Origin of the sequence: Ensifer sp. ZNC0028, assembly GCF_000799055.1 — a bacterium.
Lineage (GTDB): Bacteria > Pseudomonadota > Alphaproteobacteria > Rhizobiales > Rhizobiaceae > Ensifer.
Genome location: NZ_JTLA01000084.1, coordinates 1 through 50,672, shown reverse-complemented (window position 1 = coordinate 50,672; position 50,672 = coordinate 1). Strand labels below are relative to the sequence as shown.

50 protein-coding genes and 1 riboswitch are annotated in these 50,672 nt (G+C 63.2%); of the genes, 14 read left to right on the top strand and 36 right to left on the bottom strand.

The genetic code is table 11. The features are described 5' to 3' along the window. Positions 1-232: 232 nt before the first annotated feature. Positions 233-571 carry a hypothetical protein gene (locus L981_RS19360; protein WP_043619775.1) on the top strand — a complete coding sequence of 113 codons (339 nt, stop codon included), beginning with the start codon at positions 233-235 and terminating at the stop codon, positions 569-571. Between the two features lie 189 nt (positions 572-760). After that, entirely contained in the window at positions 761-2,833 is a 2,073-nt protein-coding gene (locus L981_RS19355; protein ID WP_052201886.1) for an ASKHA domain-containing protein, read from the top strand. A 111-nt stretch (positions 2,834-2,944) separates the two neighbouring features. Here L981_RS19355 and L981_RS34610 read toward each other — a convergent pair whose 3' ends face one another. Further along, positions 2,945-3,331: a hypothetical protein gene (locus L981_RS34610; protein ID WP_156134156.1), complete on the bottom strand. Its 387-nt coding sequence runs from the start codon at positions 3,329-3,331 to the stop codon at positions 2,945-2,947. A gap of 378 nt (positions 3,332-3,709) precedes the next feature. On the opposite strand from L981_RS34610, the gene L981_RS19350 reads away from it, so the two are divergent. Continuing rightward, positions 3,710-4,027 (top strand): hypothetical protein, encoded by a 318-nt coding sequence (locus L981_RS19350; RefSeq protein WP_034788160.1) that lies wholly within the window; start codon positions 3,710-3,712, stop codon positions 4,025-4,027. A 71-nt stretch (positions 4,028-4,098) separates the two neighbouring features. On the opposite strand, the gene L981_RS19345 is transcribed toward L981_RS19350, so the two are convergent. Genes L981_RS19345 through L981_RS19335 form a run of 3 tightly spaced genes read right to left on the bottom strand, consistent with a single transcriptional unit; the run spans position 4,099 to position 5,775 of the window. Further along, entirely contained in the window at positions 4,099-4,539 is a 441-nt protein-coding gene (locus L981_RS19345) for a thioesterase family protein (RefSeq protein ID WP_043619773.1), read from the bottom strand. Continuing rightward, complete coding sequence (locus tag L981_RS19340; RefSeq protein WP_043619771.1) at positions 4,536-5,294, bottom strand: class I SAM-dependent methyltransferase; 759 nt, start codon at positions 5,292-5,294, stop codon at positions 4,536-4,538. The genes L981_RS19345 and L981_RS19340 overlap by 4 nt, the downstream gene beginning before the upstream one ends. After that, positions 5,284-5,775 (bottom strand): MarR family transcriptional regulator, encoded by a 492-nt coding sequence (locus tag L981_RS19335; protein ID WP_043619798.1) that lies wholly within the window; start codon positions 5,773-5,775, stop codon positions 5,284-5,286. The genes L981_RS19340 and L981_RS19335 overlap by 11 nt, the downstream gene beginning before the upstream one ends. A gap of 199 nt (positions 5,776-5,974) precedes the next feature. Between L981_RS19335 and acpP the strand changes: the two genes are divergently transcribed. Further along, complete coding sequence (acpP, locus tag L981_RS19330) at positions 5,975-6,229, top strand: acyl carrier protein (protein WP_043619769.1); 255 nt, start codon at positions 5,975-5,977, stop codon at positions 6,227-6,229. A 336-nt stretch (positions 6,230-6,565) separates the two neighbouring features. Here the strand turns inward: acpP and L981_RS19325 are convergent, their stop codons facing one another. The 5 genes from L981_RS19325 to L981_RS19305 form a co-directional block, all read right to left on the bottom strand. Then, positions 6,566-7,423 (bottom strand): transporter substrate-binding domain-containing protein, encoded by an 858-nt coding sequence (locus L981_RS19325; RefSeq protein ID WP_043619767.1) that lies wholly within the window; start codon positions 7,421-7,423, stop codon positions 6,566-6,568. 64 nt (positions 7,424-7,487) lie between these two features. Then, entirely contained in the window at positions 7,488-8,264 is a 777-nt protein-coding gene (locus tag L981_RS19320) for an ABC transporter ATP-binding protein (RefSeq protein WP_043619766.1), read from the bottom strand. Between the two features lie 2 nt (positions 8,265-8,266). Further along, positions 8,267-8,989 (bottom strand): ABC transporter permease, encoded by a 723-nt coding sequence (locus L981_RS19315; protein WP_043619763.1) that lies wholly within the window; start codon positions 8,987-8,989, stop codon positions 8,267-8,269. Then, positions 8,989-9,708 carry an ABC transporter permease gene (locus tag L981_RS19310; RefSeq protein ID WP_043619761.1) on the bottom strand — a complete coding sequence of 240 codons (720 nt, stop codon included), beginning with the start codon at positions 9,706-9,708 and terminating at the stop codon, positions 8,989-8,991. Before L981_RS19310 ends, L981_RS19315 begins: the two co-directional genes overlap by 1 nt. A 32-nt stretch (positions 9,709-9,740) precedes the next feature. Further along, positions 9,741-11,165: a M20 family metallopeptidase gene (locus L981_RS19305; protein WP_043619759.1), complete on the bottom strand. Its 1,425-nt coding sequence runs from the start codon at positions 11,163-11,165 to the stop codon at positions 9,741-9,743. Between the two features lie 273 nt (positions 11,166-11,438). Between L981_RS19305 and L981_RS19300 the strand changes: the two genes are divergently transcribed. Beyond that, a complete protein-coding gene (locus L981_RS19300; RefSeq protein WP_043619758.1) occupies positions 11,439-12,095 on the top strand; it encodes a GntR family transcriptional regulator in 657 nt (218 codons plus the stop codon). 24 nt (positions 12,096-12,119) lie between these two features. On the opposite strand, the gene L981_RS19295 is transcribed toward L981_RS19300, so the two are convergent. Both L981_RS19295 and L981_RS19290 read right to left on the bottom strand, forming a co-directional pair. After that, positions 12,120-12,764, bottom strand: coding sequence for a VIT1/CCC1 transporter family protein (locus L981_RS19295; RefSeq protein ID WP_043619796.1), 645 nt, complete (start codon positions 12,762-12,764; stop codon positions 12,120-12,122). 83 nt (positions 12,765-12,847) lie between these two features. After that, a complete protein-coding gene (locus L981_RS19290) occupies positions 12,848-13,738 on the bottom strand; it encodes a LysR substrate-binding domain-containing protein (protein WP_043619755.1) in 891 nt (296 codons plus the stop codon). Positions 13,739-13,850: 112 nt separating this feature from the next. Here L981_RS19290 and L981_RS33355 point away from each other — a divergent pair, with 112 nt between their 5' ends. Together L981_RS33355 and L981_RS19280 are read left to right on the top strand one after the other, a co-directional pair. Then, positions 13,851-14,129 (top strand): hypothetical protein, encoded by a 279-nt coding sequence (locus tag L981_RS33355; protein WP_052201885.1) that lies wholly within the window; start codon positions 13,851-13,853, stop codon positions 14,127-14,129. A gap of 99 nt (positions 14,130-14,228) precedes the next feature. After that, entirely contained in the window at positions 14,229-14,432 is a 204-nt protein-coding gene (locus tag L981_RS19280) for a hypothetical protein (RefSeq protein ID WP_043619754.1), read from the top strand. 113 nt (positions 14,433-14,545) lie between these two features. Here the strand turns inward: L981_RS19280 and L981_RS19275 are convergent, their stop codons facing one another. Both L981_RS19275 and L981_RS19270 read right to left on the bottom strand, forming a co-directional pair. Beyond that, on the bottom strand, positions 14,546-14,755 hold the full coding sequence (locus L981_RS19275; protein WP_043619751.1) for a hypothetical protein: 210 nt from the start codon (positions 14,753-14,755) through the stop codon (positions 14,546-14,548). A 91-nt stretch (positions 14,756-14,846) separates the two neighbouring features. Further along, positions 14,847-15,209, bottom strand: coding sequence for a hypothetical protein (locus tag L981_RS19270; RefSeq protein WP_043619749.1), 363 nt, complete (start codon positions 15,207-15,209; stop codon positions 14,847-14,849). A gap of 10 nt (positions 15,210-15,219) precedes the next feature. Between L981_RS19270 and L981_RS19265 the strand changes: the two genes are divergently transcribed. Both L981_RS19265 and L981_RS19260 read left to right on the top strand, forming a co-directional pair. Further along, the gene (locus tag L981_RS19265; RefSeq protein ID WP_034788530.1) at positions 15,220-16,224 is read left to right on the top strand and encodes a GlxA family transcriptional regulator; all 1,005 of its coding nucleotides are present in this window, start codon (positions 15,220-15,222) and stop codon (positions 16,222-16,224) included. Positions 16,225-16,373: 149 nt separating this feature from the next. Further along, entirely contained in the window at positions 16,374-16,973 is a 600-nt protein-coding gene (locus tag L981_RS19260; protein WP_043619746.1) for a YdeI family protein, read from the top strand. Between the two features lie 25 nt (positions 16,974-16,998). Here the strand turns inward: L981_RS19260 and L981_RS19255 are convergent, their stop codons facing one another. The 7 genes from L981_RS19255 to L981_RS19225 form a co-directional block, all read right to left on the bottom strand. Continuing rightward, positions 16,999-17,412 carry a DUF805 domain-containing protein gene (locus tag L981_RS19255; RefSeq protein WP_052201884.1) on the bottom strand — a complete coding sequence of 138 codons (414 nt, stop codon included), beginning with the start codon at positions 17,410-17,412 and terminating at the stop codon, positions 16,999-17,001. Positions 17,413-17,635: 223 nt separating this feature from the next. Next, positions 17,636-18,112 carry a VOC family protein gene (locus L981_RS19250; protein WP_043619793.1) on the bottom strand — a complete coding sequence of 159 codons (477 nt, stop codon included), beginning with the start codon at positions 18,110-18,112 and terminating at the stop codon, positions 17,636-17,638. A 122-nt stretch (positions 18,113-18,234) separates the two neighbouring features. Continuing rightward, on the bottom strand, positions 18,235-19,527 hold the full coding sequence (locus tag L981_RS19245) for a diguanylate cyclase (RefSeq protein ID WP_245281670.1): 1,293 nt from the start codon (positions 19,525-19,527) through the stop codon (positions 18,235-18,237). A gap of 292 nt (positions 19,528-19,819) precedes the next feature. Further along, positions 19,820-20,653 carry a response regulator gene (locus tag L981_RS19240; RefSeq protein WP_043619742.1) on the bottom strand — a complete coding sequence of 278 codons (834 nt, stop codon included), beginning with the start codon at positions 20,651-20,653 and terminating at the stop codon, positions 19,820-19,822. Between the two features lie 185 nt (positions 20,654-20,838). Then, a complete protein-coding gene (locus L981_RS19235) occupies positions 20,839-21,912 on the bottom strand; it encodes a cyclic nucleotide-gated ion channel (protein WP_043619740.1) in 1,074 nt (357 codons plus the stop codon). A gap of 130 nt (positions 21,913-22,042) precedes the next feature. Further along, positions 22,043-22,453: a GFA family protein gene (locus tag L981_RS19230; protein ID WP_052201888.1), complete on the bottom strand. Its 411-nt coding sequence runs from the start codon at positions 22,451-22,453 to the stop codon at positions 22,043-22,045. A gap of 85 nt (positions 22,454-22,538) precedes the next feature. Further along, the gene (locus tag L981_RS19225; RefSeq protein WP_052201882.1) at positions 22,539-23,891 is read right to left on the bottom strand and encodes a DUF1214 domain-containing protein; all 1,353 of its coding nucleotides are present in this window, start codon (positions 23,889-23,891) and stop codon (positions 22,539-22,541) included. 175 nt (positions 23,892-24,066) lie between these two features. Between L981_RS19225 and L981_RS19220 the strand changes: the two genes are divergently transcribed. Beyond that, a complete protein-coding gene (locus tag L981_RS19220; protein ID WP_043619738.1) occupies positions 24,067-25,476 on the top strand; it encodes an adenylate/guanylate cyclase domain-containing protein in 1,410 nt (469 codons plus the stop codon). A 41-nt stretch (positions 25,477-25,517) separates the two neighbouring features. On the opposite strand, the gene L981_RS19215 is transcribed toward L981_RS19220, so the two are convergent. Beyond that, the gene (locus tag L981_RS19215; RefSeq protein WP_043619737.1) at positions 25,518-27,275 is read right to left on the bottom strand and encodes an adenylate/guanylate cyclase domain-containing protein; all 1,758 of its coding nucleotides are present in this window, start codon (positions 27,273-27,275) and stop codon (positions 25,518-25,520) included. A 164-nt stretch (positions 27,276-27,439) separates the two neighbouring features. Next, entirely contained in the window at positions 27,440-28,201 is a 762-nt protein-coding gene (locus L981_RS19210; RefSeq protein ID WP_043619735.1) for an MBL fold metallo-hydrolase, read from the bottom strand. Between the two features lie 174 nt (positions 28,202-28,375). Between L981_RS19210 and L981_RS19205 the strand changes: the two genes are divergently transcribed. Then, positions 28,376-29,137, top strand: coding sequence for a hypothetical protein (locus tag L981_RS19205; RefSeq protein WP_043619733.1), 762 nt, complete (start codon positions 28,376-28,378; stop codon positions 29,135-29,137). Positions 29,138-29,176: 39 nt separating this feature from the next. Here L981_RS19205 and L981_RS33350 read toward each other — a convergent pair whose 3' ends face one another. The 9 genes from L981_RS33350 to L981_RS19160 form a co-directional block, all read right to left on the bottom strand. Beyond that, complete coding sequence (locus tag L981_RS33350) at positions 29,177-30,733, bottom strand: caspase family protein (RefSeq protein WP_052201881.1); 1,557 nt, start codon at positions 30,731-30,733, stop codon at positions 29,177-29,179. A gap of 303 nt (positions 30,734-31,036) precedes the next feature. Further along, on the bottom strand, positions 31,037-31,315 hold the full coding sequence (locus tag L981_RS19195; protein ID WP_034788099.1) for a hypothetical protein: 279 nt from the start codon (positions 31,313-31,315) through the stop codon (positions 31,037-31,039). A 167-nt stretch (positions 31,316-31,482) separates the two neighbouring features. After that, positions 31,483-34,275 carry a mechanosensitive ion channel domain-containing protein gene (locus L981_RS19190; RefSeq protein WP_371258896.1) on the bottom strand — a complete coding sequence of 931 codons (2,793 nt, stop codon included), beginning with the start codon at positions 34,273-34,275 and terminating at the stop codon, positions 31,483-31,485. Between the two features lie 126 nt (positions 34,276-34,401). Continuing rightward, complete coding sequence (locus tag L981_RS19185; RefSeq protein WP_043619730.1) at positions 34,402-34,962, bottom strand: DUF924 family protein; 561 nt, start codon at positions 34,960-34,962, stop codon at positions 34,402-34,404. 92 nt (positions 34,963-35,054) lie between these two features. Then, the gene (locus tag L981_RS19180; RefSeq protein WP_082006091.1) at positions 35,055-36,122 is read right to left on the bottom strand and encodes an iron ABC transporter permease; all 1,068 of its coding nucleotides are present in this window, start codon (positions 36,120-36,122) and stop codon (positions 35,055-35,057) included. Positions 36,123-36,125: 3 nt separating this feature from the next. Then, entirely contained in the window at positions 36,126-37,079 is a 954-nt protein-coding gene (locus L981_RS19175; RefSeq protein WP_043619728.1) for an ABC transporter substrate-binding protein, read from the bottom strand. Then, positions 37,076-37,879 carry an ABC transporter ATP-binding protein gene (locus tag L981_RS19170; RefSeq protein WP_043619727.1) on the bottom strand — a complete coding sequence of 268 codons (804 nt, stop codon included), beginning with the start codon at positions 37,877-37,879 and terminating at the stop codon, positions 37,076-37,078. The genes L981_RS19175 and L981_RS19170 overlap by 4 nt, the downstream gene beginning before the upstream one ends. Positions 37,880-37,901: 22 nt before the next feature. Beyond that, positions 37,902-38,315 carry a DUF1636 domain-containing protein gene (locus tag L981_RS19165; protein ID WP_043619724.1) on the bottom strand — a complete coding sequence of 138 codons (414 nt, stop codon included), beginning with the start codon at positions 38,313-38,315 and terminating at the stop codon, positions 37,902-37,904. A 104-nt stretch (positions 38,316-38,419) separates the two neighbouring features. Then, a riboswitch (cobalamin riboswitch) is annotated at positions 38,420-38,636 on the bottom strand. Between the two features lie 184 nt (positions 38,637-38,820). Beyond that, the gene (locus L981_RS19160; protein ID WP_197067167.1) at positions 38,821-39,297 is read right to left on the bottom strand and encodes a RidA family protein; all 477 of its coding nucleotides are present in this window, start codon (positions 39,295-39,297) and stop codon (positions 38,821-38,823) included. Between the two features lie 486 nt (positions 39,298-39,783). Between L981_RS19160 and aspT the strand changes: the two genes are divergently transcribed. The 3 genes from aspT (at position 39,784) to L981_RS19145 (ending at position 45,099) form a co-directional block, all read left to right on the top strand. After that, entirely contained in the window at positions 39,784-41,472 is a 1,689-nt protein-coding gene (gene aspT, locus L981_RS19155; RefSeq protein ID WP_245281669.1) for an aspartate-alanine antiporter, read from the top strand. A gap of 53 nt (positions 41,473-41,525) precedes the next feature. After that, a complete protein-coding gene (locus L981_RS19150; protein WP_052201880.1) occupies positions 41,526-43,178 on the top strand; it encodes a bifunctional aspartate transaminase/aspartate 4-decarboxylase in 1,653 nt (550 codons plus the stop codon). 241 nt (positions 43,179-43,419) lie between these two features. Then, on the top strand, positions 43,420-45,099 hold the full coding sequence (locus L981_RS19145; RefSeq protein ID WP_052201879.1) for an aspartate:alanine exchanger family transporter: 1,680 nt from the start codon (positions 43,420-43,422) through the stop codon (positions 45,097-45,099). Positions 45,100-45,273: 174 nt separating this feature from the next. On the opposite strand, the gene L981_RS19140 is transcribed toward L981_RS19145, so the two are convergent. The 5 genes from L981_RS19140 to L981_RS19120 all read right to left on the bottom strand — a co-directional run. Next, the gene (locus L981_RS19140; protein WP_043619723.1) at positions 45,274-45,753 is read right to left on the bottom strand and encodes an SRPBCC family protein; all 480 of its coding nucleotides are present in this window, start codon (positions 45,751-45,753) and stop codon (positions 45,274-45,276) included. 221 nt (positions 45,754-45,974) lie between these two features. Next, a complete protein-coding gene (locus L981_RS19135) occupies positions 45,975-46,253 on the bottom strand; it encodes a hypothetical protein (protein ID WP_043619722.1) in 279 nt (92 codons plus the stop codon). A gap of 52 nt (positions 46,254-46,305) precedes the next feature. Next, positions 46,306-48,081, bottom strand: coding sequence for an SLC13 family permease (locus tag L981_RS19130; RefSeq protein ID WP_043619720.1), 1,776 nt, complete (start codon positions 48,079-48,081; stop codon positions 46,306-46,308). A 225-nt stretch (positions 48,082-48,306) separates the two neighbouring features. Further along, positions 48,307-49,530: a GYF domain-containing protein gene (locus L981_RS19125; protein ID WP_043619719.1), complete on the bottom strand. Its 1,224-nt coding sequence runs from the start codon at positions 49,528-49,530 to the stop codon at positions 48,307-48,309. Positions 49,531-49,612: 82 nt separating this feature from the next. Next, a partial coding sequence (locus tag L981_RS19120) for an RDD family protein (RefSeq protein ID WP_043619717.1) occupies positions 49,613-50,672 on the bottom strand: 1,060 nt, incomplete at its 5' end.

The following is a 50,672-nucleotide window of genomic DNA, read 5'->3' as shown; positions in this document are numbered from 1 at the left end:
CGCCAGCGGCGGCGGTCGTCGCGGTGGCCGCGCGGCCCGCACGGGTGGCGCTGCCGCAAGCGAATAGGTTCTTTTTTCAGCATCGAGCTGAACCAAGGAAGGGAGAACGACGTTGAAAGGCAGCCATGCCTCATTGCCGTCCTTCTCCCTTTAGCCGTTGATAAGCCAGCCTTCAGCAACGCTACCGACAGATTTCGAGATTTCATCCGGCAACGCAAACGTGGAGATCATCATGACACGCAGCCTTCGCCTCGATGCCGCCAGCCTCTGGTTTGAAGCCCCCTTCGTGATCGCCGTCCGACTGCAGGAAATGCAGATGGCGGCGCTGACGGGCAAGTCACAGGATGTGACCGAGCTTCAGCGCATGATCTCCGAGAAGATCGCGGCGACCGCCGAAAGCGTCGTTGCCGTCAATGTCGCGCTCTGGAAAGCCGCCTTCGACAACACGATACGGATGATGACCGGCGCCACGGCATCGGGCCATGGAACGGCGATTGCTTCGGCGGCCCTGAGGCCCTATGGCAAGCGGGTGCGCAGCAACGCTCGGCGTCTGCAGCGCAAGAAGCCGTAAGCAATTTCCCCTTCATCGCAACAGCCTCCCGAAATGATGCTTTGAGATCGCTCCATGTCGGGATTGGACAACTATCGGGCCGGGTTCCGGTGCAGTCTGAAACCGTTTACCCGTGCTTCGCTCGCGGGCTGAAACACCAAAGCGGTGCTTCACCCCAGAGAGAGCGGACCTGATGAAAGACTTGAGAGCATGCGCATCGAAGGCACTTCCGAGATCGAGACCAACATGAGCGAAGCCGCGCAAAAGGAACCTCTGGTGCTGTTCATGCCCTCGGGCAAGCGCGGCCGTTTTCCGGTGGGCACACCGGTTCTCGATGCGGCGCGCAAGCTCGGCGTCTATGTCGAAAGCGTGTGCGGCGGCCGCGCCACCTGCGGGCGCTGTCAGATCGAGGTGCAGGAAGGCAACTTCGCCAAGCACAAGATCGTCTCTTCGCTGGAGCACATCTCGGAAAAAGGCGCCAAGGAAGAGCGTTACGAGAAGATCCGCGGCCTGCCGGATGGGCGGCGCCTGTCCTGTTCCGCCCAGATCCTTGGCGATCTCGTCATCGACGTGCCGCAGGATACGGTCATCAACGCCCAGGTGGTGCGCAAGGCCGCGACCGACCGGGTGATCGAGCGCAACGCCGCCGTCCAGCTCTGCTATGTCGAGGTCGATGAGCCCGACATGCACAAGCCGCTCGGCGATCTCGACCGCCTGAAGGTCATGCTGGAGAAGGACTGGGGCTGGAAGGATCTCTTGATCGCGCCGCACCTGATCCCGCAGGTGCAGGGCATCCTGCGCAAGGGCAACTGGGCGGTGACCGCCGCCATCCACCGCGACATGGATAGCTCGCGCCCCTTCATCGTCGGCCTGTGGCCCGGCCTGAAGAACGAGGCCTATGGCGTTGCTTGCGACATCGGCTCGACGACGATCGCCATGCATCTGGTGTCGCTGCTGTCGGGACGCATCGTCGCCTCCTCGGGCACGTCCAACCCGCAGATCCGCTTCGGCGAAGACCTGATGAGCCGCGTCTCCTATGTGATGATGAACCCGGATGGGCGGGAGGCGATGACCAAGGCGGTTCGCGAGGCAATCAACGGCCTGATCGGCAAGGTCTGCGCCCAGGGCGAAGTCGACCGCCACGACATTCTCGACATGGTTTTTGTCGCCAACCCGATCATGCACCACCTGTTCCTCGGCATCGACCCGACGGAACTCGGCCAGGCGCCGTTCGCGCTCGCCGTGTCCGGCGCGCTGCAATACTGGGCGCATGAGATCGATATCGACGTCAACCGCGGCGCGCGTCTCTACATGCTGCCCTGCATCGCCGGCCATGTCGGCGCCGATGCCGCGGGCGCGACCTTGTCTGAAGGCCCCTATCGCCAGGACAAGATGATGCTGCTCGTCGATGTCGGCACCAATGCCGAAATCGTGCTCGGCAACAAAGACCGCGTCGTCGCCGCCTCCTCGCCCACGGGACCTGCCTTCGAAGGTGCGGAAATCTCGTCTGGCCAGCGGGCGGCACCGGGGGCGATCGAGCGCGTGCGCATCGACCCGGCAACGCTGGAGCCACGCTTCCGCGTGATCGGCGTCGAAAAGTGGTCGGACGAGGAAGGCTTTGCCGAGGCTGCAGCCTCTGTCGGCGTCACCGGCATCTGCGGCTCGGCGATCATCGAGATCGTCGCCGAAATGTACCTCTCCGGCATCATCTCCGAGGATGGCGTCGTCGATGGCGGAATGGCGGCAAAAAGCCCGCGCATCATCCCGAACGGTCGCACCTTCTCCTACCTGCTGCATGACGGCGAGCCGCGCATCACCGTGACGCAGAACGACATCCGCGCCATCCAGCTTGCCAAGGCAGCGCTCTATGCGGGCATCAAGCTCTTGATGGAAAAGCAGGGCGTCGACCATGTCGACACCATCCGCTTCGCCGGCGCCTTCGGCTCGTTCATCGACCCGAAATACGCAATGGTCCTGGGCCTCATCCCGGACTGCGACCTCGACGACGTGAAAGCCGTCGGCAACGCCGCCGGCACCGGCGCACTGATGGCGCTGCTTAACCGCGGCCACCGCCGCGAAATCGAGCAAACCGTCAGCAAAATCGAGAAGATAGAGACGGCGCTTGAATCAAAGTTTCAAGAGCATTTCGTCAACGCCATGGCGATGCCCAACAAGGTCGACAACTTCCCCAAGCTCTCGACGGTGGTGACGTTGCCGGAGCGCAAGGTGAGCGCTGATGATGGCGAAGGCGGTGGCAGGCGGCGGCGGAGAAGCCGGGAGTAGGCTCGAGAGGTCGGGACACGCACCGAGTAAAGGTTCCCGATCCACACCCCCCTTAAACTGAAACAGCCCCGTGCAGGTTGCTGCATGGGGCTGCGCTGCGCGCTCTTGGCGTTAGCGGGCGACCAGGCCCTGAACCGGAACACCGTTGAAATTGGCGGTGCACGGTGTGCCTATAGGGTTTGGCGGACCGTAGACCGCACCCCACGGCGTCACACAATAATTGCCCCATGCCAACTGGGGGAAGCGATTGTTCATCGGCGCCGGTTGAAACTGCCCTCCGCCGGCCGGCTGCGCGAAGCCGCCCTGCACGCTCGGAACGGCATTGTCCAATGGATTGCCAAGACCCTGGTGAACCTGATCGAGGCCATTTGCAGTGTCCTGATTGATGACGCCCGCCTGGCACAGAACGTCAGCCAGAAAACCTGGTGAACAGTTAGCGGAAGCTTCGCTTCCAAGAAGAGAACACGCAGCTACCATAGAGACCATAATCTTGTTCATGATTTTTCTCCCTAGATCGCAAATAGTGTTGGCAACTTTTTTTACTTATCCTCGACCGCCACTACAAAGCGGATGAACAGATTTGGTCTGTTCATGAGTTACAACATATACCCGCAAGAAGAATTTAGACGTTACTAATGGAACACGGAGAAAATTTATCGGACGCGAACGCGCGTTGCGTAGACGGAACGTCGCGACAAAGGATACCTGATCGCCGATCAGAAAATTCACAAGCAGTGGCTGGATCGCATGCAATTGGCCGGCCTAGCGCCACCCTGCCCTCACCAGACGTGGACACTCGATATTTGAGCTTGCCTTAATTCCGACGGCGGGCGACGGTCTGATGAAACCTATTCCTTGAACTGGCATCCAAAACCTATGAACGACAAGATTCTCGACACTCTCACCGGCATGTACTTCACCGTCGACGATCCCGATGGCACCTATGGCACCGGCCAGATCATCCGGCTTGCTGCCGAAGGCATCTACTTCATCCGCTACGACGGCAACGAGGTGGAACTGCCGATGGAACTCGTCTCGATCGGCGAGATGCTGCAGACCACCGAAGAAGACTACAAGCTCTGGCGGTTCTTCGACACGACGGAGGAACGCGACAAGTGGATCGAATGGCTGGACGCGCCGTCGAAGCCCCGCGTCGTTTCGCTGGTGCGGCCGACGCCTGCTCCGACGAAATAGGCCATCGTCGCAAGGCACCGGAGCGGCTTTGCCGCTGTATTTGACTTGGCGCTGCGGTTGCAGCGCCTTCCTCACCGCCCGCTCGAGGCAGACTTTTCCATTAGCCGTTCCATGAACCGGCCATAGTCGATGATGGTACGCTGGTGGGTGCCTTCACCGATGAGGCCGGCTTCGTCGCGGCAGGTTGCCTTGAACGACAGCACTCGTCCTGAAATCTCGACAAGCTCGATTTCGGCCGTGACTGCCATGCCGACCGGTGTGGCTGCCACGTGCGAAACATTGACGGATGTGCCGACGGTTCGCTGGTGCGGGCCGAGATAGGGGCGCAAGGCCCGCACGCAGGTCTCCTCGATGAAGGCGACCATCATGGCCGTTGCAAACACCGGCGGCATGTCGCGAAAGCCCGGCCATGTGTCATCGATTTCCGGCACCGTGTGCAGCGGCGCCACCACCAGGGTTTCGGCACGCCGCAAACCGGTGGTGAGCACCGGAGGCTGGTGGAGCTCAGTCATATCCGCCCCAATCGCATCTTGATCGGCCACGACACGGGGCGCTTCTTCGTCGGATCGCCCCATATATCCGAGAGGTCGCGAACGAAGGTGTCGAGAATGTCGTCGCGCCCGGCCTCGTTGACGCGGCGAACCGCCGACCAGGTCGAGAGATAGCCGAGAAATTCGCCGAAATCCCAGGCCCGCTCGATGTTCATGTCCGGGTAAGCCATCTCCTCGAACGGGAATTCGATGCCGGCATAGCCGCCATCGACCAGCTTGCGCTCGGGCGGCCAGTAGGGGCCGATCTCGTCCGTGTAGAAGGTCGAAAAACGCGCCTGCAGTTCGGTCGGCTCCAATCGCAACACACCGTAGCTGACGAGCGCGATCACTGCTCCTTCCGCCGCGATCCGGCGCGCTTCCCTGTAGAAGGCTGGCCGGTCGAACCAGTGGGCAGCCTGTGCTGCCGCGATGAGATGGACGCTCCGATCGGCAAGGGGAAGGCGTTCCGCGGGCGCACAGATATATTCGACGTGTCGATGCGGCGTCGCATTCGCGATCTGGTCCTCGCTTGAATCGATCCCGACGACCGTGGTGAAATGGTCGGCGAGCTGGCAAGTGAGCTGGCCGTTGCCGCAGCCGACGTCGACCGCGCGGCCCTGCCCCTTCACCGTGCTCGCCAGGAACGTCGACAGGCCCGCCGGATATTCCGGCCGGAACAGGGCATAGGCGCTGCCCCCGGCATCAAACCAGTTTCTGGTCCCGACTTCAGCGGCCATCGGAAACCTCCTTTTCCTGACGATCTGATGCCGCCTCCAGGCGGCTCGCGAACCCTTCCCGCTCCAGCGCCGCCCCGAGCGCCTGCAGCACCTCAAGAACCGGATAACCGATTTCCTCCTCAAGGCCCCGGATCGCCAGGAATGTCGTCTGCCAGTGCGGCTCCAGGAGTTTCAGGAGCGCCGCCCCCTTCTCCGTCAGCCGTAGGCCGGTCTTCCTGCCATCGTCGAGGCCGTGCCGGGCAAGGAGCCCGTCCTTCAGCATCAGGCTGACAGTCTGGCTGATCGCGCCCTGGGTGAGACTGCTGCTGCTGGTGATCTCAGTGACAGTCTCGGCGCCCGCGGCAAGCGCGCGCAACACAGGCGTATAGCGCGGCCTGTAGTCGATCTTCAGGGTTTCATATCGCTCGGCCGCTCCCTGGTCGACGAGTTCGCCGGCATATCGCAGGAGTTCGCCGAGCCCGGGTTTGTGTCTAGTGCTCATGCCATCGAAATACATTAGCGCTAATGTAATTGCAAATGCGTTTCAAAATGCCGGGCCATGCACCGATAACGGCCGGTCAAGCTCCCCGACCGAAGTGGCCTAACCCATTTGGATCATGGCGAAATCGGCGAATGATCCGATAGGCCTAGACGGTCGTTCACCGTCCTTTGTGTTATGCTTTGTGGGAGGGAGTAGATCCATGGCACCCACACGATCCGATATTTCCGAACGCGTGAAGGCGATCCTCGTCGAGCTGCTCGGCGTCAAGGCGTCCGAAGTGACCGACGATGCCGAGATCGAAGACGATCTGGGCGCCGACTCGCTCGAAGTGTCTCAATTGGCGATGCTGGTGGAGGAGGAGTTCGAGATCTACCTGACCGACGACTCGGCCGAAAAGCTGATCACGGTCGGCGACCTGGTCGACTTCGTGCTGGCGTCGAAAACGCTGAAGTGATCATCCGGCAATAAAAAAGGCCGGGGCGAAACCGCACCGACCTTCCTCATCATCGCTCTTACACCAATGCCAGTACATCCGTGGTCAAAAGTCTAAAGCGACGCGACAGTTGCGAGCGGCGAACACATTCAGCGCTCATAAGCAAACGTCGACGGATGGACTTGTACGCAACGATTGTGTCCGAAAGATGACCGCACGCGCTGCGCGTTGCTATAAATAAATCAGCCCGGCCAAACCGCCTCGCAAGCACACGAGCACCGGACACGCCAAACACAAAAAGCGCCACGCGTTAGCGGAACACGCGGCGCTTCGGTTGAGGGGGCGAACCGATCCGGCCTATTGCGGCGTCAGGTCAAATCCGAACCACTTCTCCGACAGGCGCTTGATGGTGCCATCGGCCTTGGCGGCGGCAATGGCATCGTCGAACAGCGCCTTCAGTTCCGGGTCGGTCTTGCGCAGGCCGACGGAGCTGCCGGCGCCGAGGAAGCCGCCCTGGAAGCGGGGGCCGGTGATGACCATGTCGCTGTTGGCAGGCTTTTCGACAGTCGTCTTCAGGTAGCCCATGGACGCCATGACGAAATCGACGCGGCCGGCAACGAGATCGAGATCGTGCTGCTCGGTCGTCTTGTACTCGCGCACCTCGACGACGTCCTTCAGATATTCATCGATGAAGCGCGCCGCGATCGAGGCGGTCTGGACGCCAATGGTCTTGCCTTCTATCAGCGGCTTCAGCTCGTCGACCGCCTTGCGCGCGCCGGCCTCGTTGGAGGCGAGCGAGAACAGCTCACCCTTCATCGGCAGGGTTTCGAGGTCGCCACCCCTCAGCGTCGCGAAGGCCTGGCCGGTGCTGCCATAGGAAATCGAGAAGTCGATGACTTCCTTGCGCTTCTCGGTGGCCGACATGCCGGCCATGATCGCGTCGAACTTGCCGGCGTTGAGCGCCGGAATCATGCCATCGAAGGATTGCGCGATGACGGTGCACTCGACCTTCATGTGGTCGCAGAGGATCTTGCTGAGCTCGATCTCGTAACCGTCGAGCGTGCCGTCCGCCTTGGTCAGGTTATAGGGCGGAAAGGCGCCTTCGGTGGCGATGGTCACCTTCGTCCACTTCTTGTCCTCGGCCTGCGCCGGCATGGACATCAGCCCCGCGGCAACGGCAAGCGCCGATGCCATGATTGCGGTCGTCTTTTTCATTACAGCATTCCCCTTTTGTGGATGTTGATTGCTTTGTTTTTCGGCCCGCCGATCACGGCAGGCTTCAACTCTTGATGAACTGGCGGAAGCGCTCCGACTTCGAACGGGTGAAGACCTCATGCGGCGGCCCCTCTTCCTCGATCGTGCCCTTGTGCACGAAGACGACGCGGCTGGAGACGTCGCGGGCAAAGCCCATCTCGTGGGTGACGACCAGCATGGTGCGGCCCTCTTCGGCGAGACCGCGCATGACGCGCAGCACCTCGCCGACGAGCTCCGGGTCGAGAGCCGAGGTCGGCTCGTCGAAGAGCATCGCCTTCGGGCGCATGGCAAGCGCACGGGCGATTGCGGCGCGCTGCTGCTGGCCGCCGGAGAGATGCGAGGGATAGTGGTTACGCTTGTCGGCAATGCCGACCTTCGCAAGCAGCGCCTCCGCCTCCTCGATCGCTTCCGCCCGCGGCCGCTTCAGCACATGCACCGGTGCTTCGATGACGTTTTCGAGCACGGTCTTGTGGGACCAGAGATTGAAGCTCTGGAACACCATGCCGAGTTCCGAGCGGATGCGGTCTACCTGCTTCTGGTCGGCCGGGCGGCTGCGCCCGTCGCTGGACGCCTTCAGGCGGATCGCCTCGCCCGCCACCTCGATGGTGCCGGAATTCGGCACCTCCAGCATGTTGATGCAGCGAAGCAGCGTCGACTTGCCCGAGCCGGAGGAGCCGAGGATGGAGATCACCTCACCCTCGCACGCGTCGAGCGACACGCCCTTCAGCACCTCGACCGGGCCGAAACTCTTGTGAAGGTCGTGCACGCGGATCGCGACCGGCGTGGTAACGGCGGCGGACATGTTCAATGGGTTTCTCCCTTGAGTTCGGCGACGATCGGCAACGGCGCGCGCAGTTGCGGGTTGAACCGGTGTTCGGCCAACGCAACGAGCCGGGTCAGCGCGAAGTTGATGGCGAGATAGATGAGACCGGCAACGACGAAGACCTCGATCACCCGGTAGCTCTCCGAGATCAGCTTGGCGGCGACGCCGGTGATTTCCATCAGCGTGATGATCGAGGCGAGTGAAGTGGCCTTCACCATCGAGATCATCTCGTTGCCATAGCCCGGCAGCGCCTGACGCAGCGCCTGCGGCATGACGATGCGTCGGAAGATCATCAGGCGCCCCATGCCGCAGGCCCGCGCTGCCTCCACCTGTCCGTGCGGCACCGAGAGCAGCCCGCCGCGGATGATTTCGCTGGCATAGGCGGCCGTGTTCAGCATCAGCGCCAGCACGGCGCACCAGTAGGGCTCGCGCAGAAGCGGCCAGAAGATGCTGTGACGCACCGCCGGAAACTGGCTGAGGCCGTAATAGATCAGGAAGATCTGCACGAGCAGCGGTGTGCCGCGGAACAGGAACACATAAATGCGGGCAAAGAGATCGAGCGCGAGGATGCCCGACAGACGCGCGAGCGCCAGCCCGAGTGCCAGCACCGAACCGAGCGCGATCGACGTCGCGGCCAGCTCCAGCGTCAGCGGCAGGGCCGCCGCCAGGCTCCAGAAGGTTTCGAGGGCAAAATTGATATCCATCAGCCCCTCCTGACGCCGCGCGAGAACCGACGCTCGGTGAGCTGAAGGATGAGGCCCGAGACAGTGGAAATCGCGAGATAGATCATCGCTGCAATGAAGAAGAAGTCGAAGGGGCGGCTGGTCGATCCGGCGCCGATCTGCGCCTGGCGCAAGAGTTCGACGACGCCGGTCACCGAGACCAGTGCGGATTCCTTCAACACCACCTGCCAGACATTGCCGAGGCCCGGCAGCGCATAACGCAGTGTCAGGGGCGCGGTGATCCGACGAAACTTGAGGAGCCGGCCCATGCCGCAGGCGGTTGCCGCCTCCAACTCGCCCGGATGCACGGCGCGGAAGGCGCCGCGATAGACCTCGGTCTGCTGGGCGCCAGAGGTGATGCCGACCGCAAGGGCACCGGCGATGAAACCGGGAAAGCTGACGAAACCCTCCGCACCGAACAATTGGCCGACCGCCGTCACCACGGCGCTGCCGCCGAAATAGAAGAGATAGATGACCAGGAGGTCGGGAATGCCGCGAAGGACAGTCGTGTAGGCCTCGGCGCAGCCACGGACGACCGGGCCGCCGGAGATCTTCGCCCAGGCGCCGAAGGTGCCGATGAAGCCGCCGATCGCAAAGCCGGCGACGGCGATCAGGATCGTCATCCAGGCGCCAGCGGCAAGCGCCGGCCCCCAGCCGTCCGGCCCGACGCTGATAATGTCAAGGAAACCGGGCTCAGTCATCGCAGCGCCTCCCTTCGCTCGTGATCGATGACTTAGCCATGGGCGCCCCCGGGGATCGGCGGGTTCACATCGTCAGGAATGGGATTGACGAAGGGCGTGCCGTCAAGCCGTGCCGCGTGATCGGCCTTGGCAGCGGCGATGAGCGTGGGATCGAGGATCAGTTCGACCGCGGTGCTCGCCATCACCTTGGCCGCGTGCTCCATGCCCTTGTGCGCCGCCGGCAATTTGCCTTGCGCAACCAGCTGCCAGGAATGGCCCGGCGTACCGATGGCATAGGTCGCGCCGCGCATCTGCACGGTCGGCACCACCCAGCTGACGGTTCCGACATCGGTCGAACCGACGAGCGTGCCGGCGCCGTTTTCCGGCGGAAAGATCGTATCGCAAAGGGCAACGCCCCGGCGCAGCTTCAGCCCAAAGCGCTCGAAGGCAGAGGCGATATCCTCGCCGGTAAAGGTCTCCTGGAACTTGGCCGCCATCCGCCGGTCATCCTCGTCGAACTGAGGCGGTCCCAGATGCTCGAGCTGGCGATGCATCAGCGATTCGAGCGGCGTGTTGCCGACGAGGTTGGCGTCGCCGCTGACGATCTCGTCCGTGACGGTCGTGCCGGTCATCATCGCCGCGCCCTTGGCGACGCTGCGGACGCGTTCAACGAGATCGAGCAGTTCCGGCAAGCTGCGGGCGCGCACGAGATAGCGGGCCTTGGCGCGGGCCTGCACCACGTTCGGCGCATTGCCGCCCGTATCGGTCACCGCATAGTGGATGCGCGCCGATGAGGGCATGTGCTCGCGCAGATAGTTGACGCCGACATTCATCAGTTCGAGTGCATCGAGCGCGCTGCGGCCGAGATGGGGGGCAGCCGAAGCGTGCGACGCCCGGCCGCTGAAGCGGAAGTCGAGTTCGTTGCAAGCCAGCGAGATCGGGTTGTTGACGCCGGCAAACGGTGCCGGGTGCCAGGAGATCGCGATATCGACATCGTCGAACACGCCGGCACGCACCATGAAGCCCTTGGATGAGCCGCCCTCTTCCGCCGGGCAGCCGTAATAGCGCACCCGCCCCTTGATGCCGTTGGCAGCGAGATAATCCTTGACGGCCGTCGCCGCCATCATCGCGCCGGCGCCAAGCAGGTTGTGGCCGCAGCCATGACCGTTGCCGCCGTCGACCAGCGGCCGCTCTTCGGCAATGCCTGCTTCCTGGCTGAGGCCCGGCAGCGCATCGAACTCGCCGAGGATGGCGATAACAGGTCCACCCTCGCCCGCCTCGCCCATGACTGCCGTGGGCATGCCGGCGATGCCGCGCGACACACGGAAACCTTCGGCCTCCAGCAGCGCGGCGTGTTCGGCCGACGAGGAAAACTCCTCGTAATTGGTTTCCGGCGTATCCCAGACCCGGTCGCTGAGCACGAAAAACCGGTCGCGCTTGGCTTCGAGGAGGTCCCAGACGTCACAGGCATTTTTCATCGTTTCTTGACTTCCTCAACAATAGTAACCAGAATTGGCGCCAATTTATGATAACATTTTTGGATACACAAGAGGGTCCTGAAACATTTCGCGCAATGTGCACAACGGCGAGAGGCAGGCCCGCAACGCCGCTCTCGCGCATTGAATTGTTCGGGACGGCATCATAGTTTCTCCAAAAATGGAGCCAATTCCGCTGCAGCAGGCAGCCTGGGACATGCACCAGAACCATGCGCCGGAAGCCGGCGACAGGCGGAAAAGAGAGTGTAAGGCAGGATGAGCGACGATCTGACGGAAATGCTGGCGCCCGAGGAAAAGCCCGAGGACAAGAGGGACGTTACCGACCTCCTGCTGCACGACATTCTGACCGGAACCTTGCCGGCCGGCGCGTGGCTGAAGCAGATCGACCTGGAGCGCCGCTACGACTGCACGCGACCGGAAGTGCGCCGGGCGCTCGACCGGCTGTCACAGCGCCGGCTGGTGCAGCACAACCCCAACCGCGGCTACCAGGTCTATGAACTCGACGACCAGCGCACGCAGGAAATCAGCGACATCCGCGTGATTCTCGAAACCGGTGTCGCCGACCGCATGGTCGCCAATGCAACGCCCGCCACCATCGCCGAATTGCGGCAACTCGCCCGGCAGTTCGACGAGATGTCGTTCCGCGGCTCCATCATGGAGCATTACGACGCCAACCTCGCCTTCCACCGCGCCCTTCTCATGCTTTCCGGCAATAGCGAGCTCGTCGACGTCGTCGCCGAAATCCGACAGCGCACCGTATCCGCTCCGGTGTCGCAATGGCGCACCCGCGCCCGCATCGAGCAATCGGCCCGCGAGCACCATTTGATGGTCGATGCGCTGGAAGCCCGGGACCTGCCCGAACTGAAACGGCTGATCGAGATCCACATCCGCCAGGCGCCGATCAAGACCTGAGCCTTGCCGGCGCGCTGGACTTGACTACCCGCCAAAGAGGATCGTCACGGCCACAAGCACCGCGCCGATCGCCGTCATCGCGAAGGCCATCGGCCAGGGGCTGCGGCCCATGTAACGCCCAAGGCGCGCGCCAATGACGAAGAGCATGGCGAGCGCGATGGCGTTCGAGGCGCGCATGGCGAGCGCGACATTGTCCGTCAGCAGGAACGGAATGCTTGGCGGCAGGGTCGAGGCGACGACGAGCAGGAAGATCGCGACGGCCGCCTTCAGGTCGCGCGCAGTCACGACCCGGTGCCGGGGGTCGGCGGAGAGCGCCCTCACCCGCAAAAGCAGCGCTTCCGTTTCCTTGGGCGAAGAGACGCGGCGCACATCGTCGGGCAGGCTTTCGAGAAACAGTTCGCGGGCGCGTTCGAGCCGTTCATGCCTGAGCCGATCGAGGAAACCGCGCCGTCGCACGCGCTCCACCACCGTCGTCAGCACATACATGACGCCGTCGACGATGCCCCAGGCGATGTTGCAGCCGAGGGCGGCAACCAGCACGGCATTGACCCCGCCCTCGCCGCCCGCAACCGAACTCATCGTTCCCGTGAAGGACAGCGCCATCAGGAGGCCGAAGATGATCTCCGACAGGCGGTCGATCGGATCGAGAATGCGCGACCGCTCGCTCATGCCCGGGCACTCTCTGAACGTGACCGGGACGACAGGGAGGCGGCGGGCAGCGACCGGGAAGCGCGCAACCGCGATACCTCCCCTTACTGGACCTGCAGATCGGCGAAGGCGTCGCGCACATGGTCGGCAACCGCCAGCACCGGCGCCGGCGCATCCGAGATCACCTGCAGACCGATATTGTAGTGGCCGAGATCCGGCAGGCCGTCGCGCTCGCCAAGCTGCACCATTTCCCCCTGGACGAGGTAACGCGGCAGCGGCGCGATCGCGAGACCGGCAAGCACGGCGGCGCGCTGCCCGGTGGTATAGGCGCTGAGGAAGGCGATGCGGAACTTGCGGCCGGCACGCGCCAGCTTTTCCACCGCATCGGCACGCCAGACGCAGCCGTCCTCCCACATCGACACCGGCAGCGGATCCTTCAGGTGCGCGCTGCCGCACTTGGCGCCGGCCCAGACCAGCTTCTCCTGCATCAGGATTTCACCGTTCCTCGGCACGCCCTCCGTCAGGCTGTTGAAGATGGCGATGTCGAGCCGGTGCTCGTCGACCTTCTTGCGCATGGCGTTGCTCATGCCGATCGACACGTCGACCGTGACGTTCGGGTAGGATTCGGCGAAACGCTTCAGCACCTCGGGCAGGATGCGCTCACCCACATCCTCGGGCGCGCCGACGCGCACGACGCCGTTCATGTCCGGCAGCAGGAAGCGCGACACCGTTTCGTTGTTAAGCGAGAGGAGCCGGCGGGCAAAGCCGAGCAACAGCTCCCCCTTGGGCGTCAAGGTGACCGAGCGCGCGTCGCGCAGGAACAGCGTGCAGCCGAGCATTTCCTCGAGTTTCTTGATCTGCATCGAGACAGCCGACGGCGTGCGGTAGACGGTTTCGGCGGCAGTGGTGAAGTTGCCGGTCTCGGCAATCGCGATGAAAGTCTTCAGCACGTCCATTTCGAGAAGCGGAAGCGCATGGCGCATCAGCATGTTCATGGCGTCAACCTCATTCAAAAAAACTGAAAGAAAGCTTCACTTCATTTCGTTTGATTGAACATCAGCGATGGCCGATAGTCAAGCTCAAGGACGACGCAGGAAGGAGAAACGCATGTCCACCGCAGCCCTTGTTATCGCCGCTTCGAAGAGTTCCCTCCGTAACAGCTGCCTGCCGCAGGCAGTGGTAAAAAAGGAGCATAGCAGGAGCAACGACATGGTCCTCAACGCCCTCAACCAGATGATCGCCGTCCTCGACGGTGTTGCACGGCAACGACGCGAAAAACAGATCGCGCGGAATCGGGTGGAAGCCCGGCGCGAACTCGCCAAACTGCCCCAGAGAGTCCGTGACGACGTGATGTTTGCGGATCCGCTAATCAATCACCATGTTTGATGGAAGGCATCAAACATATTCGTTGGAATGATAAGTCAGGTTAGGCCATACATATCATCATGGTCGCGACCTGCTGAGACACTCAGAAGGAGCCATGAAATGTCCAACACTCATCTTTCATCGGCCTCGGAACGGGCATCCTCCCACTCGTCCCTTCCGGGTCTCTTCAATCTGCAGGTTCGTGCCTGGGCAGCGTGGAAGCGTCATCGCCAGGAACGCGCTCTCGAAAACCTGTCCTATGACACGCTGAAGGACATCGGCTTCCCGTCGGTGGACGATGCGGTGCATAAGACCGAGCAATGAATGTAATGTGAGCTCTCTTTCTGAGCATCACGGATTAGAGGGGCATCGCCGGAATGGCGGTGCCCTTTTCGTTATGGGCGATGGCTCCGCCCTTCGCGCACAAGGACGACCGCTTAAGGCAGCAGTTGCAAGAGAAGAGATGACGAACTGAGGAACCAACCGGCGACTAGTCCCACAAATCCGAGCGCCAGCGCGCCGACGATGCCGTGTCCCTGCCAGCCGATATAGGCGCCGAGGGCGATCGTCGCCAAAGTGATCAAAACCGTCCACAGAATCTGGGCCAGCGACAGTAGACGGGTGGCGATCGCCCTGTCGTCACTCATGCAAAATTACCCTCTCCGATGTGCCCGCAACCTTGCATGTAGTGTAGAAATGCACTTCCCCAAGGGCGTGATCTGCCCGCAAGACCGCTCCCTAGATTTCCTGCAGCCGATCGCGGCACTGCCGCCTCCACGCCATCTTCTGCCATCGCCGTACGACTTGTCTCTTACCGACACCCGCAGTATCCGCGAAAAGAGTCGCAATCGGCAAACACAACCATTGCGCGCGCTTTGCAGATGTTGCGTATCTCTGGCAGTTCTTGTCCGATAGCGTCAACGGCACTGTAAAAACTGTCGCTTTCCTTACAAAAGCCTGAAAGCCTGGCCGAACCGCCTTTTGCCGCGCGATGTCGCAATGCGAAATCTCTTTGCGGTCGCTGCTATCCATGCGAATGTCGCAAACAGACAAGCCGAAGAGTATCTTCCAAGCGACGAATATACCCGCATCGCCAAGCATGGGAAGCCTCATGAACAAGCCACTGACCAAAAAGCGTTCTCTCGTCTTCTTCCTGGTGCCGAACTTTTCCATGCTGCCCTTTTCGGCGGCGATCGAAACGCTCCGCATCGCCAACCGCATGCTCGGCTACGAGGCCTATTCCTGGCGCCTCGCTTCGTCGGACGGCGAGAAGGTCCTGTCGTCGAGCGGCATCGCCCTCGAGGTCAATTCGTCGCTCGCCGACGAGCGCAAGTTCCTGGGCGGCGAAAACCGCCCCTCGATGGTGCTGGTCTGTTCCGGCATCTATGTCGAAGACTTTAACAACAAGTCGGTCAACGCCTGGCTTCGCGAGGTCTATAACCGCGGCGTGGCCGTCGGCAGCCTCTGTACCGGCGCCCATGTGCTGGCCTCCGCCGGTCTTCTGACCGGCAAGCGCTGCGCCATCCACTGGGAAAACCTGCCGGGCTTTTCCGAAAGCTTCCCGCAGGTCGACGTCTATGCCGATCTCTATGAGATCGACAGCAACATCTACACCTGCGCCGGCGGCACCGCCTCGCTCGACATGATGCTGAACCTGATCGACCAGGATTTCGGCGAGAGCCTCGTCAATCGCGTCTGCGAACAGGCGCTGACCGACCGCGTGCGCGGCCCCCATGACCGCCAGCGCCTGCCGCTGCGCGCCCGCCTCGGCGTGCAGAACGCCAAGGTGCTGTCGATCATCGAATTGATGGAGGCAAACCTCGCCGAGCCGCTGTCGCTCCTGGAAATCGCCGAGGGCGCCGACCTTTCGCGCCGCCAGATCGAGCGCCTCTTCCGCCAGGAAATGGGCCGCTCGCCTGCCCGCTACTACCTGGAAATCCGTCTCGACCGCGCCCGGCACCTGCTGATCCAGTCGTCGATGCCGGTGGTCGAGGTGGCCGTTGCCTGCGGCTTCGTCTCCGCCTCGCACTTCTCCAAGTGTTATCGCGAACTCTACAACCGCTCGCCGCAGCAGGAGCGCGCCGACCGCAAGCTGACGCTGCAGATGGCGCGGTAACGGCGGATCAGACGGACCAGACAAGGGCGGAGCTTCTCCGCCCTTTTTCGTTGGTGACACTCTCCGCTTGTGCCGTCCTGGCGCTTGCACGCGCCGTTGTTTTGGATTGAATGGTCAGCGTTTCAGGAGAGCGAGGAGCACACCGAACAATGGCCCCCGTGGAGATCGATCCCGCCAAGGTTCACGAATTCAAGGACTTCCAGAGCTTCTACGAGTGGCTCGCCGCCCACCACCAGAGCGAGACCGAAGTGTGGATCCAGACCCACAAGGTCTCATCCGGCCTCGCCTCGATCACGCCAAAGGAAGCGATCGACGCCGTGCTGTGCTGGGGGTGGATCGACGGCGTGCGCAAGGGGCTCGATGAAAAAAGCTTCCTGCAACGCTATTCGCCGCGCGGCAAGAAGAGCATCTGGAGCCAGATCAACGTCGACAATGTCGCCCGCCTGATTGCCGAAGGCCGCATGACCGAGCATGGCCTGAAACAGGTCGATGCCGCCAAGGCCGACGGCCGCTGGGACCGCGCCTATGCGAGCGGCAAGGACATGCAGATCCCCGAAGACCTGCAGGCCGCGATCGACGCCGAGCCCGAGGCGAAAGAAATGCTCGCCAGACTCAGCGCCCAAAACCGCTTCGCGCTCGCCTTCCGCACCCACAACATGAAGACCGAGGCCGGCCGCCGGAAGAAGATCGAGACCTTCGTCGAGATGCTGAAACGCGGCGAAACGATCTATCCGCAGAGGCGGAAATAACCGGGGCGCCTGCGCCGTGCTCGCATCACTGGCCGGCGCGACCGAAGGCCTGAGCTGCTCCTCCGGTATTGCCGGTGGCCGGCGGGCCGAAGCGATTGGCGTCCTCTTCGCCCGGAAGGAAACCCAGCATCACGAGGCCGAGCAGCGGCCCGACGATCGGAACGAAAAGCGCAAGGTTCCACCACCCGGAACGACCATGGTCGTGCCAGCGCTTGGTGTTGACGGTGAAGCTGAAATAGAGGTTTGCGATGAGGATGACGAAAACGAGCAAGTGCATGAGGCTGAAGCCCGGCGCATAGTTATCTACGCCCGAAAGCGCCAACAACGCCCCGCCGGCAAACACCGCCGCTGCCGTCGCAATCCAGACGACAATCTGCGCCAACCACCAAGTCTGGCGTCCGATGCGGCCATCGGCGCTCGTAAAGGTTTGTGAATTCACGTCGTCCCCTCCCTACCGGCCTATCCGAATCCAAGCGCGCCCCGCGCTCGTTGGCCCCGACCTGCATATAGAAGGCCAGTCAATAAACGTCTAGATTTCATCGCGGCAGAAAGCGCCTCATGATTGCGCGGGCAAGCCGCCTTGCAGTTGCAGTCTGAAATCCGTGAGACGCCTCGCTCTCCGCTGCCTCCGCGTGACGACCTGCCCGTAAACGCGCGTGACCCTAACCGTGGAACGCCCGCTCCAGTTCGGCGATGTCGAGCTTGATCATGCCGAGCATCGCTTCCGTCACGCGCTTGGCGCGCGCACGGTCGGAATGGGCGACCATGTCGCCGAGCACCCGTGGCACGATCTGCCAGCACAGCCCCCAGCGGTCGCGGATCCAGCCGCATTGTTCGATCTGCCCGCCGTTTTCGCTGATCGCGTTCCAGATCCGGTCGATCTCCTCCTGGGTGTCGCACTGGATCATGATCGAGAATGCATGGTTGAACGGATCGAGCGGCCCGGCTTCCAGCGCCAGGAATTCCTGATTGCCGAGCGTGAACTCGATGGTCGTCACGCTGCCGGGTGGCCCGCTCGGGCTTTCCGCCGGCAAGGTGGTGACGCGGATGATCGCCGAATTGGGAACGAGCGAAATGTAGAAGTCGACCGCTTGACGCGCCTCCTTCGCAAACCAGAGATTTGAAACGACATTGGTCATGATTTGGTCCTCCTCGTGCCGCCTGATCATGTGCGGTAACCGAAGGACGATCGACTTCGTTCCAAGCCGACAAGTGGCGGATCTTTATTTCTGAAGGTGGGCCCGCCGGCTTGCCCGGCAGTTTACGACGCCAGCGCGTCGAGCAGCGCCAGTTCGGAAATCACCCGGTTCCGGCCGGCATGCTTGGCCATGTAGAGAAACTGGTCTGCGGCGTGCAGGTAGTTTTCGAAGGCCTCGGAGCTTTCGATTGTGGCAAGTCCGATCGAGACCGTGATCGTCAGTTCCTCGTCGTCGGCGACGATGCGGGATTTTGCGAGTTCGAGCCTCAGCGCGTCGCAAAAGGCGAAGGCGCGCCGCACGTCGCAGCCGTTGAAGAGAATGCCGAACTCCTCGCCGCCGAGGCGGGCAAGCAGATGATCCTCGCCGACAAGCGCGGACAGACGCTTGGCCACGTGCTTCAGCACGATGTCGCCGATCTCGTGGCCATAGGTGTCGTTGAGGCGTTTGAAATGATCGATGTCGAGCACGGCGATCGCCGTCGGCTCGCCGCGCCTGAGGCACTGCTCGACCACCCGCGGACCAGCCACGAAGAAGTGGCGGCGATTGTAGAGGTCGGTGAGATAGTCGCTGGCCGCCTGCCGCTGCAGCGTCTGCAGCCGCTTCTGCACGCCGGCGGCCTGCGCAATGCGGCCGTTGAACTCCGCTTCGAGGAACGGCTTCTGGATGAAATCCGTACCGCCTGCTTCTAGGAAACGTGCGCCGGCGCGCCGGTCGCCGCTGTCGGAGAGGCCGATGACCGGCACCGCACCATCACCCCGCCGCCGCTCCACCTCGGCAAGCAGCGCAGCGCCAGACATGTCGGAGAGATCAAGGTCGGTCACAACGAGATCGACGGCTTCGCCGCTATCGAGCACCTGCAGCGCATCGGCGGCGGACGCGACCTCGCAGACGGAAATCCGCTGCCGCCGCAAGATGCCGGCCAGTTCGCTGCGTGAGGCAGAATCGGAATCGGCAAGCAGCACCGTCGTCTTGCCGTTGGTCAACGCCCGGTCGACGGCGCCGATCAAAAGATTGATCGATTCCGGCTGGTGCTTGATGACGCAATCGAGCGCGCCGCGCCTGAGAATCTCCTCGCGCGTATGGTCGTTGAAGGCCGCGGTGAAGACGACGGCCGGAACCTGGTTGTCGAGGATGAAGTCGAGCGCCTCGCAATTGGGCGCATCCGGAAGATTGAGATCGAGAACGGCGAGAGAGAAACTGTCAGGCGCCAGTTCCAGCGCTTCTCTCAGCGCCGCCAGCGAGCTGCAATGGGTAACGCGAATGCCGTGGACGGATTCGAGCCCGTACTTCAGCGCCGTCGCGAACATCCGGGAGTCCTCGACAAGCAGCATGCGCTTGTCGCTGTGCTTTTGCACAGAATTCACCCGGCCTGGCGTGCGGCGCAATCTCACGTCCCTGCAACCCCTCTCGAGCCGCAGGCGTGCTTCCCTCAAGGGGTGACGCTGGCTCCCGATATCTTCAACCCGGCCACTTGCCACGCCTGGCCTTTCGGCCGGCGTGATCCGTGTGACCGGGTTCCCCGCTCCTGCTGCGGCGGATTGAAGACCGATCGGATTGCAATTTCGTTAATACGGCAACCTGTGCGCGGCATTTTTGATGCACGTGCCCAATAATTCTAAGGGGTTTTCACCCTTCTTGTTTTGATGGTTAAGCAGGAACCCTAACTTTTTCACTGAGTGTGCGGATCTTCGTCAACGTGTCCAGGTTCTGGTTGACGCGGCAGTAGAACTCCTCGTTGACGAAGGGGCGAACGACGAAGTCGTTGCCGCCGGCTTTGAGGAACCGCGCTGACAGAAGCCGGTTGGTCGACGACGAAACGCCGATGATACGCAGCTGGTGTGGCCCGTAGGAACCGCGGATGCGCCGCGTCAGCTCGAAGCCATCGATATCGGGCATGTTGTAGTCGGTGATGACGAGGCCGATATCCGGATTGTTCTTCAGAAGCTCCAGCGCCATCGCGCCGTTTTCGGCCGAGCTGGTGCGGAAGTTGTAGCGCTTGAGCTGCGTCGTCAGCAGCGCACGTGCCGTCGGGCTGTCGTCGACGATCAGCACATGGTGCTTGTGGTTGGTGAGGAACCGGCAGACCGATTCTGCCAGCATGTCGACGGCAAAGACGCTGTCCTTGATGACGTAGTCGACGATCTCCTTGGCGAGAATCTTCTCGCGCGTCGATTCCTGGAACGAGCCGGTAAAGACGACCGTCGGCACGCTCATGTCGATCAGATAGTTGAGCGCCTCGCCGTTTTCCGCCCCCGGCAGGTTGATGTTGGAGATGGCGAGCGAAGCCGGGAATGTCGCGTTTTCAACGGCGAACTGCAGATCGTCATAGTCGCGGCAGACGATGACATCGATGTCGAACAGCTCTTTCAGCCGCTTCGAGACCATCGAGGAAAAGAGGTTGGAGTCCTCGGCGAGCACGATGCGGTGCTCGGCAAGGGATTCGCCGGAATAATACATCCCGGAAACGCCAAAAAATGACATTGAACGCCTATGTAAAAGAGTGTCCCCCTACAGCTCCGCGCGTTCTTCATGCCCGCCTAGTCGCTGTAACTTGCAGGCTCCATGCTAGAGGAGAAAGGCTTTCTTCGGTGTTAATGGGCGGCCGGCGAATTAATGAGATGGGCGTGCCGGCTTGAGACGCTAACGGCTCCGGACGCTTGCATTCCTCATGCCTCCGGGGTTCGTCCACGCCGCGTCTCGGCGGTCCGGCGGATGACCTCGGCGATCTCCGGATTGCTGCTCGACAGCATCTGGAAATCCTCCGAATAGAGCGACAGCAGCGACACCTCTGTGGCGGCCGTGACGGTGGCCGAGCGCGGCTCACCCGATATCAGCGCCATCTCGCCGAAGAAGCTGCCGGGGCCGAGCTCGACCGGCGTCGGCGACGGCGTTGCGATCGTCACACGCCCCTCGACGATGAAGTACATCTGGTCGCCCGGCTCGCCTTTGCGGCAGATGATGCTACCCGCCGGCACCACGCGGGAGCGCAATGCCCGGACGATCTCGACGAAGGCGGCCGAGCCGAGCTTTTCGAACAGCGGCACCGCCGCGACCAGTTGCCAGTTGCGCACGAAATCCTGGCGGCGCACTTCTTCGAAAAACCCGGTGGCAAGAATGCCTGCCCAGAGTGCAAAGATGCCGATACCGCTCATCATCACCAGACCCGCAAGCACCCGGCCGGCGAGCGTCTGCGGGATCTCGTCGCCATAGCCGGTGGTCGACAGCGTCACCACCGCCCACCACATGGCCTGCGGAATGCTGCCGAACTTGTCCGGCTGGATGTCGCGCTCGATCAGGTAGGCGACCAGCGATGCGCCGAAAAGCACGATGCCGAAGAGCGAGGTGACGCCGACGAGATTGGGCGCGGCGCGCGCCACCACCCGGCCGAGCAGCCGGAAGAAGGTGGAATGGCGCAAGGGCTTCAGAAGCCAGACGCCGCAATAGAGGCTCTGGTCGCGCGGATCGGCGAACAGGAAGGCGGCCAGCGGAACGACGACGGCCACCGCATCGATGACGAGATGCGGCATCAGCGCGCGTCGGTCCGCCGTGGGCCAGGCGGCAAGCGTATCGGCCAGCTGCAGCACATAGAAAAGCCAGAGGCCGCCAAGCACCAGCTCCAGCGACAATCGCGTCGTCGCGCCGATGTTGCGTGTCGTCAACGCCGCGACGGTGGCAAGGCCGAGCGCTGCCAGCAGCCCGTTGAGCGGCGTGGAATTTCGTAAGGAAAGCCGTGCCGACATTCACTCCCCCAGCGTCCGCTCGCCGACGACACCTCGGCCGGACGCGCGCGGCAACGCTTTGATCTAAAGCACAATTCCTTGCATGAATCGATGCTCATTTAAGGGGTTTGGAATTTGTGGCGAAACGCCCCTAGTAGCGGGTGCCGGCCGACCCGTCATTGCCGGCGCGCACGCGGTCTTCCTGGTACTGCTCAGCCCCTTCGACCGGAGGCAGCCACGGCTCCCGGCGCTTGACCCAGAGTTCGTAGCTCGGCTTCAGCGGCGTCGGCGCCTGGGCGAGCACACCGAGCTTGACTTCGGCCTCGTGTGCATCGACCGAAAAGACGCGTGAGCCGCAATGCGGACAGAAGCACCGGCCCTGGAAGTCCGAGATTTCACCAGAATATTCAAACTGGTCCGCCGGCCAAATGCCGTAAAAGGTGAAGGCCGAACCACTCTCCTTGCGGCAGTCCATGCAGTGGCAGATGCCGACCCGGATCGGCTCGCCGCGAACCGAAACCTGCACCTGTCCGCAAAGGCATTGTCCCGAGAGAATGGTCATGATGGTCACCTGATCTGCTTTGACGCATCACGAAAACGGCGGCACGTGTGTTCGGTTCCTTCGACACCGACCTGTGCCGAAAGCCTCACCGCACCTCCTCGACCACCGGCGGCACCCAGCGCCCCTGCTTCACGACATCCTTCGGCACGTAAGCACGGAATGTCAGCGAGAACGGCTTTCCCTCCGGCGAAGGCAGCCAGTTTGCTTCCGGCACGCCCTTGACCGGCTTCGGACCAATGGCGATCTTGAGTGAACCATCGGCTTCGTTTGCCAGCTTCGAATTGCTGTTGAAATTGTACCGCTTGAGGTCGTTTGGCACGACTCGGTAGTCCGGCACACCGACGAGGATCACCGACCAGTAGGCGTTGACGACAGCCGACGGCAGGTCGTTGGCCGGGAAATGGATGACGTAGGTGTTGGATCCATTGACCGGCTTACCGGCCGCGTCGCTCACCAGCGAGAAGTAGACGACCTCATCGGGGGAATTGCCCCAGATACCGGCATAGTTGGTGACGGTTCGCTGGAGAAAGTTCGAGCCGTAGATGCCGATATGGGTTCCGACGCCCCAGCCACTCTTGACCTCGACGGTCCTGGCGATGCCGTGCTGGACGAAGTCCGGCACGATTTTTTCGCGAAGCACCTTGTCCACGGCGGCACGCGCTTGCGGATTGCTGGCGACATAGGCCGCGACGAAACGAACCTTCTGCTGCATTTGCGCGGCGATCGGCGAAACGTCGAGCGCGCTGCCAAGGATCGCGTCCACATTGTCGAAAGCTTCGGCACCAAGTAGCTTCTGGTTGTCGAAGTTCGGTATCGCTGGCGCTGGCGCGGGCGTCACCTCGCCGAGCGGCGTCGCCTTGAACTCTTTCTGCAGCGCCAGCGCTCCTTCCGGATCGCCCTTGATTTCGACCCGGGCCAGCATCTTCGCCTTGGCCGAATGCAGCTCGATCCGGGCGGCATCGGCGGGGATAGCAACGGCGGAACCCGGTTTCACCAGCGCGAACTTGCCGAAGGGTTTCGATGGAAAGGTTCGTTCGTTGATATTGACGATGACCTCGCCCCATTCGTCGAGGATCTGGGCAGTGTAGTAGCGCCCCTTGATTTCAGGCACTTCGAGCAGCACACCGCCATCGTCATCGGTCGTATACCAGGCCTCAAGATAGGCGACGTCGAAGTTCGGGTTGACGAAATCGGCCGATCCGAGGGGATTGTACTTGATGGAGTTCCAGGCGAAACCTTCTGCCTTGGTATCCATCTGTTCCTGACGGATCACCAGCAACCGGCCAAGGAGATAGATGTAGGCATCCTCGATCGTCGTTTCGTCGGGTACGGCCTTTTCCGAGGTCTGGGCCAGCGCCACCGATGGCAGCGAAGCCGAGCAGAGCGGCACCGACAGTGCAACCGCGCTCGCCAGCAGGCATTTGCAAAAAGTGTTCATTGGCAACCTCATTGCGTTTGCCCCACACCGCGGACGATCTCCTTCGAGTTGACCGCAGTCGCCACGTTGAAGGAAGTACGTAACGGTTACAAAAACCAATTCATGCCGATTTGCGGCGCGCGACGGCCACGACAAACCTCTCCCCCGCGCCGGAATTTCGGTATAAGATACTACCATGAGTGAAGCTCAGCCTCTGTTCGATATGCTGCGCCAGACCGTGCAGCCTGAAATCGCCGGCGTATTGGAGCGATTTGTCCGGGAAGCGCCGGACCGCAAGCTCGGCCGCATCAACGCACTCGCCTTTGCCGCCGAGCACGGGCTCGACGAGGAAAAGGCGATCGCCGCCTTCCTGCATGCCTCCCGCCTCGGCCTTTTCGAGCTTTCCTGGAACGTGCTTTGTCCCGGCTGCGGCGGCGTGCTCGATGCCAACACCTCGCTGAAGACCGTGCAGAGCGACACCTATACCTGCTCGCTCTGTGCCGCCGGCTATGAGCCGACGCTGGACGAGATGGTGGAGGTGACCTTCACCGTGAACCCGCGCATACGCCACATCGAGGCCCACAGCCCGCACGAACTGCCGCCGCTCGAATATTTCCGCCAGATCTACTGGGGCTCGGGCATCGAACTGCCCGAGGAGGGCTACGAGGCCCAGGTCGACGACTTCATGATCGAAGCGCTGGAATTGCCGCCCGGCGAAAAGGCGGTGATCTCGCTGCAGATGCCGGCGGAATTCATCATCATCTTCGAGCCGGTGACCCATGCCGCGCAGTTCATCGACGTCAAGGGCGAGCCGACCAAGGAGCGGCGCACGCTGTCGCTGGTCTTCGATCGCGGCCATCGCCACGACGAAGCGTTGACCATGCAGCCCGGTCCCCTGCGTATCCAGGTGGAAAACCACACGGATGTGCGCACCCTGCCCTCGGTCTGCATCGCCAACGACGCGCTGCACGGCATTCTCGGCCGGCGCCGTCCTTTCCTGACCGCCAAACGGCTGCTCTCCAACCAGACCTTCCGCGACATCTACCGCACCGACACGATCGACGTGGACCAGCGGCTGAAGATCACCAGCCTCACCTTCCTGTTCTCCGACCTGCGCGGCTCGACCGAGCTTTACGAGCGGGTCGGCGACCTTGCCGCCTTCGATCTGGTGAAGACCCATTTCAGCGTCGTCAACGAGATCGTCGCGGCGGAAGCAGGCGCAGTCGTCAAGACGATCGGTGACGCCGTCATGGCCACCTTCCCGACGCCGGACCGGGCGGTTGCCGCCGCCATGCGCATGCGCGACGCCATGCGAAAGCTGAACGACGACCGCGGCTCGGAAGACCTGCTCTTGAAAATCGGCATCCATGAGGGACCGTGCATCGCCGTCAGCCTCAACGAGCGGCAGGACTATTTCGGCCAGACGGTCAACATCGCCTCGCGCGTCCAGCATCTCGCCAGTTCGCGCGAAATCTTTGCGACCGGTTCGGTGCTCGACGATCCGCGCGCCTCAAGCCTGCTCAGCGATCGCGGCCTCAACCCGCAATCGCACAATGTCGCGCTGCGCGGTATCACCAACGAGATCAGCATCTTCTCGATCCCGTGAAGCCGGCCGGAAACGCAACGCGCATGTCCCGCAAGCGGCGGTCAGCGTTCGGGCACTCCGGATTGCCGCAGCCCCTCGGCCATCCGATCCCGCCACTGCGGTATCCTCTGAAACCAGGGCAGCGCCCGATACCGCTCGATCGTGAACCCCGCCTCCGCTGCCAGCAGCTTCTGCGCCGCCCATCGGGCGGTCTCCATGTCCCCTGATAGCGCCGACCAGGCCGCCAGATGGCGATAGGACCAGGTCACATCGGGATAAGTGTTGACGACGTCCTGGGCTATCGCGATGGCTTGCGGGAGAGCCCCTTGCATCGCCATGGAAAAGGCCATCCCCAGTCTCATGTTGAATGCCAGCGGGTCCCTCGGGCTCAGCGTCATCCCACGCCGGAAGTGCTCCGTCGCACGCGCGGGATCGTCGGTGAAAAGCGCGAGCCAGCCGAGGCGCGCCCATGCCCAGGCATTGTTCGGATCCAGCGCCAGCGCCTTTTCGATAAAGGTGGCGGCGCGCTCCTGATCGCCGCAGATGCTCATTGTCGCACCAGCCGCAGTCAAAGCCGTCGGATCGTCGCTGATCGCGCCCGCACCTTCGATCGCCGCCCGTGCCAGGTCCAGTTCACGCTCCGGCTGGTCGGTCCACAGATAGGAAGCGCTCGAGGCATGGCACCAGGCCAAAAGCGCATGCGCACGGCCGTAGCCGGGATCGACCAAGATCGCCTGCCGAAGCAGTTCGATCGCCTGGTTGTTGGTCTCCTTGCGGCGCCCCCAGAGATTGGGGAAGGCGCGCATGACGAAATCATAGGCGCGCAGGCTGGCCGGCGGCTTGCGCCTGGCAAGCTCGATCTCGGCATCGCGGATGGCCGGGTGGATGGCGCCAGCCACCTGCGCGGCGATCCGATCCTGGAATTCGAAAATATCCTCGATGGCGCCCTCGTAGCGATCCGACCAGGATTGGGTCCGGGTCTCGGCGTCCACCAGTTGCACGGAAATGCGCAGCCGGTCGCCGCCGCGTCGCACGGTGCCTTCGACCACATAGGTGACGCCGAGCTCGCTGCCGACGTCCCGCACATCGACGAAGCGCCCCTTGTAGGTGAAGGCGGACTGGCGCGCGATGACGAAGAAGTCGCGGACGCGTGAGAGCGCCGCAGTGATCTCCTCCACGACACCATCGACGAAGTAGTCGTCGCCCGGACCGCTCAGATTGTCGAAGGGCATGACGACGAGCGACGGCTGGTCCTTGCTGCGGCCGGCCGGCGGCACCCCGTCGAGGATGCCGCCCCCGACAGCGACCTCATCTTGCCAGTCGACCCGGAAAACCAGGATGGGCCGGGGGATGTTCTTCAAGTTCCGCTCGCCGAGGCTGGTCAGCGCGAAGGGCACCTTGCCGTCGAGATGTTCGCGCACCGCCCCGGAAATACAGATGCCCGACGGAGCGGCGATCTCCTGCAGGCGCGCAGCGATATTGACCCCGTCGCCGAGCAGATCGTCTCCCGATACGACGATGTCGCCGAGATTGATGCCGATGCGAAACTGCAGGCGACGTTCCGCGGGCATATCCTCCACATCGAGAAGACCGCGCTGGATTTCCACCGCGCAGCGCACCGCCTGAACGGGGCTTGGAAACTCGGCGACGAGACCATCGCCGGCACTGCCGAAGATGCGGCCGCCATGGTCACCCACCAATTCGGCAATCCGGCCCCGGCACCGATCGAGCGAGCGAAGCGTGTTTTCTTCGTCGAGCGCTGCGAGGCGACTGAAGCCGGCGACATCGGCCGCAAGGATGGCTGCGAGCTTTCGATCCACAACGGTGACCGCTCCTGCGGCGGAGGATTTCGCTGAGCCTAATATGCGCGAATTCTAGAATATTCACAGATGCCAGTGGCAAGCGAGAGCGGATGACAGCCACCGCCGAGCAATAACGCGCGCCCCGCGGCGTGAGAGCTTGCCCTGCTGAGACCTGCCGACCCTTAGACGACAGGCGGTATCAACGTCAGCACGTCGCCATCATCCGGAATGAGCAGCCTGGTCAAGGCGATGCCGTGGGCGCTGGTGGCGGCGCGCAGGTCGCCTCGGCTGACCGTCGCATGGTCGAGCGCCTCCATGTGGGTCGCAACCACGATGCTCTTCTTGGAGGCCTCGCAGACCGCGATCGTCTGCGCCGCATCCATCACGATCAGGGCACCGTCCCAGCGCGCGCCGCAGGAATGGGTAACGATCACATCCGGCTCCGTGTCGCGGATGGTCTTTTCGATCGCCGGATAGAGCACCGTGTCGCCGGCCCAGTAGACCGTCGGTTCGCCCTTGGCCTCGAGGCTGAAGCCCATCACCGGCCCCATGTCCTGAACGACAGGGCCAAGCCCGTGGCTGCCGTCGCGCCGGGTAAGCTTCAGGCCCTGCCACTGCGCCTTGCCAAGAAGCGGCGTGACGTCGCGAAAACCGGCCCCGCGGATCGCCTCCTCGTCACCCGGCTGACAGAAGATCGGCAGCCCCTTGGGCAAGCGATGCTTGGCAGTGTCGTCGAAATGGTCCTCGTGCAGATGCGAGATGATGACGAGCTCGACGCCGGCAAGGATCGTATCGGTGTCGAACGGCAGCTCGACCAGTGGATTGGGCGCCCGCCCGGCAAAGGACGGCAGGCTGTCCTTCGGTCCGAGGAAGGGATCAATGAGCACGGTATGGCCGCCATAGTCGAGCTTGAGAGTGGCGTTGCGGATAAGCTGGAGTTTCATGGGTGTCCTCCCTGGCCGGAAATCGGCAGTGACCGCGATCCTTGCGCAAGCCGTGATGAAATCAAGCCCTGAAATGTGGTCCAGCCAAAGCGAGAAACACAACCACGGAGTGAGCAAAACTTTAACGTTCCACCGACAAACATACGGGCGTTCTGCGATAGAAAGGGAGCCGGAGTGAACGATACCAACGACACCGTGCGCTACACAAGAAAATCGATACTCTGCATTGGCACGCTCGTTGGCGTCACGCTCGTATTTCCCTTTGCAGTTCGCGCGTTCGCTCACTTTCAGGAAACCTCAGACCCACTGGAAACAACGATCTTCGTGTTTCTTGCTGCGGCCTACGCACTGCCGGTCATCTACCTGATCCTCGCCGGCTGCATCGCCATGATCGCCAGCGAGCGGGCCGAGCAGGTCGGCATGTCCCCATTTGTCGGTATCTACGTTGCTCTGCTTGCGTTCTCGGATGTTCCGGTCGGCATCGCCTTCAGTGCGTTTGGAGCCATGGCCGATACGGCCGTGCTCTATGCGAGCCGTATGCTTGGCATTGGCCTTGCCCCTTATCTGCTGATCGCCGCCATTGCCGCGTTGATCACCCTCGGACTGCTGCGCGAAAGGCGCAGATTGCTCAACGAGCGCCATGCCCGGGCCTATCGCCTGTGGTTCTCCCTGCTCGTTTTCTTGATGGTGGTCGGAGTGTGCAATCTTCTCGGTCTGGCTTCGATGCTGCTGTTAGGATCAATGAGTCTCGCAGCAATCGTCCAAATGATCCTCATCCCCATCAAGTCCATCACCCTCTATCCGGTGCTGCCCGTTGCAATGTTCCTCACCGCTTCGGCTTATCTCGTATATGTGAGCCGCGAGCGGGATAGCGGTCCGATCGAGCCACATCCTATGGCGGCGAAATCACGAAAGAACTTCGGGCGCAGGAACTGACCTCAGCCGCGACGGCTGCAGTTGCACCCGCTTGCCCCCTCACCGCCAGCCGCAATCCCAGGGCTGTCCTCTGGCCGTGCGGTGGCAGGCATAGGCGCGGCCGCAGGAATGGGTGGCGGAAATCGTCATCCGGCCTCGGCCCGAGCCGCGGGAGAACATCTGCCGGAAGGCAACGTTCGCGCTCTCGGGGCAACTCGAAAAACTCTTCTTCTGCAGTTCGGCCGGCGGGCTGATCGCGCGGGTGCCGGTGTTTTTCTGCGGTGTCTTGATCGTCCCTTGCGTCTCGCTCGGCTGCGGCAGCTTCGCCTCGCGCTGGATCGCGACGCAGCGGCCGTCTTTTGCCTCCTGGTTGCGGCCGCAGGCAATCGGGCAGATCCGCGCCTTCTCCAACTTCAGGCGATCGAGCACGTCGCTGGAAGGTTCGAGCGTCGCTAGGTCGACCTTGCCGAACTTGGAGAAGGCTTCGAGCGCCTTGCGACTACCTTCGCCCCAGACCCCGTCTTCGCTGCCGGCGCGACAGCCAAGCCGGTTGAGCTCGACCTGTACGGACCGGGCCAATGTCGTGTCATCGGCATTGGGCGCAGCCAGCGCCGGATCGATGGCCGCCACCGCCTGGCCACCCGCTCCGCCGGGCACGCCTTCGGATGACGGTGCTGAAGCCCGCTCGATGATCTTGATCTTCGCCTTGGCGAGCGAAACGAACGCACCGACGGGATATTGCTGCAGGTAGGCGTCGAAGAGGTCGCGGTCGGTCGCATCCTTGATCGTTTCCCAATAGGCAAGCTCGGCCGCCTGCCCTGTCGCGGGCGCCTCGGCCGGCGCCGGCTTGCCGTCGATTGCCGGCTTCAGCACCACCTCGCCGGTCAGCGAGGAATTGTCCCAGGGCACCTGCTTGCCGCCGGTTGCCGCCAGCACGTCACGGCGCACATCGATCAGCTCGCGGGTGATGTCGCGACCCGGCTGGCCGAGATGTTTCAACAGCGCCGATGTGAACGGCGAGTTCCGCCCCGATCCGTCAAGGGCGACATTGCCGGGTTGCGTGGAAAAGGCGATCAGCGTGCCGATGCCGGTGCCGACCTTGGCAAGGCCGCGGCCGACCGAGGCGGAACGCGTGCCCATCGAACGGGCGAGATTGACCGCCAGAGGATTGTCGCGGCAGGCGTCGAGCAGGATGATATTGACCCGCGTGCTGCGCTCCATCGCCGACAGGATCAGGTTCATCGGCACCGCCTCGAATTCGAGATCGACCGAGGAAGCAAGCGTTGCATCGACGGGGGCAAGGTAGTTTTCGCCGTTCACCTGCAGGCCGTGGCCGGCATAGAAGAACAAGGCGAGATCTGCGCCGTCGAGCCGACCGACGAAGTCGCGCACCGCGCGACGCACCCCGGCTAGGTCGAGATCCGCACCGGTCACCACCTCGAAGCCCAGACCTTCGAGCTTTGCCGCCATGTCGTGTGCGTCATTACCGGGATTGGGCAAGGTGGCCACATGCTGATAGGCGGAATTGCCGATGACCAGCGCCACGCGCTTTTCGGCCAGCGCCTCCGATGCGAAAAGCACCAGCAGAACGGACAAGGCGATGCGAAGGAATGGCATGGCTCCCCCCGACAATTCGCGGATGATCGCGACCACGCGTCAGCCCCAACGCCCAAGCGTGCTACCGGCAATGCGGCCTGTCAATGCAAGGAGGGTGTCCGGCAGCTCTGACGGGCCCATGCCCGCCCGAAGGAGTGAGGCGGTCGCCGCCCTTGCCCATCCCTTGGGATTAGCAAGAGCAGCCGCGCTCGCTCTCAAGGGGTTTCAGGCGCCGTCAGCAACGGCGCCTGTGCAAATGTCGAATGAAGGATGGAGCCGCCGGTCAGCGGCGCGCCTGTCGCACCGCTTGAGCGGAATGGAAGGTTACTTGACGACGACGTTGCCGTTGACGATCTCGACGTTCTCGTCGCCCTGCAGGCCGATGCGGTCACCACTCGGTGCGGTGACGAAACAGCCGCTGGGGCAGATCATTTCAGTCGCTCCGGATGCGATCGCCACTTCCACACGGCTTTCGCCCTCGACGACGATCAGAACGGCGGTCTCGCTGTCCTTGTTCGTGACAGTCGCGGCACTGGCAGCACCGGCCATCGGCGCGCCGGCCATCAGCAAACCGGAAAGCAAAGCAATCACAAATTTCTTCATCGCCCATCGACGCCAGACGCGCCGCCCTCTTGCCGAGCCGGCCGCCCCGTCGGTTCGCGACGCTGCGCCGGCCACCTCTTCAGCCGATGACCAGCGTAGTCGGTCACCAGAAGAATTGCATGCTTTTTATGGCAGGCCGGCTGAATAGTGGCTGAACGGTCCGTTTATCAGCGGTTTGGGTTTGTCCGGCGGCTGGCCACCCGGCGACTGCCCGTCTCCTCCGCGTCGCGCTCCTCGTCGAGCGGCGCAGCAGCGGCGGTCTTCTTGTCCGAAGCGGCAGACTTGGCCGCGGCCCTTGCCTCGGCGGAGGTGGCGCCCTTCGGCTCGCCCACCTCTTCCGGGTGATGGCTTTCGATGCCGGTCTGGTCCTCGACAGGCACGTCCTCGATCTTGACCGGGAACGGCGCACCGATGCCCTCGTCGCGGAAACGCTCGTAGATCGAGACGCGCAGATCGTTGCGCACGCCGCCGCCGGTGAGGACGTCGGCGACGTAGATGCGCAACTCGAAGGTCATGCGGTCATCGCCGAAAGCGGTGAAGCCGACGCTCGGCGACGGGTTCTTCAGGACCATGGGATGGGCTGCCGCGATTTCGGAAAGCAGTTCCATGATCCGGCGCGGCTCGCTGGCATAGGTGACGGTGATGGCGATTTCGGAGCGGCCGAGCTTGTTGCGGTGCGTCCAGTTGCCGACCGAGGCGTTGATGAGCAGCGAGTTCGGCATCATGATCGACTGGTGCTGGAAGGTCTCGATCTCGGTCGCGCGCACCGAGATACGCTTGACGAAGCCTTCCGTCGTGCCGCTGACGATCCAGTCCCCCACCTTGAACGGACGCTCGACAAGCAGGATGAGCCCCGAAACGAAGTTCGAGACGATGTTCTGCAGGCCGAAACCGACACCGAGCGAGAGAGCACCGGCAACGAGCGCGAGGTTGGAGAGGTCGATGCCGGCCGCCGACAGGCCGATCAGCCCCGCAAGCCCGACGCCGGTGTAGCCGATGCCGGTGCGGATCGAGTTGCGCACGCCGGCGTCCACCCGGCTGCGCGCCATGATGTTGCCGTCGATCCAGCGCTGCACGAAACGGGTGACGGCGTAGCCGAGCGCGAAGAACAGGATGCCGGCGAGGATGCCGACCAGCGAAATCGTGATCGAGCCGATCTTGATCTCGGTCACCATCCGGTAGGCCCAGGACTCGATGTCGGCGACCTGGAAGCCCCACTGCAAGAGGATCAGCGGGATGAAGAACATCACGACCAGCGCGTAGATGCTGAGGCCCGCGGCAAGGCCGATCTGGTCGAGCGCCACCTGTTCGAGATTATAGCGCCGCTCGAGATAACGCCCGGCCGCGGTCTCGGCAAAGGCGCCCTGCTTGGCGACAGCCCGGCCGGTGAGGATGCCGATATACATCGTGACGAGGATCGCGCCCGTAATGATGATCTGCGTGGCGATGAAGCGGGCAAGACCGACATAACCGGAGACAGCGGCAATGATGAGCAAGGCGCCGGTCGCAAGCAGCGCGAAGGACACCACCCGCGGCCAGGCGCGGCCATGGGCATCGAAGGATTCATCCTTCCTGAGCGTCGGCTTGATCCAGGCCGAAGCCATGATGATGAGGCCGATGACGATGGAGGCAATGTAACTCTTGACGACGGTCAGGACGACAGGCGAACCGAGCGCCTCGCTGACGCCGCCGAAGAGGTAATCGAGACCGTTGACCAGCGCCATGGCGAAGATCGCGATCATCAGCATCCGGGCGCCACGATCGGACACCCGGACCAGCCGCCAGCGCGAATCGCGTGGCGAAAGCACCGCCTGGGCGAGCCTGGTGACGAAGAACACGACCACGGCCACACCGAGCGTGACGGCAATGATCGGCGCGATATCGGAGCGCAGCACGTTGAAGCCGCGCAGGAACAGGAAGCTGGAGATGGCGAAGGCGGCCGAAGCGATCGTCGGGATCAACGTCGACCAGAAGGCGACCGAGAGCCTGCGGAAGTAGCTCGGCTCCTCGTCGGTGATGTCATGCTCGATCAGCGGGCGAAAGAGCCTGCGGCTGCCGGAAAGAAACACCAGCGCCGCCAGCAGCGACAGGAACAGCGCCGTCAGGAGCGGCACGCGCTTATAGTTCCAGGCAAAGCTCAGCCAGCTCCCGACGCTGCGAGACAGAACCCGGGTTTCGTCCGCCGTAGCGGCCAGCGCGTCGTCGAACATTCCGGTCGACACTTCGGTGTTCTTCAAAAGCGTATTGGAAAACAGCGCGCGACGGGTCGCAGTAATGGCGTTGGACAGCTTCGTCGCCTGCACCGACAGGCCTTCGGCCTCTCCGGTCAACGCGTTGATCGCGCCGCGCTCGGCCATCAGCCGCTTGCGTTCGGCGGTCACGATGTCGGCTTCCGGCGGCTGCCCCTCGGCCGGCGGATCGCCGAGTTCGGTGAGCCGCGCCTTGATTTCGTCGAGGCGCGGGCGGGTCGAAACCGAAACGCCGATGATCTGCTTGGCAAGCGCGTCGACCTGAACCTTGAGGTCGGCAAGAACGATGTCGTCGTCCTTGGCCTTCGCGACCTGGTCCGTCAGCTTCTTGAGCTCGTCGCCGGCCTTCGCGAGTTGTTCCGCCGCCTGGTTTTCGGCAGGCGCGGCCGCCTCGGCCTGAGGGGCTGCTTGCGCGGGAGCCGGAGCGTTCTGAGCGGGCTGCGTGGTGGTGGCGGCATCGGACGTCGTGTCGGCTGCGGCGGGCTGTCCGTTCTCCTCGGTCGCAGGCTTGCCGGCAGCGGGCTGGGTGGCGGTCTGAGACGTTTGCGGCGATTGCGCCGGCTGCGCCGATTTCTGGCCCCCTTGCACGTTTGTCTGTGCGGTTGCCTGTGCCGGTTGCGCCGCCTTCTGGGCCATGACCGGGCCGCCCACGGCAAGCGCCAGCAGGCAGACGAGAATGGCGGGCAGTTTTCCGACAGAACGCAATTTCATGATCCTTGCAGATTGAGACCGTGGCCCGGAATCGCTCCGGCCGTCTTCACGTTTCGATGTGAATACGAAAGACGGCGGAAAGATGCAAAGAACGGCGATAAATCGTCGCCGGCGCCCGCTTTCCCGTTAAAAACCGGCGCCGGGCTGCGCCAGATAGGCAAGTTCGGCCTCCGTCGAGCCGCGCGCCAGAAAGGCGTTGCGATGCGGGAAGCGGCCGAACTGCTCGATCACCTCGCGGTGCCGGATGGCATAGTCGAGATAATCGGCATCGCCGAGCTCGGTAAAGAGCTTCACCGACATGGTCTGGTCGGTAAGGTTTTCCGAGTGCTCGAAGGGCAGATAGATGAAAGCGCGCCATTCCGGCTTGATCGCCATGTCAGCGCCGGTGCCGACGGCGAGCTTCGCCTCGTGCAGCGCCAGGCAATCGGTGGCAAAGGCGAGCGGCGTGCCGCGAAACATGTTGCGCGGCATCTGGTCCAAAAGCACGATCGCCGCCAGCCGGTTCTCCGGGCTCGCCCGCCAGATCTCGTCGACGCCCCGGGCCAGCGCCAGGTGCGACGCCTGGAAGCGGCGGATGCAGGCCTGGTCGAGCTCGTGGCTCGTCCCGAACCAGTCGTCATAGGTGAGTTCGCCAAACCAGAAGTCCAGAACGTCCTGCGGCGTGCAAATGTCAGCTTCGTTCGCCATATGCTCCTCTTGCGGCCCAATGGCCGATCGCTCGGCCCCCGCTAACACATAGGCCGGGACCGGCCTATGTCCATAACTTGTTCCTACCCGCCTTACGCGCGTCGCTTCAGGATGGCAATGAAGGCGATGCCGCCGACGAGACCGGTGACGACGCCGATCGGCATGTCCTCCGGCGCCATGATGACGCGGGCCGTCAGATCCGCAAGGATGAGCGTCAGCGCCCCGAAGAAGGCCGAAAGCGGAATGACCCTTACGTTGTCGCTGCCGGCCAGGAGCCGCACGAAATGCGGCACCATCAGCCCGACGAAACCGATCGCGCCGGAAAAGGCGACCATCACCCCGGTCAGAAGTGCGGTGACGACGAACAGCGTCAGCCGGAAGCTGCGCACGGGAATGCCGAGCGTCATCGCAGTTTCGTCGCCCATGGCGAGCGCATTGATCTCGCGCGCCCGGATCATCAGCCAGGCGAGCGAGACGAAAAGCACCCCGCCGGGATAGACGAGCTGCGACCATTGCGCCAGGCCAAGACCGCCGAGCATCCAGAAGATGACCGTGTGGGTCGCCCTCGGATCCCCAAGGAAAATCATGAGGTTGCCGACGGACGTTAAGACGAAGGCGACCGCGACGCCGGCCAGCACCAGGCGGTCGGCGCTGCTGCCGAGCACGCGGGAGACGTAAGCGACCAGCACGGTTGCGAGCAGCGCGCCGGCAAAGGCAAAGAGCGGCACCGTGGCAAGGCCGAGGATCATGCCGGTGTGCAGCAGCGCCACGATCGCGCCGAGCGCGCCACCGGAGGAAACGCCGAGCAGATGCGGATCGGCGAGCGGATTGCGCGTGACCGCCTGCAGCACGGCGCCCGTCAGCCCCAGCCCAGCCCCGACGACGCCTGCCAGCATCACCCGCGGCAGGCGCACGTCCCAGACGATGCTCTCGCGGCCCGCCGACCAGAAGACCTCGACGCTACCGGGCGAGATCTTGCTGGCGATGATCGACCAGACGGTCGCAACCGGGATCTGCGCCGAGCCGAGCGATACGGCGGCCGTCACCGTCAGGAGAAGCAGCAGCAGGCCGGCGGCAAGGCCGAAACCGCTGCGGGCCACCCGTTGAGACGCGGCACGCGAAACCGCAACGGTGTCAGCCGACGTATCCTCAGCCAGCATCGGTTACAGGCCTTCGCCGTGAAAGGTCTTGGCGAGACGGGCGATGGCGTCGATGTTGCGCGGCCCCGGCGTCGCCTCGACATAGTCGAGCACGACGAAGCGATCGTTCCTGACGGCATCGACATTCTTGAATGCCGGATTGGTCTTCATGAAGGCGATCTTGTCCTCGGCCTTCACCTCGCCGTAGTTGACGATGACGACCACTTCCGGATTGCGCTCGATCACCGGCTCCCAGGAGATCTCCACCCAGCTCTTGTCGACATCATCCATGATGTTGGCGCCGCCGGCGGCCTCGATCATCGCCGTCGGAATGCCGAAGCGGCCGGACGTGAAGGGCTTCTCCTCGCCCGAATCATAGACGAAGACCCGTGTCGGCTTTGCCTTGCCGGCGTTCGCCTTGGTGATCTCGGCAAGCTGGCGGCGGTAGCCGTCAACCAGCGTCTCGGCGCGATCCTCGACGCCGAAAATGCGGCCGAGATTGAGAAGATCGACGAACATGTCGTCCATCGTTGGCTTTGCCTTGGCCATCACGTGGATGCAGGATTCGGTCAGCTCGTAGACGCCGATCTTGAAGGGCGCCAAGGTTTCGGGCGTGACCTCGCCGCCGACCTTCATGCCGTAGTTCCAGCCGGCAAAGAAGAAGTCGGCGTCGGCGTTGAGCAGCACTTCCTTGGTCGGATACTTCTCCGAAAGCTCCGGCAGTTCCTTGACGCCTTCGCGCAGCTTCTCGTCCAGCGTCTTCCAGCCGGAAACGCCGGTATAGCCGACCATGCGGTCCTGCAGCCGCAACGCCAGCATCATCTCCACCAAGTTGACGTCGTTGGCGATCGCGCGTTTCGGCGCCGCGTCGAAGGTCACCTCTCGGTTGCAGCTCTTGACCGTGACCGGATAGGCGAGCGCCGGGGTTGCGGCGGCCAGCACGAAAAGAAGGAAAAATGGGGCAATATTGATCTTCATGAAATAGATCCCTGTCGAGGAAGTGAAAAGGAAAAGCGGGCGCCGCCGGCGGCGGCATTGTGAACGGTGGCAGTGACGCCGAAGGCGGCCGAAAGTTCGCCGGGGCTGAGCACCTCTTCGGGCGTGCCGAACGCCGTCAGCCGCCCGGCGGTCAGGATCGCGACGTCGGTCGCAAACTCGGCGGCGAGATTGATGTCGTGCAGCGTTGAGACGATCGTCAGCTTCAGCGTCTGCAGCAACTCGAGGATTTCGAGCTGGTGGCGGATGTCGAGATGGTTGGTCGGCTCGTCGAGAATGATGATGCGCGGCTCCTGCGCCAGCGCGCGGGCGATCAGCACCCGCTGCTTCTCACCGCCCGAAAGCGTGGCGAACTGGCGACCGGCAAGATGCGCGAGATCGAGATGCGCGAGTGCATGCTGCACCCGATCGCGGTCGAAATCGCTCCAGCCGCTCAAGCCTTCCCGCCGCGGAATGCGCCCCATCATCACGACGTCGCGCACGCTGAAGGGAAAGTCGCCGGGCATTTCCTGCAGGACGACGGCGATCGTCCTTGCCGCCTCGCGCGCCGAGATCGACCACAGATCGATGCCATCGACCGAAACACGGCCGGCATTCGGCTGCACCGCCCGGTAGAGGCAGCGCAGAAGCGAGGTCTTGCCGGCACCGTTCGGCCCGAGGATCGCAAGCCGGCTGCCCGCCGCGATCGAAAAGCCGATGTCCTTGACCAGCGTCAGCCCCGCGCGTGGCCCCCAGTGAAGGCCCTCGACCTTGAGTGCCGCTCCCGTTGCCGTGCAGCTCATGGGTTGATCCCTCCCTGCGCCGTCATTGGAAGTGCCCGCCGAGGTCTTCGGAAACGAGCATCGCTGCGGGGATGCGGGCAAGCGTCTTGCCTTTCAACCCGCGTGGCCGCTCGGCCGCCCGCGTCATGCCATCGCCACGCTCGGCATAGGTTGTGGCAAAGCGTACGAGATCGTCGATGTCTTCGTCCGGCGAGACGTCGCCGAAGAGATAGGTTGCCTTTCCCGTCGCCTGGAAGGCGATGGTGCAGGGCCGCGTGCAGGCCGCCATGCACACCGTGCCGGCAATCGAGAAGTCACGATCGAGCGGTGCGCCGAGTGCAGCGATGCTGCCGTTCAGCCGCTTGATCAGCTCGGCGCCGGGCGCGCAGGGGCCACCGGTGAAGCGGCAATCGGTGCAGACCGTTATCTTGTGCTGTCGGAAATTCGGCTCAGCCATTCCTGCCCTCCGCCGGACTGACGGCAAGAGATGGCGAAACGGCAGAAGGACGGATAGCCGTCGTGCGAAAGCCAGTTCTTTTCCATCGGAACACCCCGTCCGTTGTGGTTGATCGGTTCGATGGCAGGTCTCCTGGCTCGCGGGTCGTGGCGCATCCACGTCTTCCCGGCTGATCGCCAGTGACATGGTGTGAATGCGCTTTCCGCTCACAGTTGCGGGGGCAGCCACGGTCTCGGCCCCATCAGGGTCGTCCGTTCCGTGTTCCCTTTTCAGCCGCCTCCGCATTGTCGCGGACGCAGCACCATCACCGCCTTCCTCGCATGAATCGGCGGGGGAGACAACCGCACGGCACAGGCGGGAAGGATCTATCAACATGCGGCGTATCGTCATGCGCAGTTTGTTATTAAATAACATTACGTCGCGCAAGCCGAAAATTGAGCGTCGGACACGATCCGACGCCCTACAGCCAAAATCCGCCTCACGACCGACAGGCAGCCGTGTCGCCTCAGAACTCCGGCGGAAAGAGCTCGGCCGTCAGCGTCACCGCCACCGCGGCGTTGCCCGGCAGGTTGCGCACGCCGCAGACGGAGCGGATATGGCCGGCCCTTTCGCCAAAGGCGGCAGCCAGAAACTCGGAGGCCCCGTCGAGCACCTTCGGGTGGTCGAGGAAATCCTCGGTGCAGGCGACATGCCCCTCCAACCGGACGATCTGGCGAATGCGCTCGAAACGGCCGAGATGTTCGTGGATCTGCGCCAGCGCATTGAGCACAGCCAGCTCGGCCGCCTTGCGCCCCTCGTCGATCGTCACGTCGCGCCCGAGCAGCCCCGTGTGCACGAAGCGCCCGTCGAGCAGCGGCCCCTGCATCGAGACATGAAGCATCTCGCCCGCCTCGATCACCGCGCGATAGGCGCCGAGCGGCTTCGGCGGCGTTGGAAGCTGAACGCCAAGCGCCCCCAGCCTACGGATAACCTCATCCATCATTGCTCCCCCTCCTCGTCACCTTACGAACCGGCCGCGCTTGCGGAGACGATGCCGCTTTTCATCTCGACCTTCGAAGTTCTGTCGCCCCTATCGCAAGCAGAAAGGCCCATCGTTCCTTGCGCCTCCAGCCGTATGTTCAAGCATAGCCAAGAGAAAACGCCTCATGCCTCACGTTGCGAGATAACATTACGAATTACAACACCAGAGTTGAAGTGCCGGCGCGATACTGTCGCGCGCATCCGTGTTTCGATCGCATGCGGCGGACGCATCGCGGCGTCCGCCAGGCGCGCACCCAAGTAAAACCGCTCAAATGTAACATACGTTACGCTCACGTAACCCTATGCCGGTTGAGAATTTCGACGACCGAAGCGACAATTGCCGGGATTAAGATTGGGCATCGACAAGATCCGAAAACAAGCTCAACTTAGCCGCGCAGATCCCGAAATGAAGTGATGGCAACTCAACTTTCTGAAGGGAATAGCAGCAGTGAATCCCATCGATTTTTTCGTCGACACGCTTCGGACCTATCCACCCGTCGCCGTCTTCCTCGCGCTTGGCATCGGTTTCCTCATCGGTCCGATCAAGGTCGCGGGGTTCAACCTTGGAAATGTCACCGCCACGCTTCTGGCCGGCGTTCTCATCGGGCAGCTTGGCATCCAGGTTTCCGGTGACCTCAAATCCACCCTGTTCCTGATCTTCCTCTTCGCCGTCGGCTACGGCGTCGGGCCGCAATTCGTGCGGGGGCTTAGCACCGACGGACCGAAACAGATCGCCTTTGCGCTCTCCGTGCTGGTGCTCTGCCTGATCGTTCCCTATCTCTGCGCGCTGATTGCCGGGCTGCCGCTCGGCTATGGCGCCGGCATGTATGCCGGTTCGCAGACGATCTCGGCTGCGATCGGCGTTGCGACCGACCAGATCAATTCGCTCGGGCTGACGCCGGAACAGGCCAAGACCTTTGCCGACCAGATCCCGATCGCCTATGCGGTGACCTATATCTGGGGCACGATCGGCTCGGCGATCATTCTCGCCCAGCTCGGGCCAAGGCTGCTCGGCATCGATCTGCCGGCCGCCTGCAAGGAATATGAGGCCAAGCTTGGCGGCGGCACGTCGAGCAGCGAACCCGGCATCACCAGCGCCTACCACGACTTCGGTCTTCGGGCCTACCGGATCGATGCGGCAAGCGGCCTGACCGGGACGCCGGTCAAGAACCTGCTCCCCGGCATCCGCGTCTATGTCGAGCGGGTCCGGCGCGGCAGCGAGATCATCGAAGCGGACGGCAACACCGTGCTGCAGCCGGGCGACGTCGTCGCCTTCTCCGGCCGGCGTGCCCTGCTCGTCGAGAACCTCGACACCAAGCTGACGGAAGTCGAGGACAAGCAACTGCTGAACGCCGAAGCCGAGGTGGTCGACGTCTACGTGACCAACAAGGCACTCGCCGGCAAGACGCTGGCCGAGGTCAGCACCATGGACTGGGCGCGCGGCGTCTATGCCCGCAAGATCATCCGCTCGCTGGTCGAGATCCCGGTGCTGCCCGGCACGACCGTCGAGCGCGGCGACATCGTCACCATCGGCGGCGCCAAGCATCATGTCGAAACGGCGATCAAGGCGCTCGGCTTTGCCGACCGGCCGGTCGAGACCACCGATATCGCCTTCCTCGGCTGGGGCCTCTTCATCGGCGCGATGATCGGGGCGCTCACCATCACCATCGGCGGCATCCCGATCGGGCTTTCGACCTCCGGCGGCGCGCTTCTGGCCGGCCTCGTGCTCGGTTGGCTGCGCACCACCTACCCCGCCTTCGGCCGCATCCCCTCACCGGCGCTGTGGCTGATGAACACGCTCGGCCTCAACATCTTCATCGCCGTGGTCGGCATTGGCGCGGGGCCCGGGTTCGTCGCCGGGCTTCAGGAAGTCGGCATTTCGCTCTTCATCTGGGGCGTGGTCGCAACCTCGATCCCGATGATCGCCTCGGTACTTATCGGCCATTACGTCTTCAAGTTCCATCCGGCGATCCTGTTTGGCGCCTGCGCCGGCGTCAGAACGACGACGGCAGCGCTCGGCATGATCCAGGAGGCGGCCAAGAGCAAGGTGCCGGCGCTCGGCTACGGCATGCCCTACGCCATCGGCAACACGCTGCTCACCATCTTCGGTCTCGTCATCGTCATCATGCTCGCCTGAGGCGGGCTTCAGAAACCGAGACCTTCGCTTATTGATCACAGGGAGTGTGGATCATGTTGGACAGAAATTTCTACGACAGTATCTCCGATCTGAGCCCGTTCGAAATCAAGGACGAGCTGATCAAGCTCGCCAAGACGAGCTCGCAGAAATCCGCCAAGGCCTTCCTCAACGCCGGCCGCGGCAACCCGAACTGGACGGCGACGCGCGCCCGCGAAGCCTTCTTCCTGCTCGGCCAGTTCGCGCTGACGGAAGCCAAGCGCGCCTATTACGACCCGAAGGCCGGTGTGGCCGGCATGCCGCCGCAGGACGGCGCCCATGCCCGCTTCGAGAAGTGGACGAAGAAGCTGCTGCAAAACACGGCGGACTGGGACGAAGAGGATGAAGGCGTGCCGCCGGCAAAGACGCTCTCCGACGCCGTCAACTATGCCATCACCACGTTCCGCTTCGATGCGGACGCCTTCGTGCACGAGCTGACGGATTCGATCATCGGCGACAACTATCCGGTTCCTGACCGGGCGCTGCATCACAATGAAATCATCACCCATGAATACCTGATGTGGGCGATGTGCGCCGGCCACCGGCCGAAGGCGCAGTTCGACCTCTACCCGGTCGAAGGCGGCACCGCCGCCATGTGCTACATCTTCAAGGCCTTGAAGAACGCCCGCCTGCTTAACGCCGGCGACACGATCGCACTCGGCACGCCGATCTTCACGCCCTATCTCGAAATGCCGGAACTGGAGGACTACGACCTCAAGACGATCAATGTCAGCGCCGAGCAGGAGGATCGCTTCCAGTTCACCGACGAAGACATCAAGGCACTCGAAAACCCCAAGGTGAAGGCGCTGTTTCTCGTCAACCCCGGCAATCCATCGGCCGTTGCGATGGATCCGGATTCGATCAAGCGCCTTGTCGATCTCGTCAACAAGAAGCGCCCCGACCTGATCGTGCTCACCGACGACGTCTACGGCACCTTCGTTCCGGGCTTCCAGTCGCTGCTCGGCCATCTGCCGCGCAACACCATCGGCGTATATTCCTACTCGAAGTATTTCGGCTGCACCGGCTGGCGTCTCGGCGTCATCGCGGTGGCGCAGGACAACATCTTCGACGAGAAGATCAAGGCCCATGGCGAGCCGATCCAGAAGCTCTTGGAAAAGCGCTACAAGGCGATGACGCCGAAGCCGCGCGAGGTGAAGTTCATCGACCGCATCGTCGCCGACAGCCGCGACGTGGCGCTCAACCACACCGCCGGCCTGTCGCTGCCGCAACAGGTGATGATGTCGCTTTTCAGCCTGGTCGAGCTGATGGATGTCGACAAGGTCTACCAGAAGGCCTGCATGGCCATATGCACGAAGCGGTTCTGGAACCTGATCGAGGGCATGGGGGTCGAGTCCAATCCGGGCATCTATTTCGACCACTATTACGGCATCATCGACTTCGAGTTCTGGCTGCGTAAATATGTCGGCGAAGATGTCGTCACCTGGGTGAAGGACAACATCCACCCGCTCGACATCCCCTTCCGGCTTGCCGAGGACCACGGCATCGTGCTGCTCAACGGTTCGGGCTTCGATGCGCCGAGCTGGTCGGCGCGCGTCTCCTTCGCCAACCTCAATGACGACGCCTATTCGCAGATCGGCCGCGCCGTGCGCTCGGTGGCGCGCGGCTACGTCCAGACCTACCAGGCCGCCAAGGGCCTGAAGATCAGCTGACGCCTCAAACGGCCGGCCACTCCGGTGGTCGGCCGCCTCGCCTGCGCTGCCTGCGTCCGCTTCGGCCGGAGCCTCTTGTCGCTCACGCCAGAATTGAGAAATGGGCATGAATTCATGGGATTGCAGAGTTCCCTTCACGTTTGAAGGCATAAGCGGCCATCCCCTTGCAGATCCTTGCCAGAAGAGTGAGCAGTCCGGCCGAGGGCGTCCGCTTCGGCGGGCAAACGGGAGGCCCTACCGCGTGATCGACACCGTTTTCAACATCCTGCGAAATCACCCGGAACTCGCCCTGTTCCTGGCGCTCGGCATCGGCTACGCGATCGGCAAGATCACCGTCTTCGGGGTCACGATCGGCGCCGTCACCGGCTGCTTGCTCGCCGGCGTGCTGATCGGCCAGACCGGGGCCGAGCTTTCCAACGACGTGAAGCAGGCCTTCTTCCTGCTCTTCCTCTTTGCCATCGGCTATCGCACCGGCCCGCAATTCTTCCAGAGCCTCAACGCCGACGCCCTGCCGCAGATCGCCGTGACCGTAACGCTCTGCGTCGTCGCCCTCGGTGTGGCGATCGTGCTTTCCATGCTCTTCGGCTTCGACCTCGGCACGGCGGCCGGCGTTCTTGCCGGCGGCGCGACGGAATCGGCGACCGTCGGCGTTGCGATCGACACCTTCCGCAAGACCGCGCCGACACCGGAGGCTGCCAGCCAGTTCGAATCGGCCGTCGCGACCGGCTTTGCCGTCGCCTATCTCGTCGGCGTCGTCACCGCCATCCTGGTGCAGTCGCAACTGGCGCCCCGCCTGTTCGGCCGCAGCCTGAAGGACGCCTGCGCCGAGCTCGAGGCCGAGCTCAACATCGCCCCGCAAAACAGTGGCGACAGCGCCCGCCGCGAAATCGAGGCACGCGCCTTCGTGATCAGCGACAACCTCGTGGGCCTCACCGTCGAAGAGGCGGAAGCCAGGGTGCCCGAAAACCAGAAGGCCTATATCGAACAGATCCGAAGGGGCCAGGAGATCATCACCCCTGCCCGCAAGGAGCGGCTGCAGGCTGGCGACGTCATCGCCGTTGCTGGCCTTCGCGGCTTCCTGGTCGAATATTCCAGCCGGATCGGCACCGAAATAGACGACCGCACCCTTCTCGACATTCCCGTCGAAGTGCTGGACGTGGTGGTGACCAACAAGGATGTCGCCGGAAAACGCCTGTGGCAGCTACGGCAGCAGCCGGAATCGCGCTCGGTATTCCTGCGCAGCATTCTGCGCGCCGGCCAGCCGATCCCGATCTTTCCCGGCCTGACGGTACGCCGCGGCGATGTGATGTCGATTGCCGGCGCCAGGCGCCATGTCGAGGAAGCGGCCACGCTTCTGGGCTATGCCGACCGTGAGACGACGGCGACCGACATGGTTTTCGTCGGCGTCTTCATCTTCCTCGGCGGCCTCATCGGCATCCCCGCCCTGAAGCTCGGCGCGCTCGAAATCGGCCTCGGCGTCGCCGTCGGCGTGCTGATTGCCGGCCTTTGCGCCGGCTGGCTGCGCTCGGTGCGGCGCACCTTCGGCTTCGTGCCCGAGGCGACGCTCTGGTTCTTCGACAGCGTCGGGCTCTGCGCCTTCATCGCCTGCGTCGGCATCTCCGCCGGCCCGAGCTTCGTTGCCGGCCTCGTCCAGTCCGGCCCGGCACTGGTCATCGCCAGTTTCCTGATCTGCGCGATCTCGCATGTCGCGGCACTCGCGCTTGGCCGCTGGGTCTTCCGCATGAACGAAGGCGTGCTCGCCGGCACCTGCTGTGGTGCCGGCACCTCGGCCCCGGCGCTTGCCGCCGTGCAGGAGGCGGCCGCAAGCAAGGTCCCGACCCTCGGCTACGGTCTCGGCTACGCGATCGGCAACGTACTCCTCGCACTCTGGGGCGCGGTGCTCGTCACCGTGCTGGTGTAATCGGGGAGGCTCGGGGCGGTGCCGTTCGGAGCGAATTGCGATCGTGAGGGAGCGCCCTGGACAACCGCTGCTGTCGCGGCGCGCGCGCTCATAACGACACAACAGCGCGGCCCGCACTGGCAACGCGGCAAACGGCGCATCGAACGCGACCGTCCAACTGGCGGCCTGCTCGGTCTACACGCCTTCCAGATAATGCGCCTTCTGCGACGGATAATAGTCCGAGAATGACGGCAGGGACTTGCCGGCGCGCGCCGCGACCAGCATGTCGAGGTAGTATTCCCAGCCCGGCCCGACGTCTCCAGCGAGCTTCGGGTCGCTCAGCGTCTGCAGCAGCTGCAACTCGGTCTCATCGCCCTTCTGCGTGAATGTCAGCTCGATCCGCCAAGCGCCGGCGTCATCCTTCATCACCACGACCAGGCGGTGCGGCGCGGCGCATTCCTCGATCAAGACATCCGTCCATGGCTGGCTTTTCTCATGGAGCAGTTGCAGCCGCACGGTCTTGCCGGGACCGGCTTCGCCTTCCCAGCGCCCGAACCACAGCGCGGTGCTCTCGGACCTTGTCACGCTCTTCCAGACGTCGTCGATGGGGGCACGAAACGTGCGCGTCAGGATCAGGTCGTTGCCACGGACGTGGCCGGTGGGCTTGGGGCTCATACCGTCTTCTCCCTTTGGTCCTCACGGATAGGCAAGCCTGCGGCGGTACCACCGCGCGTCTATCTGTACACGGTAACGGCTACTTCTGCGAGAGCACGGGTGTCCGCAGCTGCCAGCCCCGCCACGCACCTAACGCAGCGGCCAGACCAGCATCAGCATCGGCTGCTGATAGTTGCCGGGTAGTCATCAGGCAGCCGGCGGGCCGATTTTTCCGCACCCGGCTAGCGACTACGTGGAGACGGATGTGGCGCAGAGAAAGCTTCTGAAGCCGCCGATCGGCTGTCGTCCCAGGACAATAGCGCGCGACCTGCATCGGTCCAGCGTCCAAATCGCGCGCCGAACTCCGACACCTCCATGTACCCGAAAGCCGCAAGCGCCTCGATTGCACTTTCGCCAGCCGACATAGCGTAGCTATCGACCAAACCATCGGAACGCTCCTCAAGATACTGCTGCACCATCAGTGCAAGTGCCTTGAGGGTCAGCATCTGGCGATCTTCCATGGTGTCACTTTCCGAAGGTGAGGACTGCTGCGAATCCGCGTACCGAGACTGCCTAACGCAGCGGCCAGACCAGCATCAGCGCCGGGATGCTGACGATGACGATCACGATCGACAGCGGCAGGCCGAGGCGCGGATAGTCGCTGAACTTGTATCCGCCCGGCCCCATGACCAGCGTGTTGCACTGGTGACCGATCGGCGTCAGGAAATCGCAGCCGGCACCGATGGCAACTGCCATCAGAAAGGCTTCCGGCTTGTAGCCGAGCGCACCGGCAAAGCTGGCGGCGATCGGCGCCATGACCAGCACGGTCGCGGCATTGTTGAGGAACGGCGTCACCCCCATGGCAGCGAGCAGGATGATCGTCAGCGCGCCGGCCGGCGGCAGGCCGGCGGCAACCGTGCCGAGCCACTGCGCGATGACATCGGTCCCTCCGGTCGTGCGCAAGGAATCGCTGACCGGGATCAGCGCCGCCAGCATCACCAGGATCGGTCCATCGACCGAGCGATAGAAGTCGCGCAAGGGGATGATGCGAAAGACGACCATGGCAAGAGCCGCCGCAAAAAAGGCGATCGGCACCGGCACGAGACCGACCGCCGTCGAGCCCATGGCGGCCGCCAGAACCAGAAGCGGAAGCGGCGCCTTGCGGGTGGTGCCAAGCAGGATCTCGCGCTGCGCCAGCGGCAGGCAACCGAAGTCCTGGAGGAAGTGCGTCAACTCGCGCCGTGCACCCTGCAGCACGATGATGTCGCCGGCCCTTAAGCGAATGCTGCCGAGCCGCTGCTTCAGCCTCTCGCCCTGGCGGCTGACGGCCAGCAGGTTGATGTTGTGGGTGTTGAACAGCGCCAGGCGCTGCGCCGACATGCCTTCGAGCGGCGAACCGCTGCCGACCACGGCTTCGATCGCCTCGATCTCGTCACCGGCCTTTTCCCGCCCATGCGGCGCGCGGTCGCCGGCAATCTTCAGCTTGCCTTGCGAGACGATGCGATCGAGCGCCCCCGGGCCGCCTTCAAACAGCAGGATGTCGTCGGCCTCGAGCGTCACGTCGGGCAGCGGCGCCAGATGCAGGCCGCGGCGAAAGATAGCGATGACGACGGCGCCGCCGTCGCCGAGCTTCACCAGATTGCTGAGCGCCTTGCCGATCGCCGGTGAACCGGCGGCGACCACCGCCTCGGAGGTATAATCGGTGATCTCGATCGCCGAATGCACGGAAATCTGCTGGCTGGTGCGCTGCGGCACCAGCTTGTAGGCAAACAGCAGAAAGATGCAGCCGACCAGCGCCAGCGTCGCGCCGACGGGCGTGAAATCGAACATCGTGAAGCTCTCGCCGGTCAGCTCCTGGCGCACGCGCGAGACGACGATATTCGGCGACGTGCCGACCTGGGTCATGAGCCCGCCGATCAGCGAGCCGAAGGCCATCGGCATCAGGAAGGCGGAAGGCTGAACATTCGATCGCCGGGCAAACTGGAAGGCGACCGGCAGCATGATCGCCAGCGCCCCGATGTTCTTGATGAAGGCGGAAAGCACCGTCACCGTGATGACCAGCAGGGCGAGTTGTGCGCGCACCGAGGAGATGTTCGGCAGGAACCGCTGGATGGCGGCATCGACGATGCCCGAGCGCGCCACCCCGGCGCTGACGATCAGGGCGCTGCCGACGATGATGACGATGTCGTCACTGAAACCATCGAAGGCATGATCGTAAGGAACGATGCCGACGGCGACCGCCAGCATCAGCGCCGAACAGGCGATCACGTCGTATCGAAACCGCCCCCAGATGAAGAAGGCCATCATGGCGCCGATGACGATAAACGCGAGAGACTGATCGGCGGTCATGCAATATCCGGGTTCAGCGAAGGGACTGGGCGGGACGGAACGTGCGGCTGACAAAAGCCGAAACGCGCGATCCGCGCAGAAGTTCACGCAAGACGTAACCCATGTTTCGGCAAATCGGAATTCACCTCAGCGACAAATCTGGGCATGAGTGCGAAGCGCATCGATTGCGCGGCGTCGCCCGGCGGCGAGGTGGCAGCCCCGCCGCCCAGCTATTGGGCCGCCCCGCTACTCGATGGTCCCGAATACGGCCGTCTCCAGCGTATCGATGGCCTCGTCCCGCTGCTTGCCCTTCATCAGAAAGGTAAGCATTCGCCAGGCGTCTCGCCCGCGCAGCGCAAGGGTTATCTCGGCGGTGGTGTCCGGTTCCTTGATCGACTTCATCGCCAAACGTATCGCCATTTGGCCGTTGATCATCACCGGCTGCCAGTCTGCACTCGCCTCGAATCCCGCCTTCGCCTGCAGCTCGGCGAGCCTCTCGGCATATTGCCGTTCGTTGATTGTTGCCGGGATCTGCTCGTGCCCGAAATAGATGCCGCCGCCTGCCTGATCCGAACCGATCATAAAGAACATGTTGTCGCGCGAGAGATCCTCGACGACCCAGGCCGCCTCGAACGTCGCCTGCCTGCCGGTCACTGGATTGACGAAGGTCTGCATGGGTGGCGGCGGGGTCAGGGCGGCAACCATCCAGGTCGCCGCCGGGTCCATGGACTTGCCCAATGCGACCGGAGTAAGCAGCGCCACCCCGACACCGACGGCAAAGCGCGTCCCCGAAATCCGGCGCCCCTCCACCCGGGCCCGCCCCCGGTCATGACCAGCGGGCCGGCCGTGCGCGACACGGCGGTATTGCAGGATCAGCGTGACGAAAACCAGCGGGAAGATATGCAGCGCCAGGCCCGTCAGCCACATCATCAGCTCGCGGTTAAGATGGAACAGGCCCCGGGACTGCCCGTTGAGCTGCACCACACGAATGCCGAAAAGCGCCTTGCCGGGCGACGTGCCGAACAGCGACATGATGACGGCGCGCAGCAGAACAGCCATCGTGGCGCTCGCGAATACCGCCGCCACAAGGATGGCGATGCGCCACTCCTGATAGTAGAACTGCAGAAGCGGCCAGGGAAGAAGAAGAACCGCAAAGGTAACCATGAGGTTCGCCGCATAGAACAGCAGTCCAAGATCGAGCGACGTTGCCCAAAATCGCGCCCAGGGCCGCGCCAGCGGCAGGCTCGGGATCGGCGGCAACGTCTCGTGACCCTCATCGCTCGCCGGCTGCTCCGGCTCGAGCCCCACGATCAGTTCGGGCGTGTCGGCGATGCGCATCCAGTCGCCCCTGCCCGATCGCCAGACCAGCGTGTCATGCGCCAAAGCGCCCGTCCTGACCAGAGCAAGGAGCTCCGTTTCGTCAATCGGGCCCTTTACCTCGCCGCCGACGGCATAATGCCAGAGCGTCATTTCTTCCCCCAAACCTCACGCACCTTGCGCGGATAGATTCATGCGTTGCGAACCGGCACGTCAGTTCGCGCAGGCGCCTCATTCAATCGATCGTTTCAAACAGCGCCGTCACGTTTCGTTCCATGTCGAGATCGGCGAGCTTTGCAGCATCGGCGTAAACGACAATCCGCCAGGCCCCTGCATCGCTCAAAACGAAGGTGAGCTCGGCATCCCCCGCAGCATTGTCGACCCGCGCGGCCGCTGCGCGATAGGCACGCTTTCCGTCGATCGTCAGAGGCCGCCACGGCGACGCTACGGTGAAGAGATCCTGGAGGTCCGTGGCCCAGCGCTTGGCATACTCCGCCGAGCCGATGCCTGTTGCGACATCGACGTCGTATTCGAAGAACATGCTGACCGAAGAGTCCTGCGCATCAAAAAAGGTGTTCACCTTTGTCGGCGTCTTCAATGTATCTGCCTTGAAGGGGCGATCGAAACGCGCCTCACCCAGCGTTTGCGGGTTCACCCATCGGGTCGACGCCGTGACGCTCACGTCTTTGTCGGGCATTGGAAACTGATTGAGGACGACCAAAAGCAGCTGCCCCAGAATGAAAGGCGCCGCCACTGTGGCGACAATGCCGCCGGCAAGCCGCGCACCGGAGATCGGCTTGCCCTCGACCCGTGCCTTGCGCTCGTCGTAGCCGGCGGGCTGGCCCTCGGCCACCCGGCGGTACTGAAGGATCGCGGTGACGATCGAGGCCGGGATGATGGAAAGCGCAAGCCCGCGCAGCCAGACGGTAAATTCGCGTTCGAGGTGGAAGCCGAGTCGGTTCTGACCAACCAACGGCACGACGCGCACGCCGAAGATCAGCTTGCCGAGCGACGTTCCGAAGGCGGCCATGACCAGCGCCAGAATGGCGAAGATCAACAGGTGCAGCAGCAGCAACAGCGAAAGGCTGGACTGAAAATCGAGCGCGCCAGGCGCGGCGAACATTTCGATATCAACGATATCCTTCGGCAGCACGAGTGCCGCGAGAGTTGCGACCAAGGCAGCCGGTATATAAAGCACCAGCACATCGAAAATGCGCGCCAGAAAACGGGGCCATGGCCGCGCAAGCGGATATGCGGGCAATGGCGGCGGCGCGTCGGCGGCCGGGCCGGGTCCC

What these genes read in the sequence shown, in the direction of transcription:
- L981_RS19360 (WP_043619775.1), top strand. Translation starts at nt 233, where the DNA reads ATGACACGCAGCCTTCGCCTCGATGCCGCCAGCCTCTGGTTTGAAGCC.
- L981_RS19355 (WP_052201886.1), top strand. Translation starts at nt 761, where the DNA reads ATGCGCATCGAAGGCACTTCCGAGATCGAGACCAACATGAGCGAAGCC.
- L981_RS34610 (WP_156134156.1), bottom strand. Translation starts at nt 3,331, where the DNA reads ATGAACAAGATTATGGTCTCTATGGTAGCTGCGTGTTCTCTTCTTGGA.
- L981_RS19350 (WP_034788160.1), top strand. Translation starts at nt 3,710, where the DNA reads ATGAACGACAAGATTCTCGACACTCTCACCGGCATGTACTTCACCGTC.
- L981_RS19345 (WP_043619773.1), bottom strand. Translation starts at nt 4,539, where the DNA reads ATGACTGAGCTCCACCAGCCTCCGGTGCTCACCACCGGTTTGCGGCGT.
- L981_RS19340 (WP_043619771.1), bottom strand. Translation starts at nt 5,294, where the DNA reads ATGGCCGCTGAAGTCGGGACCAGAAACTGGTTTGATGCCGGGGGCAGC.
- L981_RS19335 (WP_043619798.1), bottom strand. Translation starts at nt 5,775, where the DNA reads ATGAGCACTAGACACAAACCCGGGCTCGGCGAACTCCTGCGATATGCC.
- acpP (WP_043619769.1), top strand. Translation starts at nt 5,975, where the DNA reads ATGGCACCCACACGATCCGATATTTCCGAACGCGTGAAGGCGATCCTC.
- L981_RS19325 (WP_043619767.1), bottom strand. Translation starts at nt 7,423, where the DNA reads ATGAAAAAGACGACCGCAATCATGGCATCGGCGCTTGCCGTTGCCGCG.
- L981_RS19320 (WP_043619766.1), bottom strand. Translation starts at nt 8,264, where the DNA reads ATGTCCGCCGCCGTTACCACGCCGGTCGCGATCCGCGTGCACGACCTT.
- L981_RS19315 (WP_043619763.1), bottom strand. Translation starts at nt 8,989, where the DNA reads ATGGATATCAATTTTGCCCTCGAAACCTTCTGGAGCCTGGCGGCGGCC.
- L981_RS19310 (WP_043619761.1), bottom strand. Translation starts at nt 9,708, where the DNA reads ATGACTGAGCCCGGTTTCCTTGACATTATCAGCGTCGGGCCGGACGGC.
- L981_RS19305 (WP_043619759.1), bottom strand. Translation starts at nt 11,165, where the DNA reads ATGAAAAATGCCTGTGACGTCTGGGACCTCCTCGAAGCCAAGCGCGAC.
- L981_RS19300 (WP_043619758.1), top strand. Translation starts at nt 11,439, where the DNA reads ATGAGCGACGATCTGACGGAAATGCTGGCGCCCGAGGAAAAGCCCGAG.
- L981_RS19295 (WP_043619796.1), bottom strand. Translation starts at nt 12,764, where the DNA reads ATGAGCGAGCGGTCGCGCATTCTCGATCCGATCGACCGCCTGTCGGAG.
- L981_RS19290 (WP_043619755.1), bottom strand. Translation starts at nt 13,738, where the DNA reads ATGAACATGCTGATGCGCCATGCGCTTCCGCTTCTCGAAATGGACGTG.
- L981_RS33355 (WP_052201885.1), top strand. Translation starts at nt 13,851, where the DNA reads ATGTCCACCGCAGCCCTTGTTATCGCCGCTTCGAAGAGTTCCCTCCGT.
- L981_RS19280 (WP_043619754.1), top strand. Translation starts at nt 14,229, where the DNA reads ATGTCCAACACTCATCTTTCATCGGCCTCGGAACGGGCATCCTCCCAC.
- L981_RS19275 (WP_043619751.1), bottom strand. Translation starts at nt 14,755, where the DNA reads ATGAGTGACGACAGGGCGATCGCCACCCGTCTACTGTCGCTGGCCCAG.
- L981_RS19270 (WP_043619749.1), bottom strand. Translation starts at nt 15,209, where the DNA reads ATGCTTGGCGATGCGGGTATATTCGTCGCTTGGAAGATACTCTTCGGC.
- L981_RS19265 (WP_034788530.1), top strand. Translation starts at nt 15,220, where the DNA reads ATGAACAAGCCACTGACCAAAAAGCGTTCTCTCGTCTTCTTCCTGGTG.
- L981_RS19260 (WP_043619746.1), top strand. Translation starts at nt 16,374, where the DNA reads ATGGCCCCCGTGGAGATCGATCCCGCCAAGGTTCACGAATTCAAGGAC.
- L981_RS19250 (WP_043619793.1), bottom strand. Translation starts at nt 18,112, where the DNA reads ATGACCAATGTCGTTTCAAATCTCTGGTTTGCGAAGGAGGCGCGTCAA.
- L981_RS19240 (WP_043619742.1), bottom strand. Translation starts at nt 20,653, where the DNA reads ATGTCATTTTTTGGCGTTTCCGGGATGTATTATTCCGGCGAATCCCTT.
- L981_RS19235 (WP_043619740.1), bottom strand. Translation starts at nt 21,912, where the DNA reads ATGTCGGCACGGCTTTCCTTACGAAATTCCACGCCGCTCAACGGGCTG.
- L981_RS19230 (WP_052201888.1), bottom strand. Translation starts at nt 22,453, where the DNA reads ATGACCATTCTCTCGGGACAATGCCTTTGCGGACAGGTGCAGGTTTCG.
- L981_RS19225 (WP_052201882.1), bottom strand. Translation starts at nt 23,891, where the DNA reads ATGAACACTTTTTGCAAATGCCTGCTGGCGAGCGCGGTTGCACTGTCG.
- L981_RS19220 (WP_043619738.1), top strand. Translation starts at nt 24,067, where the DNA reads ATGAGTGAAGCTCAGCCTCTGTTCGATATGCTGCGCCAGACCGTGCAG.
- L981_RS19210 (WP_043619735.1), bottom strand. Translation starts at nt 28,201, where the DNA reads ATGAAACTCCAGCTTATCCGCAACGCCACTCTCAAGCTCGACTATGGC.
- L981_RS33350 (WP_052201881.1), bottom strand. Translation starts at nt 30,733, where the DNA reads ATGCCATTCCTTCGCATCGCCTTGTCCGTTCTGCTGGTGCTTTTCGCA.
- L981_RS19195 (WP_034788099.1), bottom strand. Translation starts at nt 31,315, where the DNA reads ATGAAGAAATTTGTGATTGCTTTGCTTTCCGGTTTGCTGATGGCCGGC.
- L981_RS19190 (WP_371258896.1), bottom strand. Translation starts at nt 34,275, where the DNA reads ATGAAATTGCGTTCTGTCGGAAAACTGCCCGCCATTCTCGTCTGCCTG.
- L981_RS19185 (WP_043619730.1), bottom strand. Translation starts at nt 34,962, where the DNA reads ATGGCGAACGAAGCTGACATTTGCACGCCGCAGGACGTTCTGGACTTC.
- L981_RS19180 (WP_082006091.1), bottom strand. Translation starts at nt 36,122, where the DNA reads ATGCTGGCTGAGGATACGTCGGCTGACACCGTTGCGGTTTCGCGTGCC.
- L981_RS19175 (WP_043619728.1), bottom strand. Translation starts at nt 37,079, where the DNA reads ATGAAGATCAATATTGCCCCATTTTTCCTTCTTTTCGTGCTGGCCGCC.
- L981_RS19170 (WP_043619727.1), bottom strand. Translation starts at nt 37,879, where the DNA reads ATGAGCTGCACGGCAACGGGAGCGGCACTCAAGGTCGAGGGCCTTCAC.
- L981_RS19165 (WP_043619724.1), bottom strand. Translation starts at nt 38,315, where the DNA reads ATGGCTGAGCCGAATTTCCGACAGCACAAGATAACGGTCTGCACCGAT.
- L981_RS19160 (WP_197067167.1), bottom strand. Translation starts at nt 39,297, where the DNA reads ATGATGGATGAGGTTATCCGTAGGCTGGGGGCGCTTGGCGTTCAGCTT.
- L981_RS19150 (WP_052201880.1), top strand. Translation starts at nt 41,526, where the DNA reads ATGTTGGACAGAAATTTCTACGACAGTATCTCCGATCTGAGCCCGTTC.
- L981_RS19140 (WP_043619723.1), bottom strand. Translation starts at nt 45,753, where the DNA reads ATGAGCCCCAAGCCCACCGGCCACGTCCGTGGCAACGACCTGATCCTG.
- L981_RS19135 (WP_043619722.1), bottom strand. Translation starts at nt 46,253, where the DNA reads ATGGAAGATCGCCAGATGCTGACCCTCAAGGCACTTGCACTGATGGTG.
- L981_RS19130 (WP_043619720.1), bottom strand. Translation starts at nt 48,081, where the DNA reads ATGACCGCCGATCAGTCTCTCGCGTTTATCGTCATCGGCGCCATGATG.
- L981_RS19125 (WP_043619719.1), bottom strand. Translation starts at nt 49,530, where the DNA reads ATGACGCTCTGGCATTATGCCGTCGGCGGCGAGGTAAAGGGCCCGATT.